The organism is Kolteria novifilia, assembly GCA_007748055.1.
Taxonomy (GTDB): domain Bacteria; phylum Planctomycetota; class Planctomycetia; order Kolteriales; family Kolteriaceae; genus Kolteria; species Kolteria novifilia.
In genome coordinates this window covers 7,093,594-7,151,264 of sequence record CP036279.1, presented here as the reverse complement: position 1 = coordinate 7,151,264, position 57,671 = coordinate 7,093,594, and the positions used below count along the sequence as shown (strand labels likewise).

The window sequence follows — 57,671 nt, the reverse complement described above, 5'->3', positions numbered from 1 at the left end:
AGGCGACATTCGCAAACTCTCGGCGGCCGACATGATCTTCTACTCGGGACTGCACCTCGAAGGGAAGATGGCCGACGTCTTCGTCCAGATGGCACGCCGCAAACCCACCTACGCGGTGAGCGAGGAGATTCCCCACGAGACGATTCTCGAAACCGAAGAGGAGAGTTTCGATCCGCATATCTGGTTCGACGTCGAACTTTGGAGCAAGACGGCCGGGGTGGTCGCCAAGGCGCTGTCGGACTTCGACCCCTCCCACGCGGAGGACTACGCCGTCAATGCGAAGAGGTACGAGGAGCAACTCGCCCAGCTCCACACCGACGTCAAGTCGTTGCTCGAATCCGTTCCCGAGTCCCAACGCTACCTGGTGACCGCTCACGATGCCTTCGCCTACTTCGGGCGCGCCTACGATATCAATGTCATGGCAATCCAGGGAATCAGCACCGAGAGCGAAGCGGGGGTCAAACGGATCAACGAGCTCGTCGACTTCCTCACCAAGAACAAGATCAAGGCGGTCTTCATCGAGTCGAGTGTCAGCGATCGGAACATCCAAGCTCTCATCGAGGGCTGCAAGGCCCGTGGACACGACGTCGTGATTGGCGGCGAGCTCTTCTCCGACGCCATGGGAACTCCGGGAACGCCGGAGGGAACGTACGAGGGAATGGTTCGGCACAACGCGAATACGATCGCCAAGGCTCTCAAGTAAGGTGCTCTTTTATGCCGACCGAAACGCCGACGGTGCCGGTTTCCAGTCCCGAGGAGTCTCCAACGACGGGGACGGACTCACCTCACGTGCTCGATGTCCACGATGTGACGGTGGCGTATCATCGTCGGCCGGTTCTTTGGGACATCGACGTTACCATCGACCAACCGGCGCTGGTTGGCATCGTCGGTCCCAATGGGGCGGGCAAGAGCACGCTCATCAAGGCGATCCTCGGGCTCGTTCGGCTCGCCAGCGGCAGTGTCTCCTTCTTCGGACAGCCCTACTCCTCAGCCCGAAGCCGGATCGGTTACGTGCCTCAGCGCGGGAGTGTCGACTGGGACTTCCCGGTCTCGGTACTCGATGTGGTGCTGATGGGGGTTTTTGGCAAGCTCGGATGGTTCCGGCGTCCCAAGGCGGCCGATCGCGAGTGGGCGATGGAGTGTCTTCGGCAAGTCGGCCTCGCGGACATGCACACGCGTCAGATCGGACAGTTGTCGGGCGGCCAGCAGCAGCGGGTCTTCCTCGCCCGTGCCCTGGCCCAGCGGGCCTCGCTCTACTTCATGGATGAGCCGATGGCGGGGGTCGACGCCGCGACCGAACGGGTCATCTTCGAGCAGCTCGGACAACTTCGGCAGCAGAACAAGACCGTCATCGTGGTTCATCACGACCTGCGCACCGTTCCGCACTACTTCGAAGAGGTGATCTTGCTGAACATGCGGCTGGTCGCATACGGCCGAACCGAAGAGGTCTTCACGCCCGAGAATCTCCGCAAGACCTACGGTGGGCAGCTCGGTATCTTGACCGACGTCGCCACGTCGATGGCGTCGAAAGGCATTCGGCCGTGATCACCTACAACACGCTGATCGTGTTGCTGGGGACGAGCCTGCTGGGCGCCAACTGTGGCCTGGTGGGGAGCTTCGCGCTCCTGCGTCGCCGCGCCCTTATTGGCGATACGTTGGCGCATGCCACGCTCCCAGGGCTTTGTCTCGCCTTTCTACTCCTGGGCTACCGCAGTCTTCCCGCGATGCTTGTCGGCGCCTTCGTGACCGGCGTGATGGGAATCGTAACGGTCGCCCTGCTTCGCCACTGGACCCGGATCAAGGAAGATGCTTGCCTGGGAATCGTCCTGAGCGTCTTCTTCGGCTGGGGTATCGTGCTGATCAAGCTGATCCAGAACGAAACGACCTCGGGAAGCAAGGCAGGACTCGACTCCTACATCTTCGGGAAGACGGCGGGGATGATCGCGCAGGACGTCATGATCATTGGCGGCGTGTCGCTTTTCTGTCTGCTGGTGGTGATGTTGCTCTTCAAGGAATTCAAGCTCGTCGCCTTCGACGCGTCGTTCGCCCGGGCGCAGGGTTGGCCGGCGGTGCTGCTCGACTTGGCGCTCATGGGACTGGTGGCGCTGACGGTGGTGATCGGGTTGCCGGCGGTGGGAGTGGTCTTGATCGCGGCGCTGCTCATCATGCCCGGGGCCGCCGCGCGGTTTTGGACCGAGCGACTCGAGTCGATGCTCCTGGTCTCCGCGTTCGTCGGCTTTGTCGTTGGGTTGGTAGGGACCTCAATTAGCGCTCGTGTCGACAACGCCCCCGCCGGTCCGGTGCTCGTGCTCGTCGGCAGTTCGATCTTCATGCTCTCGATGTTCTTTGCTCCCCGCCGTGGACTGGTCGCGCGGCTTGTCGCCGATCGTCGCAGTCGCCTTCGGCTCGAGAACCGCCGATTCCTGGAAGTCCTCTTCGACTTGATGGAGCCAGCCCTGCCGGAACGACAGCCCATCGCGTTGGCCGACGTCCTGGACCATCGCGGTTGGTCGTCCCGAGACCTCGGGCGACTTGTCGATCGTGCGGAGAAGCACGGCTGGGTCGATCGCGTTGATCGCGAGAAACTACGAGCGACCGAGAAGGGGCTTCGGAAGGGGGCGCGGTACGCTCTCTCCCATCGACTCTGGCTGACCTTTCTCGATGAGCACCCCGACCAGATCGCGGCATACGCCAACCTCTCCTCGACCGATCCCGCGGAGCTACTTCCTGCGGACCTCATGGAGTCGGTGCGTGGAAAGCTGCTTGCCTCGGGGCGTTGGCCGAGCGCCGATCTCCTGGAGACGTCGGAGGAGTTGTCGAGATGAGTCTGACAACTTCGGACTTCTTGGCGGCGTGGTGGACCATCGCGGTCGGAACCTTGTCGAACGCCTCGTGCGCGATTCTGGGCTGCTATTTGTTGCTGCGTCGCATGAGTCTGCTCGGTGACGCGATCAGCCACGCGATCTTGCCGGGGATCGCGATCGCCTTTCTGCTCACGGGTAAGATCGCCTCTTTTCCCATCTTCCTTGGTGCGATGGGCATTGGCGTCCTAACCGCGTTTCTCACGCAACTGATTCATCGTGGGGGTGTCACCGAGGACGCGAGCCTGGGGGTGGTCTTCACGTCCCTCTTCGCGATCGGCGTGATCATGGTCTCGGCGATTCACAGTGTCGATCTCGATCCGGGCTGCGTTCTCTACGGATTGATTGACGCGGTGCCGCTCACGACCCAGCCTTTCCTCGGCTTCGAAGTTCCCCCCGCGGTCGGCACCATGGGATCGGTACTCATCGTCGTGCTCCTGTTCGTGAACATCTTCTGGAAGGAACTGAAGCTCGTCTCCTTCGATCCGGACCTCGCGACGTCGATGGGAATCAGTGCGACGCTGGTCCACTACCTCTTGATGGCGATGGTCGCGGGTGTCACCGTCACCTCGTTCGAGGCCGTTGGGGCAATCCTCGTGGTCGCGATGCTGATCGTTCCCGCGGCGACGGCCCATTTGCTCACCGATCGGCTTTGGTCGATGATGCTGGTCGCGGTGGGGGTCGGGTTCCTCTCCTCACTCTTCGGTTACATCGGAGCACTTCTGCTCGACACCTCGGTCGCGGGCATGATGTCGGTTGTCGCGGGACTGCTGTTCCTGCTGGCGGTCTTCTTCTCTCCACGCTACGGCGTCGTGAGCAAGGTGTGGCACAACTTGGCGTTGACGCTTCGCATTTCCGGTGAGGACATCATCGCCACGATCTACCGCGCCGAGGAGCGAGCCGGGGGAAAGACCTCGGGGGCGGGCATCGGGTTGGGTGAGTCGCTACGCGCCGCCGGCGGAGGCATCGTGGGATGGTTGGCGGTGGCCGGTTTTTGGTGGCAAGGACTTCTCGACTGCCGCGGTTCCTTGCTCATCTTGACGCCGGACGGTCGTCGCCGGGCCCGTTCGCTCGTCCGGTCCCACCGCCTTTGGGAGTTGTTTCTCGAGGAAAACGTCGAACTGCCGCTCGACCATCTTCACGATCCGGCCGAACGGGTCGAGCACTTCATCGACCGCCACTTACAGGAAGAACTCAACGACGTCCTGGAGAGCCCTCGCAAGGATCCCCACGGTCGCCCCATCCCGCCGCTGGACAGCATGGACGAAGCCTAGCAGTCCGGTGATCTATTCGCTGCCGGCTACGAACGGCCCATTTGACCAATCCCGGCGTCCAAAAACTCAACGAATCTACAGATTCGCCTGCGTTTGTTCTCCTTGATCTTGGCCGATATGGCTCGTTCTCGCCTTGGCCCGCTTGAAACAACGGACTGCTAGCCATCGCGAAGGTTGAGCCACGTGTGGAGGCTCTCTTCGTAGCGATGGTGACCTGGAAACGTGGTCGCGGTGTCGACGTTCTCGATGCGGAGATCCTCGGTGATGATCGGCTTGAGTCCCATCGGTGTGTTCCACTCCATCATGCGGTAGAGATAGTTCAGGACCCGATCGTTGGCCGAGTAATAGTTGCTGATGCCGCCGCGAACGGTCTGTAGCGCGGTCTCCCAGTCCGCGCGTCGGGAGTGAGCGCCTCCGAAGAGGTGAACCTGTTCGATCGTCGGTGACGATTGGCACGCGAGCCGGTGCATCGCTCGATAGAGAACGCGACACCCGAGGGAGAAACCGACGAACTGCAACTCCTCGCCGGGGTGTTCCGCTCGCCGACGTTCGATCGCTTCCGCGAGACGTCGACCGGCCCAGTCCGCGCGGAGGCACGCCCACTTCCAGTGCGCCGCGAAAGTTCCGCAAAGAGCCGCCAGTCGAGCGGCTTGCAGCGCCTTTAGCGGCGTGACGGGACGCGGGCTCAGCACCGCGGTTGCTGCCAAGGGAATCAACTGCATCGCGATCTCGCCCGTATGACCCGCTTGCCATCGAAAACGCTCAATGCCCCCTCGCCAACCCGCTTCGCGAATCGCGCGGATGGCGAGTTGGTCCGCACTCGGGTTGGGCCTGGCGGTGAGGTAGCCTTGAACGATCACCAGCCTGCGCTCGGGAGTCCGGTCACGTCCATCGTCGAGATGCCTGAAGGTCGGCGGCGTCACCACGAGGGATCCCATCGTGGGGTTCGCCTGGGACCAGGGCATCCGGTTGGGGAGCAGTTGTCGCACGAGGATTCCTCACTTCCGGAGGTTCGATCGGGCAGCCGCGACGCCGGCGTTCCTATCATCGCATTGTACGCCTGGACGGATGAAGAAGAGGAGAAGGCGTTGCCGGAGAGATACGCAGCGATGCAGCATCAGATTCGACTTCGTGGTCCCTGGGAGGCACTCGTGACCGACGAGGGGGGCGCTCGGCAGTCAACGATCACCGTTCCCGGGAAGATACCGTTCGCGGGGCTTGGCCAGGAAGCGACGCAGATCGATCTCTGCCGCAACTTCAATTGGGTCGCCCAACTCCACGAGGACGAGTCGCTCGTCCTCTACGTCGACCGCACTCTGGGCGGTCCTCGGGTGTTGATCAACGGCGAGTCTCTGGGTCATGTCTCTTCGCCATGGGGCACCTCCCGGTTCGAGATCTCCCGCCTGGTTCGCACGAGCAACAAACTGGTCCTAACCTGGGATCGCCAAGGGCTCGAGGAGGAGGTTGGGGTTATTGGGGGGATCTGGCTCGCGGTCGAATCGCGACTGATCGAGATCGAGGAAGTCGACCTTCAGACGCAGCTCGAGGACTCGTTGGGCGCAGTGAATGTCTCGTTCGATTGCGAGGCTCGCGGCGATATCGCCCTGAGTCTTCTTTTGGACGGTCGCACGATCGCCCAGCACCGAGCCGTCGCCGGCGATGTTCGAGGGGTCACGATGACGGCGGATTCCTTGGAGATTGATCCTTGGATGCCGCGCTCGCTTGGGTTGCCGACGCGCCACGAGTTGACGCTACAGGCTCGTACGCCACAGCGCGTCGTCTGGGAACGTCGGTGGGAGGTCGGTTTTCGAGCAATCGTTGGTGTCGGCGACGCGGCCTACCGCTGCAACGGTCGCTCGCTGAAACCGAAGTGGGACACGATCGATGCGACGAGGCTCGAACGTATCGCTCTCGGTGAGGCGATCACGACGCTTGTTGATCAGGCTTGGCTCGAACGATTCGACGGCATCATCGTGAGCGGGGTCTTGGTCCCGGAGGAACTGCTCGCGTTCTGCGATCGCGTCGGCTTGCTCTTGCGAAGGGAGCTTCCTCCGGAGACGAGGATGAACGCTCGGTCAACAACCGCGTTGCGTGCGCGGCATCGATGGCATCCGTGTTGGGTGGAGGGTGACGAGACGACGTGACAGGGGGGGGAATGGCGTCGGTTGAAAAGTGGTATCGCTGGCCAAGAAATGAAGGAGGCACGCCGATCGAGTGATCAGCGTGCCTCTTCGTTTCGCCGTTTCCCAACTAGCGGCGCGAAGTCGAGTCCCAGGGGGTGTTTGCGTTAGGCACTTCGCCAGAGGAGTCGCGGTCGCAGGTCAATCCCGTTGCATCCGCCGATACCGAAGTGATCGGCAACATCGCGTCGCTACTGGATTGTTTCACGCGCGAACGTCGCGAGCAAATAGCCCTTCGAAGGCTTTCCGAACCGACTGTGACGGTTGATCGTTCCTTGGTCGGTCCTGCGTTGCTTCCTATAGTGGCCCTCTGAAGTTCAGGGAAGAAAAGCTCATCATGGGAGACGAGGCATGTTCCACATCGAAACGTCCGGCGAGGGAGCGACGACGCACGTCACCATGGTGGATGACGAGGCCAAGACACGAGCAAGCGTGCTGCCAAACCTCGGCTTCGACTGCTACGAGTTCGTCTGCGAGATCTCCAACAAGATCTACGACATTCTCTACTATGAGCCGGGGTTCCCATCGCCGGGTGCTCGCGTGACGCACCATGGTATTCCTGTGTTAGCTCCCTTTCCCAATCGGATTCGCGCGGGGCGGTACGGGTATGCCGGACAAGAGTTCGAGCTACCGCGGAACGATCACGACAAGAATGCAATCCATGGACTTGCGTTCGATCGTCGTTGGCGGGTCGCCAGTGGCGCCTCGAGCGAAGACGGCGCGTGGGTGCTGGGTGAGTTCCAGCTCAGTCAGGATCTGCCGGAAGCGCTTCCGCTGTGGCCGTCGGACTTCAAGCTTTCGGTCACCTACCGCCTGAGGGGACGGGAGCTCTCGTCGCACTTTCGCGTCGAGAACACGGGCGAGGGCGTGCTTCCCTTCGGATTGGGCACGCATCCCTACTTCCGTTTTCCGCTGAAGCCGTCGACGCCGAAGGACGCCTGCAAGATCACCGTCCCCGCGGAGCAACTGGTCGAGCTCGAGGAGACCTTGCCCACCGGCAAGATGACGCCGGTCGCGGGCGACGCCGATCTTCGGGTCGGGCGTCCCTTGGGCGAGCGGTCGTTCGACGACGTCTTCACGGGGCTGGTGGCCGGACCCGACGGAACCATCTCCCACCGGATCGAGGACACCCAATCTAGGGTGGCGTTGGAGATGACGCACGGACCGGAGTTCAACTTCGCGGTCGTCTTCACGCCCAAGCATGGCGAAGCGGTCTGCATCGAGCCCTACACCTGCGTGACCGACGCGATCAACCTCGAGGGTCGCGACGACGTCGCGTTCGAGCCAGGCCTATGGCATCTCGAACCCGGTCAGCGTCGCGAAGCGAGCATCGTCTACTCCGTCCAGACGCTCGACGACGCCTAGTGCCTTGATTGGTTCATCCATCGCCGAACAGACCTCCTGGGTGCCATCACCACGCTCGCCGTGGGCATGCGGGAAACGCCTCCGATTTGGCACACTCCCCGCACGATTCGGGGACGAGGCTTTTGGGAACAAGCTTGCAAATCGCCGAATCGACCTCTGTGGCCGCTAGCTCTCCCAGCTTGCTTGCCGAGTCGGTGGTTTTGGCAAGCGGGAGGATTGCATCTTTTACAAAGCGGTTAGGGCAACATCTTCCAACTCAAGTGCCGCCGGAACGCGATGTTCGTGGCTCAGAGAGTTTTTTGTTTCGCTAACCGTCCATTATCAAGTGAGTTGCGGCAATCGGGCGAGTTCGTCGCCTCGTTTTGGCACGGCTGCTGCAATGGAAGGTCGATCAACTCGGCAACCTCATCCGGTGCCGGGGGCGACTCCTGACAGAAGCACAAAGGCAGAACGGGCTGACGGACGAGTTGGACCTTAGGATGACGGATGCGGCGTTCCCATCCATAGGGCGCGCCCTGGCACAGGGACAAGGAGATGTCCCTGGATCATGGCGCTCCCTAGGAGTGGACACCAGGGATGTTCGATGGTGGTTTGAATCGTTCCTCGAGAGGGGATGACGGGGGTCTCAATCTTCAGCACCTGTGATTCGCACCAAGCAGCAATGACCAGGCACCATGACGATTGATCTTTAGACTAGCACCACGACGAGACCAGCTTGATTCAGACCACGCAGGCAAGAGGGAGGACGGATTCGCGAGTCAACCACAGCAAGACACGACACCATGATCTGACTTGTTGAAGACGCCTATCTCTCTCGTGAAACGGCCACCCAGTGCGGGTGGCCGTTTCATTTTCTTGACCGCCTACCTAACACATCTTCCTCCACGATCGCGCCAAGTCGAAGCCTCTTTGCGAGAGTCCCATCCACCGAGTACGATGGGCCCAATGGTCTACCCTTGCGAGCAAATAGGTCGTTGGAGCCGATAAACCCGTTGCGGCGACGAATTGACGCATTTGGAGAAACGATCGGATCGCGACATGGAGTGGGTGAGAGACTACGTGCTTACCCTGGTGGGGACCTTTGCCTGGGTATTCATGGGGGGTGATCGTGTGCGGAGTCGTTGAGCACTACCCTTGACCCATTTCATGATTTGATGGAGAGACCGGCCGGGGACGCGTTGGCGGACTCGCGTTGATTGTTCGTGCCGATTCTGTTGCGAAGGGATCCGGTCATGAAGCGTGCGGTCATCGCCGTGACGTTGCTGGTCTCGCTGTCTGTCGGGTGTGCTCAAGACGGCGAGACGAAGGGCCCCGTCTGGGGATCGATGACGAAGTTCTTCGCCGATCCCTTCCTGACGAAGTCGCCTGCCTATGATGGCCACAAGTCGCGGAACTCGAACCAGGCCGACGGCAAGGGACAGGAACCACTCGAATGGGAAGTCCCCTCCCATGGACCGGCCCTACGCTGATGGCACGGATGTCCCATCGGAGATGTGACCGGGGGTGCAATCGGGTTTGGGACGCCTTTGGGAAATGGTACGATAGCGGCGTCGTGCTCTCGGTGACGATCGCGTCCTTCAAGACGAGTACTGCGAGGCCCTTGGTGCGTCATGCGAGCGATCATCGAACAATTCGTGCGGGTCGGTGATCTCAAACGAAAGATCGGGGCCTACACCGAGTCGCTCAAGAACTTTCCCACCAACGCGGGGCTCTATCTCGTGCGTGGGATCGCCCATCAAGCCGACCACGACATCCGACGGGCGATCGCCGATTTCACCGTCTCGCTGAGCCAGGCCCCCGCCTCGACCTATTGCCTGATCTTTCGCGGGCTGGCTTACCACGACGCGGGAGCCTTTGAGCAAGCGATTGCCGACTTCACCGCGGCGATCGCGTTTTCGCCCACGCTGTCCTATCCCTACCACTACCGCGCTCTCTCCTACGAAGCCCTCGGCGAACGGGAACTTGCCAAGGCCGACTTCGGACAGGCCGAGACCTACGGCTACAGCCCCGACCTTCCCGTGAGCCCAGACGTGCTGGGCATGTAGTCGCTCACGGGGTGGCGAGTTCCAAGAACGCTTGCGGTAGCCAAGCGAGCAGATCGACCGGCGTCATCGAGATCATCCCGATATCCTCCGCGGCGAGGTCGCCGGCGCGGCCATGCAGATAGACCCCAAGTCGCGCGGCGTCGAAGGGCTCGAACCCCTGCCCCAAGAGTGCCGCGATGATGCCGGTGAGGACGTCGCCCGAGCCTCCCGTTCCCATGCCCGGATTGCCGGTGTCGTTGACCGCGAGCGAGGTACCATCGGTGATGACGGTTCCCGGTCCCTTCAATACAAGCACGACACCATGCTCTTTCGCGAACCTGGCGGCCATCTCTTCGCGGTCGGCTTGGATCGCGGCGATCGAACGCCCGGTGAGACGGCTGAACTCTCCGGGATGTGGGGTGAGGATGGTCGCCGCTGCGCGGCCGGCAAGTGGCTCGATGTGCCCGGCCAGGACGTTGAGCCCATCGGCATCGATCACCAATGGCGCCGAGGCGTGGGCGAGAAGCGATAGGACCAGTCGGCGAAGGGCCGGGCTCGCCCCCATGCCGGGACCGACGGCGATCACGTCATCCTTGCGGCCGCGAAGCTTGTCGTAAGCCTGGGCCGTGACGCGTCCCTGCCGATCCGAGGGGAGCCAAAGCGTCAAGTAGCACGGATCGACGCCGGCGACGATGGGAGCGACGACATCGGGACACGCGACGGTGACCAAGCCGGCTCCAGACCGAAGCGCTCCCTGTCCCGAAAGCGCTCCCGCGCCCGACATGCCGCGACTGCCCGCGACGATCAGAACGCGTCCGTACGTTCCCTTGTGCCCTTGGGGATCGCGTTCGCCGATTGGCGGCAGTTCGGTCACGCGTCGCATGGCGTCGCCCAACGAGAAAGGCTGTCGGAACTCAGGAGTCATAGACGTTGCTCGCCGCGGCGACGGCCGCCCCCGGTTCGACGGTGTGCCCTTGCTTGCGGAGCACTTGCTCGAGGGCCGAGAGGACGAGGAATACGTTGCTCTTTCGCGAACTGTGTCCCATCAGGCCGATCCGCCAGGCCTTGCCCTTGAAGGCTCCGAGTCCGCCGCCGATCTCGATGCCGAAGTCCTCGAGCAGCGTCATTCGGACCGCGGCGTCGTCGACCCCATCGGGGATGCTGACGGCGTTGAGCGTTGGGAGTTGGTGACCCTCGGCGGCGGTGTACCTCATGCCGAGCGCGTGGATCCCGGCTTTGAGGGCCCGGTGGTTGAGGTCGTGCCGCGCCCAGCGAGCTTCGAGCCCTTCCTCGAAGATCGTGCGAAGTGACTCGTAGAGAGCGTAGTTCATCGTGATAGGCGCGGTGTGGTGGTAGGCCCGCTCCGTTCCCCAATAGTTCGCGAGCATGTTGATGTCGAGATACCAGCTTTGCACCTTCCGCTGGCGGTTGGTGATCGCGTGCATCGCTCGGGAGCTGAACGAGACAGGAGCCAGTCCGGGTGGGCAGGAGAGACACTTCTGCGTGCCGCTGTAGACGGCATCGACGTCCCATTCGTCGATCTCGACCGGGACGCCGCCGAGTGACGTGACGGTGTCGAGGACGAGTAGCGTGTCGTGCTCGCGGCATAGGGCCCCCAGTTGCTCGACGGGTTGCCAAGCGCCGGTGGAGGTTTCGGCGTGGACGATGCCCATCGCCTTGGGCTTGTGCTTGGCGAGCGCCTCTTCGATCTCCTCGATCGAGAAGACCTCGCCCCAAGGTCGCTCGAGCACGTGGACCTCGGCGCCGGCCCGCTCGGCGACATCGGTCATCCGCTTGCCGAAAACTCCGTTGACGCAGACGAGCATCGAGTCTCCGGGCTCGATCAAATTGACGATACAGGTCTCCATCCCGGCGGAACCGGTACCGCTGATCGCGAGTGTCATCTGATTGTCAGTACGGAAGAGCCCGCGGAGGCCATCCTGAACGGCGTTCATTAGGGAGAGGAACGACGGATCGAGGTGGCCGACAAGGGGCGTGGCCATCGCCTGCAGGACGCGCGGCGGCACATCGCTGGGGCCTGGGCCGAGGAGGATGCGGGGAGCGGGAATGAAGGCGTTGTGCTTGGAAGGCATGGCGGTTGGGGTCCTGCTTCTTGTTGGCGTCGGTCGCCGGTTCAGTTCTCTTTGACGAGCCGACTGATCTCCTTGAACTCCGGAGTGCCGGCTCGTTCGGTCCATTCGAAGACCGCGGCTTCGGCGGTCGTGATCGTGATGCCCGATCCTCTCATGCGGTCGATCGCGACCTCCTTGTCGGAGGCACGCCGGCTTCCGGTCGCGTCGATCGGCAAGTAGACGCGGAAGCCGTCCGCCATCAAATCGAACGCGGTCTGCTGGACGCAGACGTGAGCCTCGATCCCGCAGAGCAGCACCTTGGGGGAGCCGAGTTCGCCGAGCTTGGTGCGAACCTCTTGGATGCCGTAGGAACTGAATGTCAGCTTTTCGAACGGCGACGCGATGAACTCCGCCAACTCGGGAATCGTCGAGCCGAGGCCCTTGGGGTACTGCTCGGTCGCGACGACGGGAATGTTGAGGATCCGCGCCGCTTGGAGCAGGTAGCGACAGCGTTGGCGAACGCCATCGCCTCGATCGATCAGGGGAAGGAGTTTTTCCTGAACGTCGACAAGCAGGATCGCGGTGTCGCCGGCCGACATGAGTTGTGGACTTCGCATGGATGCTCCCCGTTGATCGTCAAGTTAGCAGTTTGGTTGGGCGGGTCCAATGTCCGCCGGTGTCAAGTGATCGGGACCGTCGATGTCTCCAGGCCGATCGAGAGCTGGATCTCCTCGGCGATCCAGAACTGAAAGCCCGGAATGGCGATGTGAGCGTGGAGCGATCACCGTTGTTCCGAACGTCCGGTTCTCCCCCCGACTCCGTGAGTGCGGTGACCTGTGCTTTGTCCTTGCGAGGCAAGACCGGTGCTGTCAAGGTATCGGACACGCCGCCGGGATGCGAAGGAGAATGACGTCGGTGAGGGTCGGACGGCGTCATGGGAGCGGATGAAAGGGGCCGAGCCCACACTTGAAACGGCCAGGATCGCGGCCCCTCGACGGGGGCGAGAAGGGGCGGACGAGGTGGGCTCGCGGGGATGTGGCGGACTCGCCAATCGACTTTTCCCTCGCGGGATAATACCTTCATAAGATGCGTCGCAACGGTACGATCGCGTGGCGGCCGCCGAATCTAGCACACGAAGGGGAGGTAAGGTGAGACTTAAGGACAAGGTCATTGTCGTCACGGGGAGCACGACGGGCATTGGCGAAGCCATCGCACGGCGCTTTTCTCAAGAGGGCGCGAAAATTGTGGTGCACGGCCGCGATCAAGAGCGTGCCCAGAAGGTCGCGAACGACATCGGTTCGACCGCGGTCCACGTGGATGATCTCGCTGATCCGGAAGCGGGCCAACGACTTGTCGCCACCGCCCTCGAATCGCATGGCCGCATCGACGGCATCGTCAACAACGCGGCCTACGTCGTGCGAAGCACGCTCGATTCGACCGACGTGGAACTCTTCGATCGCGTGATGGCGATCAACGTCCGCGCCCCGATGCTGCTGCTCAAGGCGGCGCACGAGGAACTGAAGAAGTCGAGCGGAGCCGTGCTGAACATCGGCTCGATCAACGCCTACTGCGGTGAGCCCAATTTGCTGGCCTACAGCATCTCCAAGGGCGGCTTGATGACCCTGTCGCGGAACCTCGCCGATTGCCTTTGTCTCGAAGGCATCCGCGTCAATCACTTCAACGTCGGTTGGGTGCTGACGCCGAACGAGTACCACTACAAGATCGCCGATGGTCTCTCCGAGGACTGGCCCGAGAAGGTGCCGCGCAGCGTCGCCCCGGCGGGACGCCTCATCAAGCCGGAAGAGGTTGCCGCCGCGGCCGTCTACTGGATCAGCGAAGAGAGCCGGCCCTTCAATGGCACGGTGCTGGAACTGGAACAGTATCCCATCGTCGGCCGCAACCCGCTGAAGGAAGAGAACGACTGACACTGGTGTCGCTCTTCCGACGCCCCCCTTTGAGATCGAGGCCCGCCGGCTCTCTGTCGGCCGGTGAGGCCCCTTCCTCGGGCTGGACTTGGACACCCTGTTCGCGTTGGTCGAAGGCCGCTCGCGAAGAAGCTCACGCGGCGGACGACCGCCATCCTGCCATTCCAGCGACACTCGCACCCCGCACGATCACTCAACCGATGGTGAACGTCTCGCCAATTCCAAGAAGCGTCGTTTCCTTGCCCGCCGCGGAGGCCTTGGCGATGAACTCGTTCGGATCGACTTCGATGGGAGGAAAAGTGCCGTAATGCATCGGAATCGCGTGCTTGGCCTTGAGGAAGTCGATGGCCATGACGGCGTCGTCGATGCCCATGGTGAAGTTGTCGCCGATCGGCAAGAGGGCCAGGTCGATCGGGTCGAGTTCCCCAATCAGTTTCATGTCGAGAAAGAGAGCGGTGTCGCCGGCGTGGTAAAGCGTCTTGCCGTCGGCGTTAAGGATGATCCCCGCGGGATTTCCTCCGTAGAGAAAGCCGTCCGGCGTTTGAATGCCGGAGCTGTGATGGGCGATCGTCCACTTGATGCGGCCGAACGGAAAAGTCTTGGCGCCGCCGATGCCCATGGCGACCGTCTCGGCCCCTTGGCTTTCGAGGTAGAGGGCCAGTTCGAACGTCGCGACAATCGGAGCGTTGTTGTTCTTGGCAATCGTGACGCTGTCGCCGATGTGATCGCCGTGGCCATGGGTGACGACGACATAGTCGCAAGCGAGGTCCTCGGGCTTGTGGACGGCGGTTTCATTCCCGGTGAGAAAGGGATCGATGACGATGCGATGCTTGCTCGTCTCCACGAGAAATCCCGCGTGCGAGAGGTAGGTGATTTTCATGTCGGCTCCTCGTGGGGTTGCGATGAATCGTTGGTGACACTCCTCGTGAGGTGATTCTGGCGAACCGCGCCGCACCGTCAAGTTTCGTGACGGTTCGCGGAATCGCGTGACCGCGCGCTTAGAATTGTTCCGTGGCGACACGTCGCCGAGACCTGGGACGCCGAATCGAGGAACCGATGGCATCAAGTTACGTCCTCTTTGACATCGACGGGACCCTGATCCGCAGCGGTGGAGCGGGCGAGGCCGCGATGCGCGAGGCGCTACGACTGGAGTTCGGGATTTGCGGCCAGCTAGGCGACGTCGACTTTCATGGTCGGACCGACCGTTCGATTGGTCGCGATCTTCTCGCATCGCATCAGTTGGAGGATTCCGCGGCCAACTGGGAACGGTTCAAGTCGGCTTACCTGTCGATGTTGCCGAGCACGCTCGACGAGCGCGTGGGGGCCGTATTGCCGGGCGTCGTAGGACTCTTGGATCACCTGAGTCGGAATGACGATGTCGTTCTGGGGCTGATCACGGGAAACTCCCGCGAAGGGGCTCGGATCAAACTGAGGCACTTCGGTCTGAACGACTATTTCCCGTTGGGCGCCTTTGGGGACGACCATTGGGATCGGACGGCGCTCGCCCTCGACGTCAAGGAGACGCTCGAGGGACTGGTGAGCAGCCCCATCGCGGAGGATCGCGTTTGGATCGTGGGAGATACGCCGCTGGACGTCGCGTGCGCCCGGGTGATCGGGGCGCGGGCCGTGGCGGTCGCCACGGGGAAGTACTCGGTGGACGAGCTTGCGCAAAGCGCTCCCGACGTCCTGGCCCAGGACTTGAGCGATCATTCGGTTCTCCTAGGTCAACTCCATGGTCCGTAACTGTTGAAACCGTAGTCCGTCTTGCCCAACCGACGCGGAGAGATTTTGTTGGCCCTCGCCCTTCACGAATCGCTAACAGCCGCACGACGCCCCAACGCCCTTCCAGGGGGCTCTACCTCAGAAGCGAACCGTCGAGGCTCCGATCGCTCGTCGCCAGGTCGTGGCCGCGCCCTCTCGAGACGCGAGGGGGCGTCGAATGTCGCATGAGTTTCCGTACGAACGACAATGTCAGAATAGTGACAGACAGCAGATGTGCGGCGCGGCGGTAATGGTCATGGTCTACCGTTCGTTCGGCAAGGAGTGCGACCAGGCGCAAGTATGGAAGCGCATCTCGCGGCCGGCGTCGGCGGGACGATGGAACAGTAGGACCCACGTGCTCGCCGACGATGCGCGCGCCCAAGGTCTTCAATCGCTGATCCTCAAGCTGAAGGGCGATCCCTGGCCGACGGTGAGCCGCTCGCTCGACGCCAACGTGCGGATCGTGGTCAATCATCGCCACAAGATTTCTCGAGGGGGACACTTTTCGGTCCTACTCGATGTCTCCGGCGATCATGTCGTCTATCACGATCCCGACGACGGACCGTTTCGGCGCTGCACCAAGCAGGATTTTCTCGGGATGTGGCGACCCTCGTCGTTGTTTCGCCAAGTGGCGGGACAGGTGCTCATCGCCATTTCCGAGGCGACGACCGGAGAGAGGGTTTGCGAGCAATGTCACGCCGAGATTCCCTATAGGATGGAATGCCCGGGGTGCGCGGGCGACGTGAGCTTGGAACCGCTGGTCTCCCTCGGGTGCATCGAGGCGACCTGTTCGCGGAGAGGCTGGGAGCGGCTTCACTGTCCTTCCTGCGACAGAGCCATTGAGAACCTTGATCAGTCGGACGGCGACGGATAGCGATGATGGACAACGCGACGACACGACTTCCGATCGATCGAACGTGGCGAGGGTTGGCGCTCGCGTGCGGGGCCGGCTTTTTGCTGACGATCGCTCTCTTCGTCGCCCTCTCTTGGAGCGTGCTCAGTCTCTTTCGTCAATTGCAGGTCACCAGCTCGAGTGAATCGCGGTTGCAGATTCTGCTTGGGGAGATCGCGTTTCAGGACGAAGTGCTCTCGATGTCGGCCCGGATGGCGGCGGCCACGGGACAACCGCGTTGGTTTGAACGCTACGAGCAGACAGCCGGCGTCACGCTGAAGACCCTTGGCGAGGTGGGCAAGCTCGTCGACGATCCGGCCTGCGTCTCGTCGCTCCAGCGCGTCGCCAAGGCCGACGCGACCTCCAAGGAGGTCGAGGAACGAGCCCTATCGCTCGTCCGGCAGGGCAACGGCCCGGTGGCGCTCAAGCTATTGACCTCGCCCGCCTACTTCGAAACCGAGGTGGAGTTCAAGGACAGCGTCGAGTCACTCTCCGAAGCGGTGCACGAACGGAGCAAGCGGCTTCTCGGGCACCTTCGGCAACGACTGTCGATCGTCTCCATCAGTGGCGTGACGTGCGCGGTGCTGATTATCGCTTGTTGGTTGATCATCCTCCGCTTGCTTCCCCGCGAGTTCCTGCGGAAGGAGAGAAACCAACGCGAGGCGCTGCATCGAGGCTACGAGTCGGCGCTCCTCTTGCTGGCGCAATCGAAGACGAACGCCTCCAGCGGGCTTGGGCCGATCCTGGCCGAGATCACGGAGGTCGCCGCTCGCACGCTTCCGGTTTCGCAGGTGGGTGTCTGGCTCTTCAACGAGGATCGGTCCGCGATCCGCTGTCTCGATCTCTACCACGTCGACTCCGATTCGCACACTGGCCAGCAAGAGCTCAAGGCCTCTTGCTATCCCCGGTATTTCTCGGCGCTCGAGGAAGGGAGGCTCATCGCGGCGAGTGACGCCGTGAACGATCCCCGGACCAACGAGTTCGCGGCCGACTATCTCATTCCCAATCACATCGCGTCGATGCTCGACGTTCCCATCCGGGTGGGTGACTCCCAACTCGGCGTGGTCTGTCACGAACACGTGGGCAAGAGACGCCACTGGACGGTCGACGAGGAGCACTTCGCCGCCTCGATCGCCGACTTTGTCTCGCTGGCGTTCCAAGAGATCCAGCGCCGCCGCAGCGAAGAGGCGCTCATCGAGAGCGAGGCACGCTACCGCTCGATCGGGGAGTTGATTCCCTTTGGGTTCTGGAGTTGCGATCAGTCGGGCGAAGTGACCTATCTCAGCGCCTCGTTCCTGGAAGTCATCGGCATGAAGAAGTTCGATGACTTGCAAGGGGCGATCGGCGAGCAGCCCTTCCCGGACGAGGTTGTCGCGATCTTCGACTATTGGCGGCGCTGCATCGCCGCCAATGAGCAGGTCGACGCGGAGTTCCCTTTGGTGGGTATCGATGGGCGTACCCGAACGATCCTGACTCGGGGGAGCCCCATCCTCGACGAACGGGGGGAGGTACGTTCCTGGGCCGGTCTCAATCTGGACATGACCGACCGACGCCGCGACGACCAGGAACGGCGCCGCTTGGAAGCGAAGATGCAGCAGGCGCAGAAGCTCGAGAGCCTCGGCGTTCTCGCGGGCGGCATCGCTCACGACTTCAACAATCTGTTGATGGCCGTTCTCGGCAACGCGAGTTTGGCCCTCATCGATCTCTCCGAGGAGTCGCCAGCGCGCAAGAGCGTCGAGCAGATCGAGACGGCCGCGCTGCGCGCCGCCGATCTGACACGCGAGCTGCTGGCCTACTCGGGGAAGGGCTCCTTCGTCATCGAGTCGCTCGACGTTTCGGCGCTGGTCGAGGAGATGGCCCATTTGCTGGAAGTGTCCATCTCGAAGAGTGCCCGGCTTTCACTCCAGTTCGCTCCCTCGCTGCCCGCCATCGAGGGGGATGCGACCCAGTTGCGACAGGTGATCATGAACTTGATCACCAACGCGTCGGACGCTATCGGTGAACGCCGAGGAGAGATCACGATCCAGACGGGACTGTTGCATGCGGACCGCGACTATCTCGCGGACGTCTTTCCGGAGCACGACCTTCCCGAGGGTGACTATGTCTACCTCGACGTGGCCGACGACGGGGCGGGGATGGACGACGAAACGAAGGCGCGCATCTTCGACCCGTTCTTCTCCACCAAGTTCACGGGGCGGGGGCTTGGGCTCGCGGCGGTCCTCGGTATCGTGCGCGGTCACCGGGGAGGGATTCGCGTCGTCAGCAAGCCGGGCGAGGGAACGACGTTTCGGATTCACCTGCCGGTATGTCCCGAGTCACCGACGGAGACGCCCATCGTCGAGGTCGAGCCTCAGTCTTGGATGGGAGAAGGCCTTGTTCTCGTCATCGACGACGAGGTGGATGTTGTCGAAGTGACCTCGAACATGCTTCAAAAGTTTGGGTTTCGCGTGCTAAGCGCCACGGGAGGCCCGGAAGGGGTCTCCCTCTTCCAGGAACATGCCGACGAGATCGATGCGGTGGTGGTCGACATGACGATGCCGGAAATGGACGGCGCCCAAGTGTGCGAACGAATTCACGGCGTTCGTGCCGATCTGCCGATTTTGATCACCAGCGGCTATAGCGAACACGACGTCCTTAACCGTATTCATGGCAACAGCGTCGCTGGCTTTCTTCACAAGCCCTACAAGCCGACTGACCTCGCGAGTCGACTTCGAGAGATGCTCGACGATCGCTGAGGGCTCGCTCAGCGCCCCTGCTGCTCGCCGGTCCATGCCTGTTTGATCTGGGCTAGCTCTTTCGCCTCGGGCCGACTCTTGTAGAAGGGGTCGAGCGGATAGCAGCCGGAGATGAGCCCGTTGCGCGGTCCCGTGGTGCAATCGCTGAAGGTTCGGCAGATTCGTTTTCGGCTCAGTCGGCGCCCTTCGATCACATCGGCGGGAAGGTCCGGATAACTCAGCACCATCCGTCCGAGACCGATGGAGTCGGCCATCCCTTGACGAACGACGCTCTGGGCGACGTTGGGCAGCCAATCCTGCAAGTAGGTGTACCCCGATCCCACCACGATCAGTTCGGGCGCGTGTTGCTTGAGCTTCGCGGTGACGTCGATCTGACGAGCCACGCCAACCAGAGGATCCTCGGGAGGGAGATACCCGTCCGATGGCGGGAAGAGGGCGGGTCGCTGAATGTGAGGGTTGTAGTAGGGCGAGCCGACGCTGATGCAGACCAGCGGAATGTCGAGTTCCTTCAGCAAGTCGAGGAAACGAATCGGCTCGGCCAAGTCGAAAGCCAGTCCGCTGCCGTCGCCTCCGAAGGCATAGCGGTAGGTCTCGTCGCCTTCTTCCGGAATTCCAACGACATCGGCCCCTTTCTTGAAGGGAAGCATGTCCGCGGCACTCAAGCGTACTCCTAGGAGAAGGCCGGGCGATTCGGAGCGAATGCCCTCGACGATCTCTCGGAGAAACCGAGTCCGGTTCTCGAACGATCCGCCGAAGGGGCCGGGGCGGTCGTAGCCACTGAGGAACTCGTGTCCGAGATAACCGTGGCAGTGTTTGATGTCGACGAAGTCGAAGCCGGCGCCGGCCGCTCGTTTCGCGGCACGCACGAAGTCCTCCACCAGTCGGCGGATCTCGTCGTCGGCGAGGACCGGGTAGTCGACATCGATGCCGACGCGGCGATCGAGGATCGGGTGGTGATAGACGATCGTCGGTTCGAGCGTTTCCTTCCGGTTGGGGCGAGCGAACCGGCCTGAGTGAGTCAGTTGCAGGCCGACGAGTAGATCGTCAGCGGTACTAAATCGCGTTCGGTGCTCGTCGACCATCTTCTCGCGAAGCCGCGCGAGTTCCTCGGTGGTCTGGTCGGTGCTCACGAGTTGATTCGGATTGGCCCGGCCGTCGTAACGCACCGCGACCGCCTCGCCACCCCAGAGCAGCTTGGCGCCGCTGATGCCGAAATGAACCCATCGACGTTCGACAAGCTCGGTCACTCGTCCATCGGGCGTCCCGTCCCATCCCTCCATGGGCAGAATGCAGAAGCGATTGCCGATCGTCCGTTCTCCGATCCGCAGTGGTTGGGCGAGCGGGGAAGCGGGTCCGCTAGCGACCTCCTCATCAAAGGGAAGAGTCACGTCGAGCGATTCCAGGTAGTCGAAGAAATCCTGGGATGTTTTCAGTGAGGCGACACGGCGATAGTTCATGATCGAACGCTCCGAATCGCGAGTGGGCGCGAAGAGGGACTGGGCTCTTCTAGCTGCTCGCGAGAATGTTCAAGTGCTTTGCGATCGTGGCGAGGACCTCGCGATCGGTCGCCGGGCGCGTTGGTGAGTCCGGGTGGGTATCATCGCAACCGAGCCAGCCGCGCAGTTTCAGGAACTGGGCCGCGTTGTGCTTGTAGGCCGGGACGGGGGCCCGGAACGTGAAGAATCCGAGATACTGGAGCCAGTCATTGAGCTCATAGAACTCGGGGTCACCCGTTTCCCAATACCGGTCGCGCTTGGCGAACAAGTCGGGAGCGAACGTGCTCAGGCCGAGGAGATAGTCGCTGCCGTACATGACCATGTCGATGGCGAGATCGTTTCCCGTGAGGACCCGGAATTCGGGGCGCTTGCGATCGCGAAGCTGGATCCGGTCCCATTCGAGTCGGCGCGAGAGGGAGGAATGCTTGGCGCCGACGCACTCGGGGATCTCCAGCAGCCGTTCGTAGGTGTCCAGTTCGAGGACACGGCCAAAAGGAGCGAACATCGTCCCGAGCTCGAACGCCAAAAACTGGGAAGCTTCGCGAGCAATCGCCGCCATCGCGTCGATGTAGCCCTCTTCCGAAAGCGACTTGAGTCCGTGGCAAGGGAAGATCGTCGGCAGTCCCCCCCGCTCGAGAATGGGAACCAATGCTCGCTTGGTGGCATCCAAATTGAAGGAGTCGCCTTTTCGATCCTTGACGAAGACCCCGGCGACGAAGGAGCGCGATCCCAGCAGCTCTTTCGCGCGGTCGAGGACATCGATCTTGGTCTTGTCGCCCAAGAGGTTGATGTAGCCCGTGTCCATGTTGATCGCCGGGATCAGTCCCGCGTCGAGGGTACGCTGTAGGTGAGCGGAGAAGCCGTCCCAGTCGACCCGTCCCTGGTCGTCAAACGGGAGCAAGATGGCGGACATACCGGTAATCTTGCGCTTGGGCTTGATCATCTCTGAAGGGAGAACGGTTGCGTGGTTCATGGGGTGCGCTCATTTGGCCGGTCAGGTTGGTCAATCGGGCCCGCTCTGATTCTTATGGCTCGCGGTGGATTGGAGTAAGAGGGGCGTCTCGAATCGGGCCAATCGCGCCCCAAGGGGCGATGTTTCGATTCGTTGTGGCCAGGCCGTGGGGACTTATCGGTGACGGCGACGACCTTCGTAGGAGGAGAGGAGTCAAGCGGGAGCGGAAACGAACTTGAAACTCGCGTAAGGGATGGGACAACTGGATGGGTGATCTCGCTCAGGAAAAATGGGCGGACGCTTCGGAGCGGACGGGGAACATTGCCGAGGTGATTGGTCGGTCCGACGGAATTGGTGACTTCAGTGGAATCCTGTGAGGAAGCTCCTTGCGAACGGCACTGTTTTCGGCCAGGATGAATGGTTGGGAGCCGCTTTCCCCCCAGAAAGCGGCGCGGAAGCACCACCTCTTCGCCAAACGAACTCAACCCCAGCGCCATTGGGTGACTGAGAGTGGATCGGTTCTTCGCCACCGCGTTGTCGATGAATCGAGGACGTCAAGCTTCACGGTTTCCGGGGAAAGGGCCGTGAGGTGTGCCGCACGATGGATAGCCGCGTGACCGAGAGTGTTGGAAACGTCGAGCAACGCCGTCGCCGAACGCGAGTGGTTCGCGATCGGAGGGAGATGCGCTGATGGGTTTCTTCAAACACGTGGCGAACAAGACACCGCAATTCGGCGTGAGTGTGCTGATCCACGTGGTTGTGCTGTGGATTCTCTGGCTACGCGTCATGGAAGCCCAGATCGAACCCAAGACCGTCGCGGTCATCACCGAGATTCAAGAGCTCGAAAAGCAGGAAGAGTTCCACGAACTGCTCAACGAGAAGGGGGTCGAGTTCAGCACGCCTGTCTCCCTGAATCCCGGAGGCGGTGGCGGAGGCGGCCTCGCGGGCGAGATGGACTCGATCGCGACTCCCAGTGAAGCGATGCAGGCGATGGCCGAAGCTTTCACCGTCACCGACCGCAGCGTCGTTCGCCCTCTTTCCTATGGCTTGGTCGACACGAAACTCGATGCGATGGTCTCCGGCATCAAGGGGGAGACGGTCTCGACCGGATCCACGGGCGATTCGGGGGCGGTCGATCGCATCACGCTGGAGATCCTGCGCCAGCTCGACAAGGACAAGTCGCTCGTCGTTTGGATCATGGACTCATCGGGAAGTTTGGCCGAACGACGGGAGAAGATTGCCTCGAAACTCGAGCGGATCTATCGCGAACTCGATGAGTTGGGGGTCAACAGCGAGAATGCCCTACTTTCCTCGGTGATGAGCGTTGGGCAAGAGACGCGATTTCTCCTACGCGAACCGACGAACGACAACGAGGAAATCAAACGAGCGATCCGCTCGATTGTCGACGACGGCACCGGCCAAGAGAACATGTTCCGGGCGATTCGCGACGCCGCCATCAAGTTTCGGCGATATCAAACCAGTGGCGGTCGATCGTTGGTTCTCATTTTGGTGACGGATGAAATCGGCGATGACGGCTTTCAGGCCGACGAAGCCGTGGCGCTCTGTCGGCGAAATCGCGTCCCGATCTATGTCATGGGGCCGATGGCGACCTTCGGGTTGAACGTCATTCACGACACGTGGACCGATCCCGAGCACGGCTTCCGGTTCTGGTTGCCGCTACGTCGTGGCCCCTTTACGCGATTTGACGAGGTCTCGCGCGTGGCGTTCAATGGACATCGCTACCGTTCCGGATTTGGTCCCTTCGCTCTGGTTCAGCTGGCCAGGGAGACGGGTGGGATCTACTTTCTCTATCCCGATGAACGTGTCCCCGGTCCACGCTACGCACTGGAGATTCTCAACCGCTATCGTCCCAACTACGGCGATCTGGGGGACTACTACAAGGAGACGGGGGCGTCGTCCTTCCGTCGTCGTCTCGTCGAGGTTGTTACCCAGGGGAACAAACTCTGGCGACACGCGTGGCCGTATCCCTGGATCCATGAGAGCGTGTGGAACAAGGAGATCGACCAGCGCCAGAAGGAGTGTTTGAGCTTCCTCTCGTTCGCCTCCAAAGCGATCCCGCTGCTCGAGCAAGTGGCCGATCAGTACGACGAGGAGACGATTCCCCGCTGGCAGGCGAACTTCGACCTGACGATGGCGCGTATCCTGAAGGCGAAAGTCCAATGCGAGGAGTATGGCCTGGCATTGGAAGAGTTTCGTAAGAAGCCTCGTGTCTTGAAGGATCCGAAGAAAAACAACGGCTGGCGGATCAAATGGGGCGACGAAGTCCGCGTGTTTGGGGACAAAAAGGACTCAAAACAGGACAAAAACGCCGCTATTCGAAAGGCGGAGATCGAAAAAAGCCGCTTCTTCTACGATCGAATCATCAAACGGCACCCAGGGACCCCCTGGGCGGAAGCCGCCAAGCGGGAGATGAACTGGAAAGTCGGCATCCAACTCGAGGAGGGTCACGATTGGGACCATCTCTCCGCCGAGGACCGTGCCAAACGAGCCAAAGTTAAAGTGAAGCAGTTGTGAGTTGTGCCCGAGTGGGCGGCTCGCACGTGATGCCTTGGAAAAGGTGGGACGTGACGATTCCCATTCCGAAGGGGATGGGATAGGATTGTAGGAAGGGTTCACCTCCCGCTCGGGAGGTGTTGCGAGCGAATTGGCTGACGGCTCGTCCGCGGCACGCTCGTCCTCCGCACGGGGCTGAAGGAGCTGTCTTGGCAGTTTCATCGTGGCCCAGCCTTCCTTGGACGGATTTCTGCTCACGGACCATGAAGGAACGTTAAAGAGGCCGACTCTTTACCCCTTCACTCCGAGAGGTTTGGGAACTCCAACCCTGTTTCGCGCGTCCAAGAGGAAGATCTCATCGCGTTTTCCGCGAATTTGGCCCATCCAATGCCGTGATGAGGGCGAGTTGGCGGTCGACTAGTACTCGGGAGAGCATCTTATGGCGTGGCTCAAGAATCTGTTCGGCGACTCGCCGATGAAGCGATTTGCGAGCAGTTCACCCCAGTTTGGGATCAGCGTCGCTGTCCACTTGGCCGTCCTCTGGGTCCTCTGGATGCTGGTGATTGAAGCGCAGATCAAGCCGAAGCGCGTCACCGTCATCACGGAAATCCAGGAGATTCAGGAACAGGAAGAGTTCCAGGAGCAAGTGGAGGACCAGGAACTCGACCTCGAGACTCCCGTATCGTTGACTCCCACGTCTGGCTCTGGGCCTGCTTCCGAGGCGCTTCCGTCCGAGGCGCCGACGATGTCCAGCCAACCACAAGTCGCCGAAGCGGCAGTGCTGACCGACCGGAGCCTTTCGCGGCCGCTGGCTCTCGGAGTGGCGAACATGGGGCTCGACTCGATGGTGACCGGCCTCAAGGGCCAGACCGTCTCCGTCGGGGGCGGCGGCGATTCCGGGGCGATCGACCGGATCACCTTGGAGATCCTTCGTCAGCTCGACAAGAACAAAGTCATCGTCGCCTGGATCCTCGATTCCTCCGGCAGCTTGGAAGAACGTCGAGAGACGATCGCCAAGAAGCTCAAGCGGGTCTACCACGAACTCGATGAACTCGGCGTCAACAAAGAGTCCGCCCTTCTCTCCGCGGTCGTCAGCGTCGGCAAGGAGACCCGATTCCTTACCGACAAGCCGACCAACGACAACGACGTGATCGGCAAAGCGATCAAGTCGATCAAGGACGACGAGACGGGCCAGGAGAACCTCTTCCGAGCGGTTCGTGACACGGCTCTCAAATACCGAAGCTACCAGACCAGCGGACGACGGACGCTCATGGTCGTCGTCATCACTGACGAGATTGGCGACGATTTGACGCAAGGCGATGAGACCGTCGCCCTCTGCCGCCGCAACCGGGTGCCAATCTACGTGCTCGGACCGATGGCGACGTTCGGGTTGAACGTCATTCACGATACCTGGAAGGATCCCCAGTATGGCTTCACCTTCTGGTTGCCGGTCAAACGTGGTCCCTACACCCGTGAAGACGAAGTGACCCGGGTCGCGTTCAACGAGGGTCGCTACAAGTCCGGTTTCGGTCCGTTCAACCTCGTGCAAGTGGCTCGCGAAACGGGCGGGATTTACTTCATCTACCCGGACGATCGCGTTCGCGGCCCCGACTACGCCCTGGAGGTCCTCAACCGCTATCGTCCCAACTATGGCAATAAAGCCGACTACTACAAGGAGGTTGGCGGCTCGCCCATGCGGCGCAAGCTCATGGAAGTGACCCAGCAAGCCAACAAGATCTGGCGTCACGACTGGCCGAACCACTGGCTTCACGAGAACTCGTGGAAGCCCGAGTTGGAGTCCCAACAGAAGCAGGCCGCCCGCTACCTGGCGTTCGCCCAGACCGCCATTCCCATGCTCGAATCGGTCGAAAAAGGCTACGATTCGGAGACGATTCCGCGCTGGCAAGCCAATTTTGATCTCGCGCTGGCCCGTATTCTCAAGGCGAAGGTCCGCTGCGAGGAATACAACTACAGGCTTTCGCAGTTCAAACAGAACCCCCAGGTTCTCAAGAATCCCAAGAAGAACAATGGTTGGCACATCAAATGGATCGACAAACTGGCCACTTTGGGCGAAGTGGAGGGGATCCCGAAGCTGAGAGGCTCGGAGAAAAACAAAGAATATGCCGAGAAAGCAAAGTTCCACTACCAGCGCATCCTCGACAAGCATCCGGGGACGCCGTGGGCCGAAGCGGCTCGTCGTGAGATTGGCGGAAAGGTCGGCGTCGAGTTCACCGAAGGCAAGGACACCCATCACCTATCCAAAGAAGATCGCGCGAAACGGGCCAAGGTGAAGGTGAAGAAGATCTAGCCATCACTTAAGTTACGTCGATTGGAGGAGACGTCGAGACTTGTGGCTCGCCCCTAGAGGGCTCCACGGGGCTTGGCGTCTCTTGCGTTTGGAATGCAGTTCGACGAGGTTCGCCTGGCCTCCCAATGGCCGAGGGCGGTTGGGCCGCGAGTCCCGTTCTAACACCGAGATCCCCGCCGGAAGTGGTGTCGTCGCTTCCAGAACGACGACCTTGTCTCGTTTTCCGACATTGGGCTAGAATCGATGGTTCACCGCGACGACGTGATCGCGAACGACATCCGCCCCGGAACGCCACGCTGACTCATGAAGAACCTTGTGATTCTCGGTGCGACTGGTTCGATTGGTACGCAGACGCTTGAGGTCGTCGACGCGCTACCGGACCGGTTGAGCGTTGTCGGCCTCTCGGCGCATCGGAGTTGGCAGACGCTCTTCGAGGAGGCGCGGACCCACAACCCCGCTTGGGTCACCCTCACCGATGGCTCTCTGAAGGAGGTCGTCGACGGCGAAGCTCTCCCCGACGATAGCGAACTGCTCTGGGGGGAGTCGGGTATTCACCGGATGGTCACCGCGGAGGAGACCGACGTCGTCGTGGCCGCGATGGTGGGCGCCGCCGGGCTGCGCGGGACGATCTGGGCTCTCGAGGCGGGAAAGTCGGTCGCGCTGGCCAACAAGGAGTCGCTCGTCGTCGGAGGTCCGATCGTCACGGAACTTGCCGAGCGAAATGGATGCTCCTTGTTGCCGATCGACAGCGAACACTCGGCGATCCTGCAGAGCATGGCCGGTTCGCCGCATCGCGAGATCGAACGCATCATCCTGACCGCCTCGGGTGGGCCCTTTCGGACGACCCCGCTCGAATCGTTCGAGGACATCACCGTCGAGCAAGCCCTTCGTCATCCGACTTGGCAGATGGGCACGAAGATCACGATCGATTCCGCGACGATGATGAACAAGACGCTCGAGGTGATCGAGGCGCACTGGCTTTTCGACCTTCCCGCGGAGAAGATCGATGTCGTCATCCATCCGCAATCGATGATCCACTCAATGGTGGAGTTTGTCGACGGGTCGGTGATCGCGCAACTTTCGCCACCCGACATGCGTCTTCCCATTCAGTACGCGCTTACTTACCCGGACCGACTTCCGGGTCCGGCGCGCAAGCTCGACCTCGCGTCGTTGGGCCGGCTCGACTTCGAGGAACCCGACCTCGAGCGCTATCCGGCGCTGCGGCTCGGTTTTGACGTGGTCAAACGTCGAGGGACCAGTGGCGCCGCGCTCAACGCCGCGAATGAAGTCGCCGTCGCTCGCTTTCTCGAGGGGCAGATCAGATTTCCGGACATCGTCCGGCTTTGTGAGGATATTCTGGAGAGTCACCCGTTCGATTCAGCACCGACGCTGGATGTGTTGCTGTCGGTGGACCAATGGGCCCGTAAGGAGGCTGAGGCTTGGACCCGATCCGTATCGTCGCGATTCTAATCGCGCTCGGTTTAGTTATTTTCGTGCATGAACTCGGCCACTTCATGGTGGCTCGCTGGGCTGGTGTGCTGGTCGAACGCTTCAGCATCGGATTTGGGCCGGTCTTGTTCAGCTTTCGCCGAGGTGACACCGAATATGCCATTTCCGCGATTCCGCTCGGCGGCTACGTGAAGATGCTCGGCCAAACCGATACCCCCGGTATCGACGAACCAATCGACGATGCCCGTTCCTACCAGAACAAGTCCGTCGGTTGGCGGATGGCGATCATCTCCGCCGGTGTCACGATGAACCTCATCTTCGGGTTCGTCTGCTACGCGGTCGCCTACGGCATCGGCGTACCGTCGATACCCGCGTTGATCGGCGCGGCGGTTCCGGGCATGCCCGCCTGGGAAGCCGGGATCCATTCGGGCGACAACATCATCTCCGTCAACGGCCATTCGCCGGCCGACTACGAGATGCTCGTCAATGAGGTTGCCCTGACCAACCCGAAGTACGAGACGGTTCATCTCGTCGTCGAGCGCGACGGCAAGAAGCTCTATTTTGATGTCCGGCCGAAGCAAAGCGACCTCAAGCCGCAGATCGGCGTGACCGAGAGCCAAGGGTTGATCCTCTCCGAGTCGATGCCGGTGCGCGATCACAGCCCGGCCGCCAGAATTAAGGGCGACGCGCCCATCGCGGGCGATGAAGTCATCGCCGTCAATGGCACCAAGGTCGGAACCTATCTCGAGTACGCCGAGGCGATGTTCGCTGGCGAGGGCGAACCGGCGACCTTGACGCTCGAGCGCAAGGGTGCCGAGGGGAGCAAGTCGACCTCCACGGTGGACGTCGCGCTTGAGACCAATCACATTCGCCGGCTCGGCCTGGAAATGACGCCGGGGAAGATCGTCGCGATCCAAGCCGATTCGCCCGCGACACGCGCCGTCGACGAGGAGGGGAACCCGGCTCAGATCATTCCTGGTGCCGACACGATCCAGGCTGTCGACGGAGTTTCCGACTTTGATCCCATGCGCTTGGCGGACATCATCGCCGCCAAGGCGGGCCAAGAGGTCACCCTCACGCTCTTGCGCGAGGACAAGCGGCAGCGTACCGTCAACGTCAAAGTGACTCCCGACGACACGCCGACCTGGATCGACCGCAACGCGGGACGCATCTGGTTCGACGGCGACGCTCCGATGGGGATTCCGTCGCTGGGGATCGCTTTTCAAGTCTCCCCGCGGATTCGTCGCGTCACTCCCGGCTCTCCCGCCCAGCGAGCGACGATCGTCGATCCTTCGGGAAAGAGCGGGGCGAGCCTCCAACCGGGTGATGTCGTCAAAAAAATCGAGTTCATCTACGAAGTCGAGGGCAAGCCCCAGAAACCGTACGAAATCGATGTCAAAGATGAGGAATGGCCGACGGTCTTCTGGGCACTTCAGTCGCCGGAAGTCCGCAAGGTCAAACTTTGGGTGAAGCACGAGAGTGCCGAGCAGGGCGCCAGCGACGCACCGGAGACCGCGACCGAGTTGGTCGAGGTGAGTCTCGAACCGGAAGCCGATCCGACCTGGCCTTTCTGGCAGCGGGGGATGAACTTCCAAGTCGCCGAGGAGGTTCGGCAAGAGGAGTCGATCGGCGGAGCCCTTTGGGCCGGCCTCGAGCGGACGCGAACCTCGGTCGTGCGACTCTACCTTCTCCTGCGTGGGCTGATTCAGGGAACGATCTCGTACCAGAACCTCGCGGGGCCGATTTTCATCGGGACGGTCGCCTACTCGCTGGCGTACGACTTCTCGAAACTGGTGCTCTTCCTGGGGATGCTCAACATCAACTTGGCGATCATCAACTTCTTGCCGATCCCGATTCTCGACGGGGGGCACATGGTTTTCCTGCTCTACGAGTTGGTGCTGCGTCGACAGCCGAGCGAGCGGATTCTGCTCATCGCCAACTACATGGGGCTGTTCCTCATCATCGGGTTGATGATCCTCGTTTTCGGGCTCGACATCTCGCGCCTCTTCTAGGTTCTGGGGGCATGCCGCTTTCGTCCGTCGTGACAGCTTGCTAAAACGGTCTCCGTGTGGGATCCGATAAGTTCGCTGTCACGATGAGGACGAAGAGATGAGACGCTCGACCGGTTTGCTTCTTTGCTTGGGGGTTGTTGGGGCCGCGGGCGCATGGCTCCATGCCGCGGACCAGCTTCCCCCCTATGAGAGTGGCATCATCTGGCCGGAACCAACGATGGTCGAACCGGGCAGCGCGACGAAGGCCCCCTCCGATGCGATCGTCCTCTTCGACGGAAAGGATCTTTCCAAGTGGAAGGACGGCGAGAAGTGGCGCGTCGAGGACGGCATTGCCTACGCCGACAAAGGCTATATCCGCACCAAGCAACCCTTCGGTGACTGCCAACTTCATCTCGAGTTCGCTACCCCCGAGGAAGCCAAGGGGAAAGAGCAACAACGCGGCAACAGCGGTGTTTTCCTCATGGGCAAGTACGAGGTTCAGATTCTCGACTCGTACGACAATCCCACCTACTTCGACGGCCAGGCGGGAGCGATCTACAAGCAGCGCCCGCCGATGGTCAATGCCTCGCGTAAGCCTGGGGAGTGGCAAGAGTACGACATCATCTTCACCGCCCCCCGATTCGCCAAGGACGGGAAGCTATCCAAGCCCGCGTACGTCACGGTGCTTCACAACGGCGTTGTCATTCAGAACCACACCGAACTCGAGGGCGAGACCGACTACCGCGTCCCGCCCCACTACAAGAAGCACGCCGACAAACTGCCCATCTCGCTGCAGTATCACGGCCAGCCGGTGAAGTTCCGCAACATTTGGATTCGTGAGATCAACGAACCGGTCGGAAAGAAGGCCGAAAAGAAGACCGCCTCGACGACATCCAGCTAGCGCATCGTCAAGACTCGATGTTCGGGTGCTACTGGCTGCTGGTCGGCCAGTGGGAAGTGACCGTGGGTTCACAACGCGAATTCGAGCGTGTGGGCGCAGCACGAGACTCTAGGCTTCGTCTCAAAAGTTGATCGTCGGCCCGAGGCAACGTAGTCAGCCGAAGCCAGAGCCGACATTTGAGACGGAGCCTAGTCCCCGAAGGGGAGCGCGTGGACGACCGCGGGGATCTTGTCGGGGCCGATCTCCACCTGGGTCTCGGGAGTGTTGGCGACGGTGCGAACGATTCCCAAGCCCTTCGTCACTCCCGCGGCCGGAGAGCTGGAGTAGCTCGTGAGCGTGCCGACGACTTTCTCTCCGAGCGTGATTGGTGCCGGCAAGTCGATTGGACCAGAAGTCTCGATCGCGAGCCCTCTTAAGAGCTTGTTGACGTGTCCCATCGCGTCGAGCCGGGCGACGGTTTCTTGGCCGAGATAACAGCCCTTGGTGAAACTGATGGCCTGTTCGGTCCGATCGACCTCTTGGGGCAAGTTGGCCTCGGTGACATCAATGCCGTAGACGGGCAGGCCGGCGTCGATCCGAAGGTACGCGAGCACCGCGGAGCCAACCGGACGCAGCCCGGCTTCACGCCCCTTCTCCACGATGTCTTGCCAGACTCGATCGGCTTGCTCCTCGGGAACGAGTAGATCATAACCCCCTTCACGTGACCGATCGCGTCGCGCGACGATCCAGGGGACACCATCGACCTCGCCCCGCCAAAGTCCCAGCGGCGGCGCGGGCGGATCGCTTCCGATGGCCGAGGCGAGGATCTCGGCGGCGCGCGGTCCTCCGAGATGGAGTCGCGCGAGCGTGCCCGCCATGTCGACGAGCTGCACATCCTCGCGAATCACGTAGCGGTCGAGATGAGCGATCAAGGCTTCGGCTTGGCCGGGTTCGGTGTCGACCCAGGTGCCCTCGTCGGTCATGTGCAGGGTGGCGTAGGCGAGGATCTTCCCCTTCGCGTCGGGGAAAAAGGCTTCGGTTCCCGTGCTCGCTTCCAGTTTCTTGATGTCGGCGGTGCAGAGGTTGTGCAGCAACTGGGCTCGGTCGGCGCCGGTGACGTGGACGATGCCCCGACCCGACAAATCGGCGAGGAAGGCGGCCTCTCTGGCTGCTCGATACTCGGCGGCGGGATCGCCGAAATCGACGATGTCCCCTTCGGGTCCGCGATGGGCCCCCGACTGATCGTGAAGTTCCTCGAGCCGCTTGATCGTCATTCCCCCACTCTCCCCCCCGGATTTGGTAAGCTAAGGCTGTAGTGGCCAACGAATCGCCGTGTTCATCCCAGGAACCACGGTCTTCTCGATTGGCGGGTTCGGTTCCAACGTTGGGCCGATCTGCTGCTCATGATAGTGCGGCAATGTTGCACACCCAAGCCGCGCTTCAACCGGGAGGGTCTGATCGGTGGCTGGCGAGGATGTTTTTGGGCTGAGCGACTTGGCGAGCTATCTCGGTCGTGACGCCCGCGAACTGGAGAAGCTCGCCGAACGAGGGCATCTGCCCGGACGCCGTGTCGGTGGGCAATGGCAGTTCCACCGCGAGAACGTTCACCATTGGCTCGAACGACAGCTTTCCGAGTACTCCGATCAAGAGCTGGAGCGTCTGGAGTTCAGCGTCGGCCAAAAGGAGGAAGAGTCGGCGTCCCCCTTGGTGGTCACCCCGCTGCTTTCGGTCGAGACGATCGAGGTGCCACTGGGCGCGCGGACCGCCCGCAGCGTCCTCTCCCGCATGGTCGAGGTCGCCAATCGAACTTGGCTGCTCTACCTCGCCGACGACATTCTTCAAGCGATCGAGGCGCGCGAAAAACTGTCGTCGACCGCACTGCCGGGGGGCGTGGCGATTCCCCATCCGAGGCGGCCACTGCCCGATGCGCTCGGGGAGTCCTTGATCGCCTTCGGGCGAACCGCGACCGGGATTCCCTTTGACCGTGATGGTTCGATGACCGACCTCTTCTTTCTCGTCCTTTGCCGAGATCACTCCACTCACCTTCATGTCCTCGCCCGGCTTTCCCGCATCTTTCAGCGTGAGGACTTCTTCGATCAGTTGCGAGCGACGCAGAGTGCGACGGAAGCGTTCGAGGTGATTACCAAGGCGGAAATGGAAGTCGTCGACGCTTCGGTGAGCTGAAGGCGGATGGATAGGGCGGACGGTCATTCCTGCCATCCAGTGGGGCCGACGACCCGACGGACGTTCACGAATTGGTGATGAAGAGGTCGCCCTCGAGCGACTCGGTGCGCAGCGGCCCGAGATCGTGCGAGTCGCGAATCAGAGAGAAGCCATCTCCCCCGACAGGACCCATCGCCCGCGCTCCCCCGATGATGCAGGGAGCGACATAGACCCGAACCGCATCGATGGCTCGTTCGGCGACGAAGGAGCCGAGAACTCCCGAACCGCCTTCGACCAAGACGTTGGTGAACCACCGTCGACCCAGTTCCTCAAGGAGCGCGTCAATTGACAGGCGCCCCGCGATCTCGGGAAGGACGAGGCATTCGCAGCCGGCCGCACGTAGTGCCTCGAGATCCTGTTCGGCGGCCAAGGACGTTGTCGCGATGAGGGTCGGGAGATCACGTGCCGTTTGCACGAGTTTGCTCTCTCGCGGGATGCGACCACGAGTGTCGAGCACCACGCGCGTCGCGACACGCGGTCCCGGCGGGCGAGCTGTCAACGAAGGATCGTCCGCGAGCACGGTTCCCGTTCCCACGATGATCGCGTCAATAATACCTCTGAACTGATGGGCATGGCGGCGCGATGCCTCGTTGCTGATCCATTTCGAGTCGCCGGTCGCGGTGGCGATTCGTCCATCGAGCGACATTGCCCACTTCGCGTGAACGAAGGGGCGACCTGTTCGCAGGAGCTTGAGATAGGGCCTGTTGAGGGCTCGGCAGCCCTCCTCCAGACACCCCACCGTCACGTCGATCCCGGCTTGGCGAAGCAAGTCGGTGCCGCGTCCCGCGACTTGCGGAAAGGGATCGGCCATGCCAATCACGACCCGGCGGACACCGCTCGCGATCACCCGGTCGGTGCAAGGGGGAGTCTTGCCGTGGTGGCAACAGGGCTCGAGGGTGACGTAGAGCGTGGCACCCGCTGCCGCGTCCTTGGCATCGTCGAAGGCGACCGGCTCGGCGTGAGGGCCTCCGAACTTCCCGTGCCAACCTTCGCCGACGACTTGACCATCACGAACGACCAGGGCGCCGACCATGGGATTGGGTTCGACGGCGCCGCGGCCGCGCGTCGCGAGCATCAACGCGTGACGCATCCAACGCAAATCTTCATCACTCATTCTCGGCGGGATCTTTCGCGTCCGGACGTTTCGTGAAAGGGTCGCGATCGGGCGGCGGCATCTCCTTGCGCCCACCGCCGAAGCCGCGTCTTAGAAAGCCTTTCCCGTTCGCTTTGGGACGTCCCCGCGAGAAGCGGGGATTCTCGGGAGGTGGGCGCCGCTGCCCATCGCGCATCCCCGGCCGATCTTGGCCCCAGGGCTTGGAGGGGCCTGCGTTGCCGCGGAGTGCCGCGAGCGTTTCTTCCCAATCGGCGCGAAGGTCTTCGGGGACTTCGTCGGGGTGCTGTTGGAAGTACATCGCACCGACGATCTTCCCGAAGAGGAACTCCGTGCGCGGGTTCTTCAAGACGGTGTTGAGCGTTCGCTGTTGCGATGTCGTTCCAATCGACTCGACGGTGGTGACGATCTTCTCCTCATCGATCGGAGGAAGCATCATCATCAGCACCAGCAATTTGACGAGCCCCTGACGCTGCTCATGGGAAAGCTGATCGTGGTGCTCCACGTCGGCGAACCGATCCATGACGATGGGGGGAAGGAGCTTGGGCCAAATCATCTTCCGAAGCATTCGGGAGCGATCATCGCCCAACTTGTCTCCGAGTCCGTACTTCAGGTGCAGCGCTCCGTAGAAGGTCGGCCGAAACTGAACCGGAAGCTTCTGGAGCGTCTCTCGCTCGCGAGGCGTGAGGCGAGAGAGGATGGGCGAGGCTCGCCAGTCGCGGGCAAACCGGGGCGAGCCGATCGGCTCGTCCGGAAACTCCCTTTCGAGAAACGCCAGCTCGGCATCGAGGTATGCTCGTTGCTCCTTCATGATCGTCTCGACAGCGGCAATCTTCGCCTCCGGCGTCATCGCCCCAACGATCCGCTCCCGTTCCGAAGGCGTCAGCGTGTCGAGCCAACGTGCGTACCGATTCATCGTCGCTTCGAGTTCGTCTCGATCTTGAGCGGACTGGAGCGACTGGTGGAGATCCTGAAGGGCCTCCCGATCGGCCTTCGGCAGCGCTTCGAACTCGACCAACCACTCGCGCAGACGGTTCCGCGTTTCGGGGGCGAGATTCGCGAACCGCTCGGCATTCGCTCGATGAGATCCATCGTTGCCGCCGCAGCCGAAGGAAAGGGCGAGTCCCAAGGCTAGCGAACGGATGCTCCGTCGTGGAAAGAGGAGAGTCATGAGGTCGCCTCCGCGGCGCCGGCGTCTTCACGGGGCTGGTCGGGAAGGGGTTCCTCGCCCGCCTCGAGGATGTGCTTTTCGTGGAGTTGGCGCAGGAACTCGATATCTCCGATCGATCGGTACTCGTCCAAACGCTCGATGACCGGCAGGTCGCGGATGACGCGGTCGTCGGGCGTGGTCCAACTCGCCGCCAGCGCGAAGGCGGTGACGAAGCAGCCGACGAACGCGAGGCTCCACGCGAGCGTCGGGCCGAGGGATCCCCACTGGGGCTGGCGACTTTCGGTGCCGAGGGGCGGAGCCGTGTTCCGCTCTGTCTTTGCTAGCCTGGGCGGCGCGTTCTGTTCCGTTTTATCGGCGGAGGCATTCTCCGCCTTCTGGAGGGCGAGACAGACGGTGTTTTGGGTGAAGTCGCCGTCGGTCTCCGGGGTTTCGAGATGGTCGAGGAGTTTCCAGGTCTGCTTGAGCAGTTCGACCTCGCGCCGCAACCGACGGTCCTTTCCGACGACTTGTTTGACGTCATGGGTCTGTTGCTTGGACAACTCGCCGTCCAGCAGGGCGACGAGGTCATCCTTTTTGATGGGCGTCGATCGCTCTTCTTTGGTCATGGTCTTCATTGCCAACAACAGCGTTCGGATCATCGGCGAGCGAGGAGCCGTGTCGCGTGCCCCTGGTCCCGGATCCCCAGTAAATGAAACCCCCGGCCGCGTCGACGGTTCCGCGTCGACTTCTCGACTATGGTCCGGGGGCTTGTCCGTTCGCAAGGTAGGGTTCGAGAATTTCCTTGAGGGCGTAGCGGGCGCGGGAGAGAAGTGACTTGATCGCCATCTCCGATTTATTCATCACTTCGGCGATCTGGCGGTAGTTCATTCCCTCGTATTTGTTGAGCATGACCGCCATGCGCTGCTCTTCGGAGAGCCGCGAGATCGCGAGGCGAATGATCTCGGCCATTTCCCCTTTGGCGAAGATCCGGCTTGGCATCGCCCCACTGGAGACGCCGACCATTTGCTCCAAGCCACCCATGCCGCCGGACTCGGTTGCCGGGGGTTGGGAAGTCGGTTTGCGACGCCGGCTGCGAAGAGCGTTGAGGGCGAGATTGTTTGCGATCGTGAAGAGCCACGTGGAGAACTTCGCGGTCGGTTGGTAGTTGTCCCGAGCGCGGTAAACCCGCAGGAAGACGTCTTGGGCGAGATCCTCCGCTTCGTCGGCGTTACCGACGAGCTGATAGAGAACTCCCACCAGTCGCGAGCGGTATTTGTCAACGAGTTGTTCGAATGCTCCCGTGTTCCCGTCGCGGACCATGAGCATAAGCCGGGCGTCGGGATCCCGGATCGCACTTTGGGAATCGGCGGTCGCCACCGGCCTAGCCTTCCTTCTCGAGCCTACGCGACGGAACTCTCCCGGCGTCATCGACCCGTGCTAGGACGACACCAAGGGGACAATCTCGTTGGAATCGCGCTGGGAACGCCGAAGCTGCCCACAGGCGGCATCGATCCGGGCTCCCTTGCGTTTGCGAACTTTGACGGTGAACCCCGCCTCCCGCAAAGTCTCGGCGAACGCCTTGGTGCGTGTCGACGTCGGCTCGCGGTAGGGCAACCCCGACACGGGATTGAACGGAATCAAGTTGATCATCGCATCGCGACCCCGGAGCCTTCGCGCGAGTTCCTGGGCGTGATGGGCCTCGTCGTTGATGTCGGCAAGGAGCACGTACTCGAAGGTGACTTGTCGGCCGGTCTCTTGCCGAAAGGCGTCCGCGGCCGCGAGGATCTCGTCGAGCGTCACTTTCTCGGCCGTCGGCACGATTTGTTGCCGGATCCGGTCGTTGGAGGCATGGAGCGAAACGGCCAGGTGATATCGCTTGCCCGCCTCCGCCAGCTGGCGAATGCGCTTGGGGAGCCCGACCGTCGAAATGGTGACGTGACGCTGCGAAACGCCAAGTCCCGTCTTCGCGGTGGCGAACTCCAATGCCGGCAGCAACGCCTCAAGGTTGGCCAACGGTTCTCCCATTCCCATCACGACGATGTGCGTCAAACGCTCATTGGGCGGAAGCAGGTGCGTGACGTGTAGCATCTGCTCGATCATCTCGCCGGTAGTTAAACTGCGGTCGACGCCGTCCAGACCACTGGCGCAGAAGACACAGCCCATTGCGCAGCCGACCTGGGTGCTCAGGCAGAGGGTTCGGCGGTCTTCCTCGACAATCAGGACGCACTCGATCACGCCCCCATCGGCGAGTCGGACGAGGAGTTTGCGAGTCAAGTCAACGTCGTTGGACGCATGGGAGACGCTGGAGGAGGAGAGGGTCCACGCTTGGTCGAGTTCGTGACGCAACCTCTTTGGGAGATTGGTCATCGCGTCGAAGCCGCGGACGCGGTGCTGGCCGGCCCACTCGCGGATCTGCCGCGCGCGGAATCCTCGCTCGCCGTGCTCCTCGCACCACGACTTCAACTCCTCCAGGGAGGCATTCCAAAGTGCCCGTTTCGATCCGTTAATGCCCTGAGTCCTTTTCCTTTGAGCCCATCGCGTGAGCCGATATTATACTCTTCGCTCTCGGTGCGGAACATGCGGGGCCGCTTCCGTTCCTCCCGTTCCTTCGATCTCGGCGAGCCCGCTCTGGGGAAGGCGGCATGCCGACGTTTGATCTCCCTTTGAGGTAACCATGGCGACAAAGGACTTTCTCGCGGTCGATCTTGGTGCGGAAAGTGGTCGCACGATTGTTGGGCACTTTGACGGCGAAGAGCTCCAAATCGAAGAGTCGCACCGCTTCGCCAACCTGCAGATCGACGTGCTCGGCACCGTCTACTGGGATACGCTCCGGCTCTGGCACGAGATCAAGACCGGCATCGCGAAAGCCGTTCGCCAATTCGGTCCCCCGTCGGCCATCGGCATCGATACCTGGGGGATCGACTTCGGACTGCTCAACGCCGAGGGGAGTCTCGTCGGCAATCCCGTTTGCTATCGCGACGCCCGGACCGACGGCATGATGGAAGCCGCGTTCGAGATCATGCCGCGCGACGAGGTCTTCCAGCGGACCGGGATCCAGTTCCTAAAATTTAATACGCTCTACCAACTCCTGGCGATGAAGCATCACGCGGCGAGCGCCGATCCGTTCTCCGGGGTTGCCTCGCTTTTGTTCATGCCTGACTTGCTGAGTTTCTTCCTGACTGGGCGCAAGGGGGCCGAGTATTCGATTGCGTCGACCAGCCAGTTGCTTGACGCCGTGTCCAAGACTTGGGACCTCAAGCTGATCGAGCAGTTCGGATTGCCCGAGGGCATCTTTCCGGAGATCGTTCCCACCGGAAGCGTGGTTGGTGACGTCACGTCGCATCTGGTCGACGAGATCGGTGTTGTCGGGACCAAGGTGATCGCCAGTCCCGGACACGACACGGCGGCCGCCGTCGTCGCCGTCCCGGCGGGGCAGCGCAACGACTGGTGCTATATCAGTTCCGGGACCTGGTCGCTGATGGGGGCGGAAGTTCCCTCGCCGGTGATCAACGCCAAGGCGCTCGCGTGCAAGTTCACCAACGAAGGGGGCATTGGCAACACGATCCGCTTCCTGAAAAACATCATGGGGCTCTGGTTGGTCCAACAGTCGAGAAAGAGCTTTGTCGAAGCCGGAAACGAACTCGACTACGCCACGCTGACGCGGCTTGCGGAGGAGGCCCCCGCCTTCGGGTCGATCGTCGACCCCAACAACGAGAGCCTCTTCAACCCGACCAACATGGTGGAAGCGATCCAGGACTGCTGTCGTCGATCCGATCAGCCTGTTCCCTCCGACGAAGGCGCCATCGTTCGCTGTTGCCTCGAGAGTTTGGCCCTTTGCTACCGGCAGACGGTCGAGGAACTCGAGGAGGTTCTGGGCAAACGATTCAGCACGATTCACATCGTCGGCGGTGGATGCCGAAACGAACTCCTCTGTCGAATGACGGCGGACTGCACCGGTCGAGTGGTCGTGGCCGGTCCGGTCGAAGCGACGTCGATCGGCAACTGCCTGGTCCAGGCGATGGCGGTGGGCGAGTTGGGGTCGCTCGCGGATATTCGTGCGGTGGTGCGACGCAACGCCGACGTGAAGACCTACGAGCCACAACCGAACCCGCAATGGGACGAGCACTACGCCCGCTACCGGGCCCTTATTTCCTAGTCGACGCGTGTTGCCAGCTCTCGCTCCTGGTGGCCCGTTTGCTGAAGCATTGGGAAGGACTTCCTATCCTTCCTAGATTCTGACTGGCGTTCCCCCTGGATTCGCCAGGCTGCGCTGTCTTTCTCCCTTCACTGCCCAAGTGTGGTCACTCGTCACCCTGAATGCCCTTTTTCCGTTCCTTAGCCAATGCTATGGGGCCCACAACGTCGATAACGTCGGCGTAAAGAACATGTGCGGCTGGGTGGAGTCTTGAGTGGACGCGGCGCTTGAAACACCTTTGACGACGGAGTCCTCGGAACGGGCGAATCGACCTCAGTCGGCGCGGAGGCGCTGGCATCCCTCTTGGCTGGTGCTTCATGCCAGTTTTCTCGCCCTGGTGGCGTTGGCGTGGGTGCTCGACGGGTCGGTTTTTCATCTGGCCAACAATTGGTTCAACGGCCCCGAACCCCTCAATGGGGAACTTCATCAACTCATTATCTCGATGGCGATGTACGGGCAAGCGCTCGGCATCGTGATGTCCCTGGTGATGATCCTGGTCTTTGACCAACGGCATCGCGGTCGCGCCTTGGTTCTTGGCGTGATGTTGATCCTCACCGGTCTGAGCTGTGGCATGCTCAAGATGATCATTGGGCGACAACGTCCCCTCCAAGCTGTCGGACAAACGGTGCTCGAAGGGCCCGCCCGCGGTTTTCGCTCGTCACGCAACCAGTCTTTTCCCTCGGGGCACACCGCGACCGCGTTCGCGATGAGCTACGGACTCAGCGCGTTTTATCCGCCCGCCCGCCCCATCGTTTGGGCCCTCGCCTACGGCTGCGCGTTCAATCGCATCATCACGGTTCGCCACTTCGCGTCGGACGTCGTCGCGGGAGCTTGGCTCGGACTGATCATGGGATGCCTGGTGCTCAAGATGCCTTGGCTGCGTCGCTGGGAGGAGACGATCAGTCGCGCGTGGTCCGATGGCTTGACGCGGCCATGGTCGATTGTCACGGGCTTGGTGACGAAGAAACGCGTTTGGAGACTGATCTCGAGTCCCGGGGTGCTCGTGATCGTCACCCTCGCCGTCGCGTGGGCGGGCAACGCGGAGACACCCCTTTGGGATCGCGATGAACCGCGATTCGCCACGGCGGCGCGCGAGATGCTCGAACGCGGGGATTGGGTCGTTCCCACCTTCAACGGCCACTTGAGGCCCGACAAGCCGATCCTCATCTATTGGCTCATGATGGGGGCGATCAAGGTCTTCGGAGACGGCACCTTCGCGGTTCGGTTCTTCTCGGGCTGTGGCCTCGCGGGCGCCGCTCTGCTGGTCTACTTCCTCGGTCGCTCGATGTTCGATCGTCGCGTCGGCGTCTTGGCGGGCTGGATGTTGGCGCTTTCGCCGATGGCGATTGTCGAAGCCAAACTCGCCACCGTCGATTCGGTACTGCTCTTCTTCATCATGCTCGCCCTGACGGCTCTTTGGCGACTCTATCAGGGGCCGTCTCTACTGGCGGCGTTCGCGTTCTGGGCCGCTCTCGGGCTCGGCGTCTTGACCAAGGGGCCAGTGGCGCTCGGCGTCGTCGGGCTAACCCTCGTCCCCTTTTGCCTCTTGCGACGGGAGTTTCGTTGGCTGGGACGGCTTCACCTTCTCATGGGGCCGATTCTCTTCGTGGCGATCATCGCGCCTTGGGTGATGATGGTTCAGCAGCGGACCGATGGAGATTTTCTCCATTTCGCGCTGGGGCATCACGTCGTTCGGCGTTCGTTCAAGGTCCTCGAAGGTCATCGCGGCTTCCCCGGTTTCTACGTCCTGACGCTTCTCGGGCTGATGTTTCCCTGGGCGATTCTGCTTCCGTGGAGCATCAAGCGACACTGGCAACAGTTCCGCGTCGACCCCCGACTGGCGTTTCTGGCGTGCTGGACGGTGGGACCGCTGCTCATGTTCGAACTCGTGAAGACCAAGCTCGTGCACTACTACCTTCCGGCCTACCCCGCGCTAGCGCTGATCGTCGCGTCGGCATTGGTGGGACGATTCGCGGGACGCACCGGATTGAGCGCTTTTCCGGCACGCTTGGGGCACTTGCTGGTGGCCGGGGGGATCGGTGGATCGATCGCCGGGCTGGGGTTCGCGATCTTTCTCAGCCGTGTCGCCGACATGCCCGAGACGATGATTCAGGGCGTGGTGGTGATTTCGTTCCTGGCGTTCGGAGGGCTCGTCCCCGCCGGCTATCTGATTTCGCAGCGTCGGCTAAAGCGGGGCTTCGTGATCGTCGCGGGAACGATGGTCGCTGCCTTCATCGTCGGTGGGAGCCAGCTCGCGCCCAACGTGGGCAAGGGGGGCGAGGCTTGGGCGATCGCTCAACGACTACGGGCGATCGAGACCGACCGTCCCATCGCTCTCTGGCTCTACCGAGAGCCGAGCATCATTCATCAGGTGGGACATCCGATCCCGCTGGTTGACCCGATGCGTTCGGAGCCGATCTTTCCGCAGGCGCTTCGTTTCGCTCTCGATCGGGGGCCGTTCGTCACCGTCATGACCGACGAGGACATCGAGCGGATGTCGTCCGACCCGACACTCGAACTGACGACGGTCGAATCGATCACCCGCTTCAGTTTCAAGAAGTTCAGGGATCGCTCGGTCCATTTGGTGGAAGTGCGTCCCTCCGCCCGCGCCGAGGAGATCGTCGCGCTGCACCGATCGCGCGACGGAGCCGAGAGCCTCCGTTCGGAGATCGACTTGTCGCTCGATTGGGAGTGGGAGGACGACGATCCCAATGCCGGGCGCCGCTATCCCCTCAATCCGGTCTGCCTTCCCTTCGCCGGTCCACGCTACCGGTAACCTCGACTTTGGTTGCCGGCGCGCCTCCTCTTCAAGTCGCGCTGCCCGATCGTGGCTTTGGGCGGCCCGCTTGCCTTCGCGCACATCCCTTGGTGACAATCTGCTATAACCAAGAGCCGAAGAAGATTGTCGCCAGAGGACGAGTCGAGTTCCGGTATGGATCAGTCAAGCGACCTGTTGAACGAAGCCCCCCGCCCCGCGCCAACGACATGTGCCGCCTGTTCGTGTCTGTGCGATGACATTCTCGTCACGGTGGGCAAGTCCGGGCCCGACCTGGTCGAGAACGCATGTCCGGTTGGGTTGGAGTGGTTTCAGTCGTCGCAGTCGACGTCGATGCCGTTGGCGGCGATGCAAGGCGAGTCGGTCAATAGCCGTAGCGCGGCCCGAGCCGCCGCCGCTTTGCTTGCCGACGCGAAGCTCCCTCTCGTCTACGGGTTGCGTTGGGCGACTTCCCAGAGCGTTCGCAGCGCGCTTGCGGTCGCGGACCGATTCCAAGCCATCATCGATACGCCGGTTTCGAGCGACCTCGCGGGGTCGCTCGCCGCGATGCGTCGTGTCGGCACCGTGACGTCGACGCTCGGCGAGGTGCGCGATCGCGCCGACTTGGTGATCTACTGGGGAGCCGATCCGCACACGACTCACCCTCGTCATCCGGAACGGTTCACGTCCGGGGCGCCCCTTCGACTCGCGGACGACGAGAACCACAAGCGGCGAGTGGTCGTCATCGACGATGCCGAGAGCGCCTCCGTGGCGGCTGCCGACGAGTTCATTCGCATCCCGCGCGAAGCAAGCATCGCCGCGCTCTGGACGCTCCGCGCGCTTGTGCGGGGCCGATCGGGTCGGTCGGCGCCATCCGGGATCCCGTTGGAGTCACTCGATCGGCTTGCCGGGATGATACGCGACTGCCAGTTCGGGGCGATCTTCCATGGGGGCCGCCTCGCCGCGGCATCCGCGCGCGCCGTCGAACAATTGTCCAAGCTGGTGATGGAACTCAACGAAACAGCGTGTTTCGTGCTCCTGCCGATGGGGGCGAAGGGGAACCTCGTTGGCGTGGAACATGCCTTTTGCTGGCAAACAGGCTACTCCAGCGCCGTCAGCTTCACCAGAAAGTACCCACGCCATGTCGGCAAGGAGTGGGGCGCTCAGGGGCTCTTGGAACGCGGACTTGTCGACGCGGCGCTTCTGATCGGAGCCGACGCGGTGGACGACCTATCGGATGCGGCACGCGACCATCTTCGTGGCATTCCGATCGTCACGATCGACCATCAGCGCTCGTCCTGGAGCGAGCGGGCGTCGATCGCGTTCACCACCTCGATCGCCGGGCGCCACAGCGACGGAATCTATTCACGCGCCGATGGCATCCCGTTGCCCCTACGGCCGACGATGCTGTCTTCCTATCCCAGCGTGGACTTTACGCTCGGGATGCTTGGTCATGCCGCGGCGACATCAGACGGGGCGATACCCAGATCAGCGCCTTGAGAAGAGGTCACGTCGTCAATCGCGGCTGGCCTCTGGAGGAGGAGAGATTCGGTGGCTTTCGATCAATCGTTTTGGATCATGGCGCTTGTCGCGGCGGGATGCTTTGCCGTCTTCACGCTCATCAATTTGAGCCTTTCCCAACAGCGTACCCAAGAACTCCATCGCTTCGCGCGTCGAATGGGATTCGAGTTCGCGATGCATCCGGCTCACTTCGTCCTCGAAGGGGTCGACATGTCGCACCTGCGATTTCACGGCCGCTTCGAACAGGTGCGAAACCTCATCGACGGGAATTGGCGCGGCATCCACATCCGGGTCTTCGACTTTCATTTTCGAGAGGGAAACGAGAGCGTCGTCCAAACCGTTTTCATGGCCGAGTCGAACGAGGTCGAATTGCCCGCGTTCATGCTGCGCCCGGCGAATAGCCCCTTCGACAAACTCAAGGGGCTCGTGACCCTGACCGACATCAACTTCAAGGAACGGCCCGGTTTCTCGGCACGCTATCGACTCGTCGGCAATGATGCCTCCCGTATTCGTTCGATCTTCACCGAGCAGCTCCTCGATCGTATCGTCGACAGCCATGATCTCCACCTCGAGGGCATGGATCATCGGCTCATCTTCTTCCACGCACGCGTGACGGTGCCCACCAAGGGCATTTGCGGGTTCATCGACGAGGGCTTGCAGTACTTAAGCCTGCTGTCGGGAACGACGGCACCCCTGCTGAGCTAGGCCCGCCGAATAGCCCCGATTTCGGCACACCTTCGACTTCTCTTGGGTGCCATGCTCACGCTTGCGTGGACGTGCCGATTGGACTCACGCTTGCGTGAAGACATTGAGACGGTCTCCTCGGACGCTACCCCTTCGACGCAGTGACCTCCTCGACTTTCGCGACAATCGCATCGGCATCGATGCCATAGCGATGCAGGAGTTCAGCCGACTCGCCACTTCGAGGGATCTCGCCCACGGCAAGGCGAAAGACACGCACATTCTTCTCCGCGGCGACCGCCGAGGCGACCGCTTCGCCGAGCCCTCCTTGCGGATAGTGGTCCTCGACCGTGATGATCACGCCGCCAGTCTCCTTCGCCGCCGTGATGAGTGTCTTCGCATCGATCGGTTTGATCGTGAACGGATCGATCACGCGTACCGGAAGTCCATTCTTCTCGAGGCGTTCGGCCGCCTTGAGCGTCTCGGCGAGCGTGACCCCGGCTCCGACGAGCGTCGCCACGTCCTTGGGGCTCGAGCGAAGGATCTTGGCTTGCCCGATGCGGAAGGGCTCGTTGTTGTCGTACACCACCGGCGTCGCGGGCCGACTGGTACGGGTGAACGTCATCCCCTCGGCGTAGTTGGCGGCGAGTTCCAACGCGCGTTCCCCGGAGACAGCATCGGAGGGATAGAAGACGACGCAGTTGGGGATGGTGCGGAACATCGCCAAGTCCTCGAGCGCCATCTGTGATGGGCCGTCCTCGCCGATCGAAACGCCCGCGTGCGAACCGACGAAGTTGACCGTCGATTGCGAGATCGCCGCCATGCGAATCTGGTCGAAGGCTCTCGTCAAGAAGCACGCGAATGTCGAGACGAAGGGGATCTTGCCGCGACACGCGAGACCAACGCCGACACCGACGAGGTTTTGCTCGGCGATGTAGCACTCGAAGAATCGCTCCGGGTTGGTGTCATGAAACTTCTGGGCGTAGGTCGAGTTCTTCGTGTCGCCGTCGATCGCGACCACCCGTTCGTCGGCGGCGCCGAGCTTTTTGATCCCCGAACCGTAGGCGGCGCGGGTGGCGACCTCTTCCCCCTTCGTGTAGTCGGGGGTTGGGATGGCGATGTTGACCGGGCCCGGACTCGATAGCGCGTCGAGCGGCGTTCTGGGAGAGGGCTGGCCGGAACCCGAGAGCTGGGACTTCAGATGGCTGATTGCATCCTCGGTCTTGTCGCCGAGCGCCTTGCCGTGCCAGTTGTCTTCATCCTCAATGCCTGGAATGCCATGGCCTTTGTAGGTCTGGCAGATCAATGCGGTGGGGGCTCCCATCGTCGAGGCCGCCAACGTGAACGCGCTGCGCAGCGCGGTGATGTCGTGGCCATCGATGACGATGGCGTTCCAGCCGAACGCTTCGATTCGCTGGCGATACACCGCGAGGTCATGACCGAACATCGTTGCCTCGCTCTGGCCGAGTCGATTGATGTCGAAGATCGCGCAGAGGTTGTCGAGTCGATAGTGCCCCGCCAGGGAGAGTGCCTCCCAGACGGAACCTTCCGCCGACTCGCCATCCCCCAGGACGACATAGACACGATTGTCGCTGTGATCGAGGTACTTGCTCGACAGCGCCATCCCGACTCCGACGGAGAGACCTTGTCCGAGCGAGCCGGTCGCGACGTCGACAAAGCTTAGTCGCGGCGTCGGATGTCCCTCGAGATCGCAATCGAGTTGCCGAAGCCTAAGCAAGTCGTCCGTCGGGAAGAGACCTGCTTCCGCCCACGCCGCGTAGAGGATCGGTGCCGCGTGCCCCTTCGAGAGAATCAGCCGGTCGTTGTTCGGGTTCCGGGGATCCTGCACGTGGTAGCGCATGGTGTCGAAAAAGAGGACCGACATGATCTCCGCGATGGAGCAACAGGAGGTCGGATGGCCCGATCCCGCTGCCGTGGTTGATTCAATCGAGTGGATCCGCAGCTTGGTGGCCATGTCTCGAAGTGCGACGACAGTCGTTTCGGTCGTCATGAGTCCCCCCGTGGTTTGATGGCGAGTGGCCTGGTGAGAATTCGACGAATGGTGGACGCGATGCGCGCCGTTATAGAGAGCATCGGGTGGCCATCAACGCTCGGGAAGCGATTGCTTGAGGCGGGCGACGGGCGTGGGGAACGAAAGGAGGGTGAGACGCAGGGGTCCGCGCCTCACCCGAGAAGGGGATCGTACGCATGCCGTGGCGGAGCGTTGAACTCCGGTGTCACGGGCCGCTGGTTGTCAGGGGAGTCATGACCTCGATCATGTCGGCCGAGGGGCGTCTTCTAGGCCGCTTGAGCTTCGGCGCCGTCCGCTTCATCCTCTTCGGGGACCAAGTCGGCGATGTCGCAACACGTCGCATCGAGAAGGCGACGCAACACGGTTCCCTCAATCTCCTCGGCGAGTTCGGTCAGCACCGCGATGACGCGATCGGCCTCGGCGGCGTCGACCGGCTCGAGATCCAGCGTGTCGTCGCTAAAGTCCTCGGGGCTAATGGGTTCGTGATCCATGAAGAAGAGTCCCTCCTGTCAAGCTACCTCGGCCGCGATGGGGAGTGCCCCGGCGCGGCCCAGCCCTCGGTCGTTCCCGCTCCAGCATGGGGCCAAGGGCGACGCAGAGCATATCGGCTGATGGGGGCGTTCTTCGTGAATCGACCAATGCGCTCCCCGCCCGGAACCCCAAATTGACGGCCGCGCGGCCAGAGGTCTGGCGCCGTTCACCAATTTTCTGGCGCCCAGCATCCGATCTTGAACGATTTTCGACCAAATCTCCCCCGTTTTCGGCCTCGGCACGACCGTTGCGTTTGAAGCATCGTCGATCAAAGGGTGCTTCGGACACGATGCCGGAGCAAGCAACGTTTAGGAGGTGCGAGATGATCAAGAACCGGCGAGGTTGGTGGGTCGGAGCCCTGGCGGCGGTCGTCATGGTTGGGGCGTGGTCGGCGTTCCCCAGGCAAGCGCAGGCGCAAGTCGGTGTCTATGTCGGATGGCCGGGCGGAGGGGTCGCGTACCAGTCGGCACCGACTTACTACGGGGGGCCGGTCTACGGAGGCGGCTATCGTGTCGCTCCACGCCGCTACTACCCTGGGACTCCCTATCGCTACGTCCGCAAGTACGATCGCGGGTATCACCATCATCACCACCGCCGCCCCTGCGGTCCGCGTCGCCGCGGCTGGTGAGTCGATCGCGCGAGATTCGCGGCGCGACCGGCCATCTGGAGCCAGGGACGGCTTTCCGGCCGGCGCGCCGCGAGCGCTCGCTCGTCCAACGCGACTCTCGGTCGCCAAGAGAACGTCATGACGTTCGCCCGTGTCCAACTTCGCTCCCCCTTGTCCAAGGGGGAGAAGGGGGGGCTTTCCCTCTTCGCCGCGGCCACAAGAGGCCTTCGACGATGCGGCCATCTGACGGTCGATCTCACCCCTTGCTTGAGGTTTCCTGTTCGCTGCGCGAACCCAGATTGACGAGCAATCTAGGCCACCCACCAAACAAATTCGCTCCCCCTTGTCTAAGGGGGAGAAGGGGGCTTCACATGGGCTCCAAGGTCCCGTCAGCCTAGCCCTTCTCCTGCCCGAATTCTCTCTTTCCGATGGACACCACGCGAGGCTGCCCAGCGCCCCACGCAGCTTCCGGCACCCACCCATCGCCCTTCGCTCGCTTGTCCGAACTTAGCTGTCTGATAGATTGTTCAAACAACGGACAAATCTCGTTCGGTGTCGCGACCTCCTCGATCCCACGTGGAAACTCGCTGGAACCCAACTCGCGACATGGCCCTGTTCGTTCCGAGATCGAACTTGGCGGAGGTGGCCCGAGAGCGGCTCGGCGACGAGTCGACTTTCCGGGGTGGGGTGGTCCGTCGCACGGCAAACAACATCACAACGCCAACGCGAAGTTGGTCGGGTCTGGGAGAGCGCGATGAGCGAAGAGAAGAAGAGCACCTACGACGAGATCCCCTACGAGATTGGATCCTATCCCGCGACACAGCCCTCCTCGATCGGCGTCGTGGCTCAGTTCTTCGGACTGAAACCGGCCCCCGCCGACAAGTGCCGCGTCCTCGAACTGGGCTGCGGCTCGGGTTGGAACCTCATCCCGATGGCGTGCCGCTTCCCCGAGAGCGAGTACGTCGGCATCGACCTCTCCAAGACCCACATCGACGATGCCGAGGCCGCGACCAAGGAACTCGGTCTCGGCGAGCGACTCAAGTTCCACCACGGCAGCATCACCGACGTCGACGAAAGCTTCGGCACCTTCGACTACATCCTCTGCCATGGCGTCTACTCGTGGGTCCCCCGCGAGGTCCAAGACCACATCATGAAGATTTGTCACGACAATCTTCGGCCCGATGGCGTCGCCTACATCAGCTACAATACCTACCCCGGCTGGCATATGCGGGGCATGATCCGCGACATGATGCGTTACCACGCCCAAGAGTTCGCCGAACCGCTCCAGAAGGTTCGCGAGGCTCGCGGCTTGATCGACTTCCTCTCCCAGACCGTCTCCGCCGAGGGCAACGCCTACGGCATGATGCTGCAGAACGAGCTGAAACTCCTCAAGCGGACCGCCGACTCCTACCAGTTCCACGAGCACCTGGAGGAAGTCAACGACCCGATCTACTTCTACCAGTTCATCGAACGGGCCCAGGGCGAGAAGCTCAAGTACCTCTCGGAGGCCTCGGTCTCGAGCATGCTCGTCAACAACATGCCCGAGAAGGTCGAGCTGACGCTGCGGCGCGTTTCCAACGACGAGATCCGCATCGAGCAGTACATGGACTTTGTTCGCAACCGAACGTTCCGTCAGACGCTTCTCTGCCACGAGTCGCAGAAGGTTCATCGCCACTTGAATGCGGGTTTGCTCAACGAGTTCTGCATCGCCTTCGGTGGCCAGCCCGCGACCGACGCCAGCGACGCGGCCCTCGAGACCAAGGTCGACTTCAACCTGCCGGGCGGACGCAAGCTGACTTGCGGCGACGCGACCCTGATTCGCCTGCTGCGTCATCTCGGCGAACGCTGGCCCAACTACGAGCCGACCGGGGACGCTCTCTCGGCGGTTGGCGTCACGCCCAATACCAAGGTCGCCGAGCAGGTTCTCGCGAGCCTTTTGAAGCTCTACACCTCCGACGCGTTGGTGGCCCGGACGATTCCGCCCACCTTCACGACGGAAGTCGCCGAGCGCCCCGTCGCTCCGCCGATGGTTCGCTTCCAGGCGGCCCGCAGCAAGCGGATCGTCAACGCCCTTCACGAAACGCACAGCCTCAACGATTTCTTCGTCCTGTTGCTGAAGGAACTCGACGGCAGCAAGGACAAAGAGGCCCTGTCGAAGATCATGGTCGACGCGGTCAAAGGCCGGAAACTGAGCCTCGCCCAGGAGGGGGTTCCGTTGCGTCCGGACGATCCGAAGGTCGCCGAGATCATTCCCAACGCGGTCGACGAAGTCCTTCGCAAGTTGGCTCGGGCCGGCTTCCTCGCTGACGGAGGCGACGTGAAATAGCTGTCACTAGAGTGGCAGTCGAAAGCCAGTGCGGATCGTGCTTGGCTGAAACAATGACGCGATGGGGCGATGCCGGCGTAAGTTGGTATCGCCCTTCTTTTTGTTTTTATCCGCAAATTGTTCACTCCCCGCTTGACTACCCAGCCGACCTACTTAAGCTGGTGCCAGAAGTAGATGTTGGGCGGGGAACCATCCGGCCGGACATCTTTTCTCCCTCGGTAGCGGTGGAAACCAGGTGGTGCGGCCTGGTCGTCGCTACGGGTCGGGATGGCTTTCTCCGGTGAAGGACCCTGGAGGAAGTTGGGGAGTTGCTTCGCGGCAAATGATTTTCGCAGACGACTCTAAGCAGTCATTCAACTTCGCGGCATCGGTGGGACTTCTTCCGCCGAACAGTTTCAGCATTCGTTTTCGAGTTTCACAGTCGGTGAATGTACCCTTACGGAGCATCAAGACATGCCTTTGAGCTTGCTTGCCAGTCGGGCGGCTGGACCTTTGTCCTCACTCAAGAAATTCTTCGGCGACGTCACGCGTAAGAGCGAAGTTGCCAGTAACTCCTTCGGCCGCGCCATGGCCGAAGTCGAGGCCCTCAACGATCGGATCGTGCCCGCCAACTTCTCGGTCAACGGCGCGATCCTCAACGTCACTTTGGAAGCGAATGAGTCGGTCACGCTTTCTACGATTGGGGTTGGAGACTCCGCCGACGGTGGTGTTCTGACGCTGGACGGGACGCTTTGGTCTGGTACGGACGACCCCGGAGTCGCCGTCGGTCAGGGACAAGTCGATCTGGGCTTTGACAACCAGGACGGCGCCGTCTTTACGACCGTGAAGATTAACGGCCTGGGTAACAACACGGTTAACATTGACGAAACCGACACTGTCTTCAACGAAGCGCTCAGCATCACGCTGACCAACGGCAACTCGATCGTCAACACCGGTGATTTCGCGTTCGGCGGTGCCGGCGATACGCTGAAGATTACCGCGACGGGTGTCGACGTGACTCAAGGTCCTGATGGTGTCCTGACGTTGGCGGATGCCGCGACGTTCGATCTTGGAGCCACCGGTGATTTGCTGTTGGATTCGGAAGAGAACGAATTCGCCAATAGTCCGATCGCCATTACTCAAGCGAACGACGTCACCATCGTCTCCAAGGAAGATACCCTCGACGCTGCCGTTTCCATTGATGGAAAAGTCGTCGGCGATCTTGAGGTGTTCATCGAAGGCGACGCCGTCGCGGATGAGCTACTCGTTGGTCGGTCCACCGGCATCAGTGTTGGTGGCACCACTCTCTTGTCCAGCAAGGCCATGACCGTCTTTGGCTCGATCGAGGCCGAAGGTGCGTTTACCGGTGCGGTCAGCGTTTTCCATGGCGGAACGACATTGGCCGGTGACGTATTGATCACGACGACGGGCAATACGAGCCTCTTGATCGACGAGATCGACATCGAAGCCGAGTTGGTGGAGCCGCTTCTCGTTCTCAACGCCACCAGCATTTCCCAGACGCCTGGAGGTTCGATCAACGTCGGCGAAGGGATGGGAAAGACTGCGGTGAGTTCCTCGACGGGCGCAGGCGACATCGTCCTCGCGAACGCAAGCAATAAGTTCGGCCCCGTGCTTCTTGATTCCCAGGCCAACAGCGTCTCCTTGGCGACCATGGAATCTTTGCTCTTCGATAGCGATGCCAACCTGATCATCACCGATCTGTCGCTCACCGCCGAGATGGACGTTGATGCGAACGACTCGAAGCTGACGGTGCTCGGACTGACTTCCGTCACCGCCGGTGAAGATGTCCTGATCGACAATGCTGACAACGATCTCAACAACGTCAAGGTCATTCAGTCGGGCGACGATGCCGACGAAGCTGAAGTCAAGGTCTTCGACAAGAACACCGTGACTTTCTGGGGTTCCATCGCCGGTGAGCTCGAGGTTATTTCGACGAACATCCTCACCCTTGGCAAGATCGCTCCGCTGACCTTGACCGGCGGCAAGGACTCGGTCTTCACCTCTGGGACGATCTCCGTCGAAGACTTCGCGGTCGATCTCGGAACGGGCATGTCGACGTTCGATGCGACCGTCAACTCTCCGATCTCGATCAACTCGCCGAACTCGCAGGGTATTCTCTTCGTCGGTGACACCGGCGAAGTCGAGATCCTGGACGGCGTCAAGGTGGGTGCCGGTTCGGTCCTCGCCGGCGACGGCAAGTTCGAGGTCGGTGCCGCTGGCGTCGACGTCCAACCGATGGGTCTCGTCGCGGCGGCCAACGTGTCACCTTTCGGCCTGATCACCCCCGGCAGCCTCGACATCACCGGTGACTTGAACTTCTCGGCGGGCGGTATCTTCGGCCAGGAGATCACCGGCACCGATCCCGGCGAGTTCGACACCATCGCCGTTGATGGGACTGCCGACATCACCGACGCCACGCTTGCGATCGCGACCGAGGGCTACACCGCCACGGTTGGCGATAGCTTCGTCATCCTGACCGCCGACGTTGTCACCGGCACCTTCGGCAACCTCGACGACATGGACCAGCTCACCGTCGATGGTGTCACCTACATGGTGACCACCACCGCGACGGACGTCACCCTCGAAGTCGTCGCCGTTGGTCCGACGGTTCAGGCGGACGGCATCGGCCTCTATCGTCCTTCGGCCGCCGAGTTCGTCTTCAACACCAGTGACGTCTTCAACTTCGATCCGAACGCGTTCTTCACGATCGGTTTCGGTATCGTTGGTGATCAGGGCTTCATCGGTGACTTCACCGGTGACGGCATCGTCAACGTGGCGGTCTACCGCGACGTCAGCGACACCGAGCCTGGCTTCTTCATCATCAACACCAGCCCGATCAACGCCTTCGATTCGTCTGCCTTCATCACCACGCCGTTCATCGGCAACGGTGACGAGGTTCCGTTCGCGGGCGATTGGGACGGCGATGGTGACGACGATCTCGGTCTCTACCGGAACGCCGACGCCACCTACGTGACGATCAACCTGCCGGAGATCGCCCCGGGCCAGACCGGCGAAGTCGCTCTCGGCCTGACCCGCAACATCGTCTTCGGCAACCCGTCGTCGCCGACCAACCCGACCGATCCTCCCGCCGTGGGCAACTTCAACGCCGCCTACGCGGCCGATCAGATCGGCTTTGGTGCTCAGGGTACCCTCGACATGGCGGACGTCGACATCGCGACGCTGCCCGCGGGCAACTCCTCGATCAGCGCCTTCTTCCAGCCTTCGCCGTTGGTCTTCGGCACCACCGGTGACACTCAGCTCAACGGTAACTACACCGGTGAAGTTGATGGGCTCGATCAGCGCGGTCTCTACCGCAGCGAGTCGGCGACCTTCTCGATCTCCTCGGGAAGCCAGCCGAACATCGTCTTCGGTCTGGTGGGCGATCAAGGCTTGACCGGCAACTTTGTTGGCCTGCTGCTCCCGGTCGTTCCGACCACCGAGAGCTTGGTCGACAGCTTCTTCGAAGAGGTCTAAGTCGCGGGGGCAACGCCCCGCGATTGCGACGAATCCATGGCTGGGGCCTTTCACGCTCCAGCCAACGACCACATGACCGTTCGCCTCAGCCCTGGTTGAGTGGAACGGACGACATCGAGAGCCGGCAGGGAGTCTTTCCTGTCGGCTCTTCTTTTTGCCCTTCCGCGTCGCGAAAGAAATATCCCTTATTACCCATGCCGCCCATCTGTCCAGGTCCGCTCTTTTCTCGGAAACGGAACTATCGACTTGACCCGCCGAGAGCGACTCTTCATCGTTGGAGTTAGGTGGGGCACGAATGGGTTGTGTCGGTACTCCGGCCACGGATGTGGTAGCGAGCATGGATGTGCCGACATTTGAGTTCCCGCGCAGACGGGAATGGCGCAGGCTTTCCGGGCTTCTCACTCCTTGAGCATCCAATGGTGTCACTCCTTTACCCTAAGCGCGGAGTGGATGCTGGCGGATTGGGAGCGACGGACTGCTTCGCCGATGATTGGGAACGTAGTTGCGGCCTTACTCGCTGAGTAAGCGCCCATGGAGAAACAAGACATGGCGTTAAGCCTTCTCGCCAGCCGCGCGGCTGGTCCGTTGTCCTCGTTGCGGAAGTTCTTCGCGAATGCTTCTCTTCCTTGTCTCCGGCTCGATGCGCCGGAGTCGCGTGATGCTCAGTTCGAGGCACTCAACGACCGCATCGTGCCGGCGAACTTTTCCCTCAACGGCTCGACGCTCAACGTGACGCTCTTTCAGGATGAGTCCGTCTCGTTGACCGCGACCGGCATTCAGCAAGCCGCCGACGGAGCGCAGTTGACGCTTTCGGGGACGCTTTGGAGCGGCGAGGACATGCCTCCGATCGTCGTCGGCAAGGGGCAGCAGACGCTCAACTTCGCCAACAACGACACGGACGTTACCAAGGTCAACATCATTGGCTTGGGCAACAACTCGTTCAACTTCGGCGCTGCGGCGGTCGGTTTCGATTCCTCGCTCTCGATCGACTTCACCAACGGCAACAAGATCACCAACGACGGCGAGTTCATCTTCGACGATGATGAACTCAACATCGTCGCCGACGGGGTGAGCGTGACCCAGCAGGCCGGCGGGACGATGGACTTCGGCGGCACCATCACGGTCGATCTGGGGATGGACGGGGACTTGCTCCTCGACGTGGAAGAGAACGACTTCCGTGGCAACAAGTTCGTCATCGTCAACGCCGATGACGTCGCGGTCGCTAGCAACGGCGGCGTGATCGAGTCGGACATCGTCGTTGACGGGAAGATCAGCGGGGACCTGACGGCGACTCTCCTCGGGGCGCAGCTGCTCAGCGACATTCGCATTGGAGAGAACTCGCCGACCTTCGTCGGTGGCGAGACGACGCTGACCACCGGCGCCAACCTTCTTGGGCTCATTTTCGCCGAGGGCGACTTTGTCGGTCCGGTCAATGCTTACAGCAAGGTGACATTGGCGATTGGAGCCGTTCAGATCATCGACGAGGGCGACTTGGTGCTTGGGGAAATCGATGTCGACAGCCCGTTCTTTGGATCCTTCATCGACCTCAGCGGAACAAGCATTTCCCAGATGGGCAAGTTGACGATCGAGCCGGGTTCGACCGGCCCGTTCGATCCGCTCTTTCCGACAAGAGTCATTCTCTCCTCGTCCACCGGCGCCGGGGACATCGTTCTCGACAATGCCGAGAACGACTTCAATGGCGAGACCGTCTTCCTCGCCTCGCAGGCGTCCAATGTCTCGCTCCGCTCGTTGGGCGACCTCTCCTTCGACGCCGACAACAAATTGGTCATTGAGGACCTGACACTCGTTGGCGAGAAGTCCGTCGACGCGACCGATAGCCCGTTGACGGTCTTCGGCCTCACGTCGGTCGAAGCGGGCGAGGATGTCTTGCTCGACAATGGTGGCAACCAACTCACCGCTCTCGAAGTCGTCCAGACCGATGTCGATTCAGTCGTCAACGTCGTTGACACCAACTCCCTCACCTTCTTTGGCGAGGTTGCCGGAAAGGTTTCGGTCGAGACGACGGGACTGTTGTCCCTGGGTGGGCAGGGTCCGTTGATCCTCGCTGCCGACAAGGGGGGCGAGTTCAAGGGCCTCACGATCGACGTGCTCGATGCCGCGGTGTCGTTTGGCACGGGCGCCACCAGCTTGGATGTCACGACCGACCAACCGGTCACGGTTTCCTCGAAGGATGGACTTCCGATTCTTCTGGTCTTTGAGGGTGGCACCGTCGAGGCTCCCGATGGGATCGCGGTGGGCACTGGCGCTGCGATCGCCGGTGATGGCACCTACGATGTGGGGGCGGCGGGCGTGAGCATCGCCGAGGGCGGTGCGATTCTCGCCACCTCCGTGGTGCCGGAACCGATCTTCGACTTCTCCATCGGCAGTTTGGCCATCATGGGCGACTTGTCCATGAGCCCGCTGAGCTTCTACGGACAGGACATTGCCGGCACGGGCGAGGGTGAATTCGACACCGTCTCCGTCTCGGCGGAGGCCGACATCACCGGCTCGGAGCTAATCATCGACCTCGGTCCGAGCTACGTGGCGGAAATCGGCGACAGCTTCACGATTTTGACCGCCGCGATTCTCACCGGCAACTTCGGCAATCTCGACGAGTCGGGTCAGATCACCGTTGACGGGGTCACGTTCCAAGTCACCACGACCGATACCACCGTCGATCTGGAAGTTGTCGCGATCACCCCGCCGGTGCCGGTCGACGGCATCGGGGTCTATCGTCCCTCGGCCGCCGAGTTCGTCTTCAACACCAGCAACGTCTTCGACTTTGACGCGAACGAGTTCTTCACGATCGGTTTCGGTGTCGTGGGCGATCAGGGCTTCGTTGGCGACTTCACCGGCGATGGGATGATCAACGTGGCGGTCTATCGCGACAACGGACCGAACGATCCCGGCTTCTTCATCATCAACACGAGCCCGATCTCGATCGACTTGTTCGATCCGCTCGCGTTCGTGACCACGCCGGTCATTGGCAACGGCGACGAAGTTCCGTTCGCGGGTGACTGGGACGGTGACGGCGACGACGACCTCGGTCTCTACCGCAACGCCGACTCGAACTTCGCGACGATCAACCTGGCGGAGATCGCTCCGGGGCAGACCGGCGAGGTCGCACTCGGGATCGTCCGCAACATCGTCTTCGGAAACCCGTCGTCGCCGACGAACCCGACCGATCCTCCCGCCGTGGGGAACTTCAACGACTCCTTCGTCGCGGACCAGATCGGCTTCGGCGCGCAGGGCACGCTCGACATGGCGGACGTCGACATCGCGTCGCTGCCGGCGGGCGACTCCGATGTTTTCGCGTTCTTCAACCCCGATCCGTTCGTCTTCGGTACCACTGGGGATCAGCAACTCAATGGCAACTACAGCGGGGATGAGAGCGGGCTCGATCAGCGGAGCGTTCATCGCAGCTCGACGGCGACATTCTCGATCGCCTCGGACACGGACGTGAACCTCGTCTTCGGCCTGGTGGGCGACCAGGGCTTGACCGGCAACTGGGTTGGTTTGCCGCTCCCCTTGGTGCCGGCGACGGAAGAGGGCATGATCGACAGCTTCTTCTCCGACGACGAAGAAGAAGGCTAGCGAGCCGTCACGGACTCAGGGGAGTCCTTGTCCACGGCCATTGACAACGATCGCACGGGAGCCGGCGCGGACGACGTTCCGCGCCGGCTCCTTGCGTGGACGGCCACCGGGTCGCGCGATCGTGCCAAGCCCTCGACGCACGCAACGCGCGTCCATCGCTTCGGATGGGATTCGCCATCGACGACGTCGTCTGGTACAACCAACGGCTGGAGGGCGACGGCGGCTTGCCGAGGGCTCGTCCGACGTGGTTGCCATCGAAGTGGCGGAGTGCCGGCCGATGAACAGGTTTCTCAACGATCCCGACACCTTCGTGAAGGAGAGCCTGGAAGGACTGGCGGCCGCCCACGGGAAGGTGCTCCGCGTCCATCAGGATCCCCTCTACGTTCACCGGGTCGACAGTCCCGTCTCTGGCAAGGTCGGCATTCTTTCCGGAGGCGGAAGTGGCCACGAGCCGCTTCACGCGGGGTTCGTGGGTCGAGGGATGCTGGACGCCGCCTGCCCGGGAGAGATCTTCACCTCCCCGACCCCCGATCAGATCGTCGAGGCCGCCAAAGCGATCGATGGTGGCAACGGCATCCTCTTCATCGTCAAGAACTACAGCGGCGACATCATGAACTTCGAGATGGCGGCCGACTTGGTGCGAGCCGAGGGGCTTCGCGTGCAAACGGTGGTCGTCGACGACGATGTCGCGGTGAAAGACAGTACCTACACGCAGGGGCGTCGGGGAACGGGCACGACGGTCGCGATCGAAAAGATCTGCGGCTCCGCGGCCGAGGCGGGCTACGATCTGCC

Annotated in this window: 42 protein-coding genes (2 of these 42 only partly in view); 27 read left to right on the top strand and 15 right to left on the bottom strand. The window is 61.8% G+C overall.

Annotated elements, in window-relative coordinates; translation table 11 throughout:
- The 4 genes in view from Pan216_RS26225 to Pan216_RS26210 are tightly spaced (at most 11 nt apart) and all read left to right on the top strand, a layout consistent with a single transcriptional unit that may run on beyond the window.
- Window positions 1-703, top strand: partial view of a metal ABC transporter solute-binding protein, Zn/Mn family gene (locus Pan216_RS26225; protein WP_419193020.1) — the 3' portion only. 242 nt of this gene lie to the left of the window's left edge; the window shows 703 of its 945 coding nt (coding positions 243-945); the start codon falls outside the window, past its left edge; the stop codon is at window positions 701-703.
- Window positions 704-714: 11 nt separating this feature from the next.
- Window positions 715-1,545, top strand: a complete 831-nt coding sequence (locus tag Pan216_RS26220; protein WP_145262905.1) for a metal ABC transporter ATP-binding protein — start codon at window positions 715-717, stop codon at window positions 1,543-1,545.
- On the top strand, window positions 1,542-2,825 hold the full coding sequence (locus Pan216_RS26215) for a metal ABC transporter permease (RefSeq protein ID WP_419193019.1): 1,284 nt from the start codon (window positions 1,542-1,544) through the stop codon (window positions 2,823-2,825). The genes Pan216_RS26220 and Pan216_RS26215 overlap by 4 nt, the downstream gene beginning before the upstream one ends.
- Complete coding sequence (locus tag Pan216_RS26210) at window positions 2,822-4,135, top strand: metal ABC transporter permease (protein WP_145262901.1); 1,314 nt, start codon at window positions 2,822-2,824, stop codon at window positions 4,133-4,135. Before Pan216_RS26215 ends, Pan216_RS26210 begins: the two co-directional genes overlap by 4 nt.
- A 158-nt stretch (window positions 4,136-4,293) precedes the next feature.
- Here Pan216_RS26210 and Pan216_RS26205 read toward each other — a convergent pair whose 3' ends face one another.
- Complete coding sequence (locus tag Pan216_RS26205; protein WP_145262899.1) at window positions 4,294-5,124, bottom strand: DUF726 domain-containing protein; 831 nt, start codon at window positions 5,122-5,124, stop codon at window positions 4,294-4,296.
- A gap of 120 nt (window positions 5,125-5,244) precedes the next feature.
- Here Pan216_RS26205 and Pan216_RS26200 point away from each other — a divergent pair, with 120 nt between their 5' ends.
- From Pan216_RS26200 to Pan216_RS26185, 4 genes are all read left to right on the top strand, one after another.
- Window positions 5,245-6,279, top strand: coding sequence for a hypothetical protein (locus tag Pan216_RS26200; RefSeq protein ID WP_145262897.1), 1,035 nt, complete (start codon window positions 5,245-5,247; stop codon window positions 6,277-6,279).
- 387 nt (window positions 6,280-6,666) lie between these two features.
- On the top strand, window positions 6,667-7,680 hold the full coding sequence (locus Pan216_RS26195; RefSeq protein ID WP_145262895.1) for an aldose 1-epimerase: 1,014 nt from the start codon (window positions 6,667-6,669) through the stop codon (window positions 7,678-7,680).
- Window positions 7,681-8,912: 1,232 nt separating this feature from the next.
- Window positions 8,913-9,149, top strand: a complete 237-nt coding sequence (locus tag Pan216_RS26190; RefSeq protein WP_145262893.1) for a hypothetical protein — start codon at window positions 8,913-8,915, stop codon at window positions 9,147-9,149.
- A gap of 141 nt (window positions 9,150-9,290) precedes the next feature.
- Window positions 9,291-9,725 (top strand): tetratricopeptide repeat protein, encoded by a 435-nt coding sequence (locus Pan216_RS26185; protein ID WP_145262892.1) that lies wholly within the window; start codon window positions 9,291-9,293, stop codon window positions 9,723-9,725.
- A 4-nt stretch (window positions 9,726-9,729) separates the two neighbouring features.
- On the opposite strand, the gene Pan216_RS26180 is transcribed toward Pan216_RS26185, so the two are convergent.
- From Pan216_RS26180 to Pan216_RS26170, 3 genes are read right to left on the bottom strand one after another with little or no spacing between them, the layout of a single operon-like run.
- A complete protein-coding gene (locus tag Pan216_RS26180) occupies window positions 9,730-10,587 on the bottom strand; it encodes an NAD(P)H-hydrate dehydratase (RefSeq protein ID WP_145262890.1) in 858 nt (285 codons plus the stop codon).
- Between the two features lie 31 nt (window positions 10,588-10,618).
- Window positions 10,619-11,797 carry a pyridoxal-phosphate-dependent aminotransferase family protein gene (locus Pan216_RS26175; RefSeq protein ID WP_145262888.1) on the bottom strand — a complete coding sequence of 393 codons (1,179 nt, stop codon included), beginning with the start codon at window positions 11,795-11,797 and terminating at the stop codon, window positions 10,619-10,621.
- A 41-nt stretch (window positions 11,798-11,838) separates the two neighbouring features.
- Window positions 11,839-12,393, bottom strand: coding sequence for a hydrolase (locus Pan216_RS26170; protein ID WP_145262886.1), 555 nt, complete (start codon window positions 12,391-12,393; stop codon window positions 11,839-11,841).
- A gap of 531 nt (window positions 12,394-12,924) precedes the next feature.
- Here Pan216_RS26170 and Pan216_RS26165 point away from each other — a divergent pair.
- Window positions 12,925-13,701, top strand: a complete 777-nt coding sequence (locus Pan216_RS26165) for an SDR family oxidoreductase (RefSeq protein ID WP_145262884.1) — start codon at window positions 12,925-12,927, stop codon at window positions 13,699-13,701.
- Window positions 13,702-13,894: 193 nt separating this feature from the next.
- Here the strand turns inward: Pan216_RS26165 and Pan216_RS26160 are convergent, their stop codons facing one another.
- Window positions 13,895-14,581: a metal-dependent hydrolase gene (locus tag Pan216_RS26160; RefSeq protein ID WP_145262882.1), complete on the bottom strand. Its 687-nt coding sequence runs from the start codon at window positions 14,579-14,581 to the stop codon at window positions 13,895-13,897.
- 176 nt (window positions 14,582-14,757) lie between these two features.
- On the opposite strand from Pan216_RS26160, the gene Pan216_RS26155 reads away from it, so the two are divergent.
- From Pan216_RS26155 to Pan216_RS26145, 3 genes are all read left to right on the top strand, one after another.
- Window positions 14,758-15,444: an HAD family hydrolase gene (locus Pan216_RS26155; protein ID WP_145262880.1), complete on the top strand. Its 687-nt coding sequence runs from the start codon at window positions 14,758-14,760 to the stop codon at window positions 15,442-15,444.
- A 196-nt stretch (window positions 15,445-15,640) separates the two neighbouring features.
- Complete coding sequence (locus tag Pan216_RS26150; protein ID WP_145262879.1) at window positions 15,641-16,336, top strand: cysteine peptidase family C39 domain-containing protein; 696 nt, start codon at window positions 15,641-15,643, stop codon at window positions 16,334-16,336.
- Between the two features lie 2 nt (window positions 16,337-16,338).
- Window positions 16,339-19,089 (top strand): ATP-binding protein, encoded by a 2,751-nt coding sequence (locus tag Pan216_RS26145; RefSeq protein WP_145262877.1) that lies wholly within the window; start codon window positions 16,339-16,341, stop codon window positions 19,087-19,089.
- A gap of 8 nt (window positions 19,090-19,097) precedes the next feature.
- Here the strand turns inward: Pan216_RS26145 and Pan216_RS26140 are convergent, their stop codons facing one another.
- Window positions 19,098-20,546 carry an oxidoreductase gene (locus tag Pan216_RS26140; protein ID WP_145262875.1) on the bottom strand — a complete coding sequence of 483 codons (1,449 nt, stop codon included), beginning with the start codon at window positions 20,544-20,546 and terminating at the stop codon, window positions 19,098-19,100.
- A 49-nt stretch (window positions 20,547-20,595) separates the two neighbouring features.
- Window positions 20,596-21,558, bottom strand: coding sequence for a dihydrodipicolinate synthase family protein (locus tag Pan216_RS26135; RefSeq protein WP_145262874.1), 963 nt, complete (start codon window positions 21,556-21,558; stop codon window positions 20,596-20,598).
- Window positions 21,559-22,227: 669 nt separating this feature from the next.
- On the opposite strand from Pan216_RS26135, the gene Pan216_RS26130 reads away from it, so the two are divergent.
- The 5 genes from Pan216_RS26130 to Pan216_RS26110 all read left to right on the top strand — a co-directional run bounded on the left by Pan216_RS26130 (window position 22,228) and on the right by Pan216_RS26110 (window position 30,700).
- Window positions 22,228-24,072, top strand: coding sequence for a vWA domain-containing protein (locus Pan216_RS26130; protein WP_145262872.1), 1,845 nt, complete (start codon window positions 22,228-22,230; stop codon window positions 24,070-24,072).
- A gap of 418 nt (window positions 24,073-24,490) precedes the next feature.
- Window positions 24,491-26,359, top strand: coding sequence for a vWA domain-containing protein (locus Pan216_RS26125; RefSeq protein WP_145262870.1), 1,869 nt, complete (start codon window positions 24,491-24,493; stop codon window positions 26,357-26,359).
- 303 nt (window positions 26,360-26,662) lie between these two features.
- Window positions 26,663-27,829, top strand: coding sequence for a 1-deoxy-D-xylulose-5-phosphate reductoisomerase (locus Pan216_RS26120; protein ID WP_145262868.1), 1,167 nt, complete (start codon window positions 26,663-26,665; stop codon window positions 27,827-27,829).
- Window positions 27,799-29,820, top strand: a complete 2,022-nt coding sequence (gene rseP / locus Pan216_RS26115) for an RIP metalloprotease RseP (protein ID WP_145262867.1) — start codon at window positions 27,799-27,801, stop codon at window positions 29,818-29,820. Before Pan216_RS26120 ends, rseP begins: the two co-directional genes overlap by 31 nt.
- A gap of 97 nt (window positions 29,821-29,917) precedes the next feature.
- Entirely contained in the window at window positions 29,918-30,700 is a 783-nt protein-coding gene (locus tag Pan216_RS26110) for a 3-keto-disaccharide hydrolase (protein ID WP_145262865.1), read from the top strand.
- Between the two features lie 188 nt (window positions 30,701-30,888).
- Here the strand turns inward: Pan216_RS26110 and ygfZ are convergent, their stop codons facing one another.
- Complete coding sequence (gene ygfZ, locus Pan216_RS26105) at window positions 30,889-31,953, bottom strand: CAF17-like 4Fe-4S cluster assembly/insertion protein YgfZ (RefSeq protein ID WP_145262863.1); 1,065 nt, start codon at window positions 31,951-31,953, stop codon at window positions 30,889-30,891.
- 187 nt (window positions 31,954-32,140) lie between these two features.
- On the opposite strand from ygfZ, the gene Pan216_RS26100 reads away from it, so the two are divergent.
- Window positions 32,141-32,863, top strand: coding sequence for a PTS sugar transporter subunit IIA (locus tag Pan216_RS26100; protein ID WP_145262861.1), 723 nt, complete (start codon window positions 32,141-32,143; stop codon window positions 32,861-32,863).
- 64 nt (window positions 32,864-32,927) lie between these two features.
- On the opposite strand, the gene ribD is transcribed toward Pan216_RS26100, so the two are convergent.
- From ribD to rlmN, 5 genes are all read right to left on the bottom strand, one after another.
- The gene (gene ribD, locus Pan216_RS26095) at window positions 32,928-34,016 is read right to left on the bottom strand and encodes a bifunctional diaminohydroxyphosphoribosylaminopyrimidine deaminase/5-amino-6-(5-phosphoribosylamino)uracil reductase RibD (protein ID WP_419193018.1); all 1,089 of its coding nucleotides are present in this window, start codon (window positions 34,014-34,016) and stop codon (window positions 32,928-32,930) included.
- Complete coding sequence (locus Pan216_RS26090) at window positions 34,009-35,184, bottom strand: hypothetical protein (protein WP_145262860.1); 1,176 nt, start codon at window positions 35,182-35,184, stop codon at window positions 34,009-34,011. The genes ribD and Pan216_RS26090 overlap by 8 nt, the downstream gene beginning before the upstream one ends.
- Window positions 35,181-35,789, bottom strand: a complete 609-nt coding sequence (locus Pan216_RS26085) for an anti-sigma factor (protein ID WP_145262858.1) — start codon at window positions 35,787-35,789, stop codon at window positions 35,181-35,183. Before Pan216_RS26085 ends, Pan216_RS26090 begins: the two co-directional genes overlap by 4 nt.
- A 127-nt stretch (window positions 35,790-35,916) precedes the next feature.
- Entirely contained in the window at window positions 35,917-36,540 is a 624-nt protein-coding gene (locus tag Pan216_RS26080) for an RNA polymerase sigma factor (RefSeq protein WP_419193017.1), read from the bottom strand.
- Window positions 36,541-36,600: 60 nt separating this feature from the next.
- The gene (gene rlmN / locus Pan216_RS26075) at window positions 36,601-37,671 is read right to left on the bottom strand and encodes a dual-specificity RNA methyltransferase RlmN (protein WP_145262854.1); all 1,071 of its coding nucleotides are present in this window, start codon (window positions 37,669-37,671) and stop codon (window positions 36,601-36,603) included.
- Window positions 37,672-37,837: 166 nt separating this feature from the next.
- Between rlmN and Pan216_RS26070 the strand changes: the two genes are divergently transcribed.
- The 4 genes from Pan216_RS26070 to Pan216_RS26055 all read left to right on the top strand — a co-directional run bounded on the left by Pan216_RS26070 (window position 37,838) and on the right by Pan216_RS26055 (window position 44,339).
- Entirely contained in the window at window positions 37,838-39,319 is a 1,482-nt protein-coding gene (locus Pan216_RS26070) for a rhamnulokinase (protein ID WP_145262852.1), read from the top strand.
- Window positions 39,320-39,572: 253 nt separating this feature from the next.
- Entirely contained in the window at window positions 39,573-42,134 is a 2,562-nt protein-coding gene (locus Pan216_RS26065) for a phosphatase PAP2 family protein (protein WP_145262850.1), read from the top strand.
- A gap of 156 nt (window positions 42,135-42,290) precedes the next feature.
- Window positions 42,291-43,613 (top strand): hypothetical protein, encoded by a 1,323-nt coding sequence (locus Pan216_RS26060; RefSeq protein ID WP_145262849.1) that lies wholly within the window; start codon window positions 42,291-42,293, stop codon window positions 43,611-43,613.
- Between the two features lie 51 nt (window positions 43,614-43,664).
- Entirely contained in the window at window positions 43,665-44,339 is a 675-nt protein-coding gene (locus Pan216_RS26055; protein WP_145262847.1) for a hypothetical protein, read from the top strand.
- A 124-nt stretch (window positions 44,340-44,463) separates the two neighbouring features.
- On the opposite strand, the gene Pan216_RS26050 is transcribed toward Pan216_RS26055, so the two are convergent.
- Both Pan216_RS26050 and Pan216_RS26045 read right to left on the bottom strand, forming a co-directional pair.
- Window positions 44,464-46,326, bottom strand: a complete 1,863-nt coding sequence (locus Pan216_RS26050) for a transketolase (RefSeq protein ID WP_145262845.1) — start codon at window positions 46,324-46,326, stop codon at window positions 44,464-44,466.
- Between the two features lie 287 nt (window positions 46,327-46,613).
- On the bottom strand, window positions 46,614-46,838 hold the full coding sequence (locus Pan216_RS26045) for a hypothetical protein (protein WP_145262843.1): 225 nt from the start codon (window positions 46,836-46,838) through the stop codon (window positions 46,614-46,616).
- Between the two features lie 362 nt (window positions 46,839-47,200).
- Between Pan216_RS26045 and Pan216_RS26040 the strand changes: the two genes are divergently transcribed.
- From Pan216_RS26040 to dhaK, 5 genes are all read left to right on the top strand, one after another.
- Window positions 47,201-47,506 (top strand): hypothetical protein, encoded by a 306-nt coding sequence (locus tag Pan216_RS26040; RefSeq protein WP_145262842.1) that lies wholly within the window; start codon window positions 47,201-47,203, stop codon window positions 47,504-47,506.
- 733 nt (window positions 47,507-48,239) lie between these two features.
- Window positions 48,240-49,811: a class I SAM-dependent methyltransferase gene (locus tag Pan216_RS26035; protein ID WP_145262840.1), complete on the top strand. Its 1,572-nt coding sequence runs from the start codon at window positions 48,240-48,242 to the stop codon at window positions 49,809-49,811.
- A 453-nt stretch (window positions 49,812-50,264) separates the two neighbouring features.
- Complete coding sequence (locus Pan216_RS26030; protein ID WP_145262838.1) at window positions 50,265-53,285, top strand: beta strand repeat-containing protein; 3,021 nt, start codon at window positions 50,265-50,267, stop codon at window positions 53,283-53,285.
- Between the two features lie 546 nt (window positions 53,286-53,831).
- On the top strand, window positions 53,832-56,879 hold the full coding sequence (locus Pan216_RS26025; protein WP_145262837.1) for a hypothetical protein: 3,048 nt from the start codon (window positions 53,832-53,834) through the stop codon (window positions 56,877-56,879).
- Window positions 56,880-57,156: 277 nt separating this feature from the next.
- Window positions 57,157-57,671, top strand: partial view of a dihydroxyacetone kinase subunit DhaK gene (dhaK, locus tag Pan216_RS26020; RefSeq protein ID WP_145262835.1) — the beginning only. Its footprint extends 556 nt past the window's final position; 515 of the gene's 1,071 nt are visible here — the first part of the coding sequence; its start codon is at window positions 57,157-57,159; its stop codon lies off the right edge, out of view.

Coding starts and splice junctions, on each gene's coding strand:
- Pan216_RS26220 (WP_145262905.1), top strand. CDS start 715: ATGCCGACCGAAACGCCGACGGTGCCGGTTTCCAGTCCCGAGGAGTCT.
- Pan216_RS26210 (WP_145262901.1), top strand. CDS start 2,822: ATGAGTCTGACAACTTCGGACTTCTTGGCGGCGTGGTGGACCATCGCG.
- Pan216_RS26200 (WP_145262897.1), top strand. CDS start 5,245: ATGCAGCATCAGATTCGACTTCGTGGTCCCTGGGAGGCACTCGTGACC.
- Pan216_RS26195 (WP_145262895.1), top strand. CDS start 6,667: ATGTTCCACATCGAAACGTCCGGCGAGGGAGCGACGACGCACGTCACC.
- Pan216_RS26190 (WP_145262893.1), top strand. CDS start 8,913: ATGAAGCGTGCGGTCATCGCCGTGACGTTGCTGGTCTCGCTGTCTGTC.
- Pan216_RS26185 (WP_145262892.1), top strand. CDS start 9,291: ATGCGAGCGATCATCGAACAATTCGTGCGGGTCGGTGATCTCAAACGA.
- Pan216_RS26180 (WP_145262890.1), bottom strand. CDS start 10,587: ATGCGACGCGTGACCGAACTGCCGCCAATCGGCGAACGCGATCCCCAA.
- Pan216_RS26175 (WP_145262888.1), bottom strand. CDS start 11,797: ATGCCTTCCAAGCACAACGCCTTCATTCCCGCTCCCCGCATCCTCCTC.
- Pan216_RS26170 (WP_145262886.1), bottom strand. CDS start 12,393: ATGCGAAGTCCACAACTCATGTCGGCCGGCGACACCGCGATCCTGCTT.
- Pan216_RS26160 (WP_145262882.1), bottom strand. CDS start 14,581: ATGAAAATCACCTACCTCTCGCACGCGGGATTTCTCGTGGAGACGAGC.
- Pan216_RS26155 (WP_145262880.1), top strand. CDS start 14,758: ATGGCATCAAGTTACGTCCTCTTTGACATCGACGGGACCCTGATCCGC.
- Pan216_RS26150 (WP_145262879.1), top strand. CDS start 15,641: ATGTCGCATGAGTTTCCGTACGAACGACAATGTCAGAATAGTGACAGA.
- Pan216_RS26145 (WP_145262877.1), top strand. CDS start 16,339: ATGATGGACAACGCGACGACACGACTTCCGATCGATCGAACGTGGCGA.
- Pan216_RS26140 (WP_145262875.1), bottom strand. CDS start 20,546: ATGAACTATCGCCGTGTCGCCTCACTGAAAACATCCCAGGATTTCTTC.
- Pan216_RS26135 (WP_145262874.1), bottom strand. CDS start 21,558: ATGAACCACGCAACCGTTCTCCCTTCAGAGATGATCAAGCCCAAGCGC.
- Pan216_RS26130 (WP_145262872.1), top strand. CDS start 22,228: ATGGGTTTCTTCAAACACGTGGCGAACAAGACACCGCAATTCGGCGTG.
- Pan216_RS26125 (WP_145262870.1), top strand. CDS start 24,491: ATGGCGTGGCTCAAGAATCTGTTCGGCGACTCGCCGATGAAGCGATTT.
- Pan216_RS26120 (WP_145262868.1), top strand. CDS start 26,663: ATGAAGAACCTTGTGATTCTCGGTGCGACTGGTTCGATTGGTACGCAG.
- Pan216_RS26110 (WP_145262865.1), top strand. CDS start 29,918: ATGAGACGCTCGACCGGTTTGCTTCTTTGCTTGGGGGTTGTTGGGGCC.
- ygfZ (WP_145262863.1), bottom strand. CDS start 31,953: ATGACGATCAAGCGGCTCGAGGAACTTCACGATCAGTCGGGGGCCCAT.
- ribD (WP_419193018.1), bottom strand. CDS start 34,016: ATGAGTGATGAAGATTTGCGTTGGATGCGTCACGCGTTGATGCTCGCG.
- Pan216_RS26090 (WP_145262860.1), bottom strand. CDS start 35,184: ATGACTCTCCTCTTTCCACGACGGAGCATCCGTTCGCTAGCCTTGGGA.
- Pan216_RS26085 (WP_145262858.1), bottom strand. CDS start 35,789: ATGACCAAAGAAGAGCGATCGACGCCCATCAAAAAGGATGACCTCGTC.
- Pan216_RS26070 (WP_145262852.1), top strand. CDS start 37,838: ATGGCGACAAAGGACTTTCTCGCGGTCGATCTTGGTGCGGAAAGTGGT.
- Pan216_RS26060 (WP_145262849.1), top strand. CDS start 42,291: ATGGATCAGTCAAGCGACCTGTTGAACGAAGCCCCCCGCCCCGCGCCA.
- Pan216_RS26050 (WP_145262845.1), bottom strand. CDS start 46,326: ATGACGACCGAAACGACTGTCGTCGCACTTCGAGACATGGCCACCAAG.
- Pan216_RS26045 (WP_145262843.1), bottom strand. CDS start 46,838: ATGGATCACGAACCCATTAGCCCCGAGGACTTTAGCGACGACACGCTG.
- Pan216_RS26040 (WP_145262842.1), top strand. CDS start 47,201: ATGATCAAGAACCGGCGAGGTTGGTGGGTCGGAGCCCTGGCGGCGGTC.
- Pan216_RS26035 (WP_145262840.1), top strand. CDS start 48,240: ATGAGCGAAGAGAAGAAGAGCACCTACGACGAGATCCCCTACGAGATT.
- Pan216_RS26030 (WP_145262838.1), top strand. CDS start 50,265: ATGCCTTTGAGCTTGCTTGCCAGTCGGGCGGCTGGACCTTTGTCCTCA.
- Pan216_RS26025 (WP_145262837.1), top strand. CDS start 53,832: ATGGCGTTAAGCCTTCTCGCCAGCCGCGCGGCTGGTCCGTTGTCCTCG.